We start from the raw sequence: 49,946 nt of genomic DNA, 5'->3' as shown, positions 1-49,946 counted from the left end.
GGCCGATATGCTGCGATCAGACGCCGATGCGCCCAAACCGCCCACATATCCCTTCATCAATCATCTTGTCAAAGAGCGTTCCAGACACAAAACAAGCCGCACGCTGTCACCAGCGTCGCTTCCCGCCTTGCCTCCAGAGTTTTTTCGCCACGACTTCTGCCGCAACTTCCGTCCACTTCGTTCTGCCGTTCAGCGTCGCGTCGTCTTCGGTGAGCGCTTATCTACGGACCCGGCCGGGGGACCGCAAGAGGAAAATGACAGGAAGATGACGATTTTTTCGGCAGCCCAAGAAAACTTGGGGTTCCGGGCGGCAGGGGCGCAAGATTTCGCTTGGCCCCTGCCCTGCCCGCCCCGATGATTTCGCCTTCCGCGCCGCCTGATGGCCGATTCAGGGACGAGTCACCCCGGAATCGCCCCGCCCCTCACGCGAATCCCTCTGCCGCATGGGTCACTCGGCCACCGGCGATGGTCATGGCGATCCCCATCGCCCCGATCGTCATCGGATCCGCCGCCTCGATATCGCCATCCAGCAGCACCATGTCGGCGGCCATCCCCACCCGCAGCGTGCCGGTGATGTCGTCCCAATGTCCGGCCCAGGCCCCGCCGGCCGTATAGGCATGCAGCGTCTCCATCAGGGAGAGCCGCTCATCCCCCGCGCCCTCATAGGGCACGCGCGTCACCGCCGCCTGGATCCCGCGCATCACCGAAACATCCGTCACCGGCCAGTCGCTGGCATAGGCCACGGGCGCGCCATGATCCTTCAGCGTCTTCCACAGATAGGCATCCCGCCAGCGTTCGCGGTGAAAGACGTGATCCATCGTCGACATCGGGAAATCCATCACGCCCGGCGGATGGGGGGGCTGCACGCTCGCCGTGATCCCCAAGGATCCCAGGCGCGGCACATCGGCCCGGTCGATCAGCTCGATATGCTCGATCCGGTGGCGCATGTCGCGCAGGCCATTGGCCCGCCCCGCCGCCTCATATCCGTCGATGGTCTGGCGCACCGCCGCATCGCCGATGGCATGGACCGCGATCTGCAATCCCCGCCGGTCCACCTCGGCGCAGATCGCGTTGAACCGCTCCGGCGCGAACAGCGGATCGGCCCGATGCCCGGGCACCCCGGGATAGTCGTTCAGCATATAGGCGGTGCGGCTGTCCACCACCCCGTCCATGAACATCTTCACGAAACCCGACCGCACCCAATCGCCATCGAATTCCGCCGTCATGGCGCTGGCACGGTCCAGCTCCGACAGTTCCATATGCGGCTTCATGTGGAAGGGCACGCGCACCCGCGCCGTCAGCCGCCCCTGTTCCTCCAGCGCCGCCAGCAGCGCACAGGTATAGCGGTTGCCATCCATGTTCACCATCGTGGTGATCCCCTGCGCCGCGCAATGGCGCAGCCCCGCCACGACCTTTTCAAGGTCTGCCGCGAAGGTCGCCGCATCCGGCCAGGGGTCCGGCTCTCCCCCGGTTGCGATGCCAAGCTGCAGATGCGCCTCGCCCCCCAGCGCCAGCACCGGGGCAAAGGCCTCGAACTCGCGCAATTCGCCGGTGGCGGTGCCATCCGGCCCCATCACCACCTCATGCCCATGCGGCATCTGGGCCCCCTGCAGGATGCCCGCCTTCTGCAGGGCCAGCGTATTGGCCCAGACGGTATGGTGATCCGGCGCCATCATGGCGATGGGCCGGTCGGCAATCACCCGGTCCAGGTCGGCCCGCGTCACAGGCGCGCCAAGGATCTCATAGGCCGCCCCCTGCGCCATCAGAAGCGGGCGGTCGGGGTTCTTCCCGGCATAGTCCAGAAAGGCCGCGCGCAGCGCCTCGAACCCCATCACCCCGCCGATCTGCAACTGCACCAGTTCCGCGCCACCCAGCACCAGATGCAGATGGCTCTCCACGAAACCGGGCAGCAAGGTCCGCCCGCCGGCATCCACCACCCGCGTCCGCGCCCCCGCCAGCGCCGCCACCTCCGCGCCCCCCACCGCCGCGATCCGGCCCGCCCGCACGGCCACGGCCGCAGCCCGCGGCCGCCCCGCATCCATCGTCAACACCTTCGCGTTGGTCACGATCAGATCGACTTCCATCCCTGCCCCCGTCTTTCTCATGCTGTCTTCATCTTGGCCAAAAATACCCTGGGGGGAGCGTCGCCGAAGGCGGCGCGGGGGGCAAGCCCCCCCTATCCCCGCTGCGCCACGCGCTCCGCCATCACGCAAAGCAGTTCGAACATCAGCGAGATCCCCAGCCAGGCCGTCCCGCCCGACGGATCGAAGGGCGGGCTCACCTCCACCAGGTCCGCCCCCACCACATCGACACCGCGCAACCCCCGCACCACCTCCAGCGCAGCCCATGAATTCGGCCCGCCCACCTCGGGCGTCCCCGTCCCCGGCGCGAAGGTCGGATCGACGAAATCAATGTCATAGGTCACGTAGGTGGGCCCCGCCCCCAGGATCTCGCGCGCCTCGGCCATCACATCCTCCACGCCCCGACGATGGAATTCGCCGATGGGAATGATGCGGATGCCGTTCGCGGCGGCGAAATCCCAATCCTCCCGCCCATAGGCCGTGCCGCGAATGCCGATCAGGACATAGCGTTTCGGGTCGATCAGCCCCTCCTCCACCGCGCGGCGGAAGGGCGTGCCGTGATTGTAGCGGCTGGTCCCGAAATAGATGTCGTTCAAGTCGGTATGGCTGTCGAACTGCACCATCCCCACTGGGCGGCGCTTGGCCACCGCCCGCAGGATGGGCAGGCTGCAGAGGTGATCCCCTCCCCCCGTCAGGGGCAGGATGTCCGCCGCCACCACGCGGTCATAGAAGGCCTCCATCCGCGCCAGACTGTCCATCAGATCGCCCGGATTGGGCGCCACATCCCCCAGATCCGCACAGCGCGCCAATTCGAAGGGCGCGACCCAGGTCGCCCCGTTCTGCGCCCGGATCATGGTCGACAGGTCGCGCAACTGGCGCGGCCCATGGCGCGGGCCGGGGCGGTTCGTCGTCCCCCCGTCCCAGGGCGCGCCGATCAGCCCGATATCCACCTCCGCCAGCCGCGGATCCTCCAGCCCCACATGCGGCAGGCGCATGAAGGTGGGGATCCCTGCGAATCGCGGCAGGTCGAACCCCGAGACCGGCCTGAAGAATTCCCTGTCCGCCATCGCGCCCCCCGTGCCCCGCCGATTCCTTCCGCCATCTCACCCCCCCCGCCCCGGCTTGTCAGGTCCGGAACCGACACCACATGTCCCTTCCCGGGCCGAAATCCCGCCCATCCCCCGGCTTGCCGCCCTCGGCACTTGACCGCCGCCCCCGCTTCCCCCCTTATCGGCCTGATCTCCGGAGGACCCCATGTTCAGCAAGACCGATACCCCCGCCGCGCCCGCCGCTTCCGCCGCGCCCCGCGCCCCGAACCCGACGAATGCCGGCAAATCGGTCCTCGCATCCGATCTGCGCATCACGGGCGAGATCACCTCGACCGGCGCGGTCGAGGTCTTCGGCGAGGTGGACGGCAACCTGTCCGCCCGCAGCCTGATCATCGGCGGCGAAGGCAGCGTGAAGGGCGGCATTTCCGCCGAAACGATCGAGGTGAAGGGCGCGCTCGACGGCCGCGTCAGCACCCAGTCCTTCACCCTGCGCGCCACCGCCAAGGTCGAGGCCGACGTGACCTATACATCGCTGGTGATCGAATCCGGCGCCCAGATCGAAGGCCGCTTCACCCGCCCGAAATCCTGATTACCGGCAGGCTGGCGCGCCCACGCGCGCCCCACACCCTGAACGCACGGCCCCCGACCGGGGGCCGTTTTCATTCCCGCGCCCCGCTCCCGATGCAGGCCCGCCTCACTCGGCGCCGCGCCGCCCCTCTGCCCGCACCGGCCAGACTTCCAGCAGACCGCAGAGGATCACCAGCCCCCCGCCGATTCCCTCCGCCACGGACAGGCTCTCCCCCGCCAGCAGCGCGGCACTCAGCGCCCCGAAGACCACCTCCGTCATCAGAAGGATCCCCACCCGCGCCGGGTCCAGCCGCACCGCCGCCCACATCAGGCCCGCGATGGACAGAACCCACCACAGAACGCCGGTCACCAGAACCGTCACCGCGACCCCCGGCACATCGACCGCCGCGATCACCGGCACCGGCTCCAGCAGCGGCGCGGCGAGGATCGAGGTGACCAGCGCCCCGGCCGAAAACAGAAAGGCCGCAGGCAGCGGCGCAAGATCGCTCCGCAGCCGCATCCCCGCCGTCGCAAAGGCCCATATCCCCCCGCCCACAAAGGCCATCCATTCGCCCAGATCCCGCGGGGCCGGAAAGCCGCCATCCCCGCCCAGCATGATGAACAGCCCCGCCAGCCCCACCGCGATCGCGACCAGCCGCAAGGGCGGCACCTGCAGGCGCAGCAGATATCTGGCGATCAGGACGCTCCAGACCGGGCTGAAGAACCACAGCAGCACCACAAGCGCCACCTTCCCGTAAAGGAACCCGATGGAATAAAGCGCAAAGGCCGCCCCGCCCAGCAGCACCGAAAGCATCCCGACCCGATCCCTCCCGCGCAACAGCCCCCGGTTCACGATCAGGAAGGGTAAGAGCGCGATCATGGCGGCCGCCGTGATCGCCCCCGTCCCCCAGGCCCCGTCCAGCCCCCGCTCCGCGATGCTGCGGACCGGCAGCCAGTATCCGCCCCAGATCACCCCCGTCACCAGCACGACGGCCGAGGCCAGAACCTGCGTCGTCATTCCGCCCTCCCGCTTCCGCTCCACCCGAACCCCGCCCCGCAGCCCTGCCCCAAGGCCCGCCCTTACCCGGGCGGCAGCGAATAGGTCATGCCCGCCCGCGCCACCGGCTCCGCCACACCTTCCGAATAAAGCAGCGCATCCCCCACCGCCAGCACCCGGCCCAGCTTCAGAAGCCGCGCCTCGGCCCGCACATCCCGCCCCGCGGCAGGCTTGCGCATGAAGTCGATGGAGGCATTCGTCGTCACCGCCAGCGCGACAGGCCCCAGCCGGCTCAGGATCGCCAGATAGATCGCCACATCCGCCAGCCCGAAGAGCGCAGGCCCCGATACCGTCCCCCCGGGCCGCAGATGCCGCTCCGCCACCCGCAGCCGCAGGGTCACGCCGCCCGCATCCACCCGCTCCACCGCGAAATCCGCGGCCACCTGCCCGAAATCCCGGGCAAGGAAGGCGCTCAGGGCCTCGCGGTCCATCTTCACATCCATCGGCTTCCCTCTTCCCGGCACTCCGCCTATCGTCTGGCCCAGCCAGAGGGGGGATGCAACCATGACCGAAGAGCTGATCCAGCGCGAAGATGCAGGCGGCATCGCCACGCTCACCCTCAACCGGCCCGCCGCCCTCAACGCCCTGTCCGACGCGATGATCGCGGCCCTCACCGACGCCCTCGCCCGCCTCGCCGACGACCGGTCGGTCCGCGTGGTCGTCCTGCGCGGCGCGGGCCGCGCCTTCTGCGCGGGCCATGACCTGAAGGAAATGCAGGCCGCCCGGGCGCAGCCCGACAGGGGCGCCGCCGCCTTCGCCGATCTCTTCGCGCGCTGCGCCACCATGATGCAGGCCCTGCCCGCCCTGCCCCAGCCCGTCATCGCCGAGGTTCAGGGCATCGCCACGGCGGCAGGCTGCCAGCTCGCCGCCTCCTGCGACATGGTCGTCGCGGCCGAGGATGCCCGCTTCGGCGTCAATGGCGTGAATATCGGCCTCTTCTGCTCCACCCCCATGGTGGCGCTCACCCGCAAGGTTCCCCCCGCCATAGCCTTCGAGATGCTGACCACCGGCGAATTCCTCTCCGCCGCCCGCGCCCGCGAGGTGGGCCTCGTCAACCGCATCGCGCCGCCCGGTCACCTGGCCGCAGAAACCCGCAAACTGGCCGAAACCCTGGCCGCCAAGCTTTCCGCCGCCGTCCATATCGGCAAGCGCAGCTTCTACGATCAGCAGGGCCTCCCGCTGGCCGAGGCCTATGCCCTGACGGGCGCCCGCATGACCGAGAACATGCTCTGGCGCGACACCGAGGAAGGCATCAATGCCTTCCTCGAAAAGCGCAAACCCGACTGGGCGGACTGACCACGATTTTCGACGAAAATCGTGCACCACGATCCTTCTGCGAAGGATCGTCAGAAAATTCTTCGCAGAAGAATTTTCGCCGCGGGCCGTCCCGGCCCGCGCGCCTTCGCGATCCTTCTGCGAAGGATCGCCACAAAATTCTTCTGCGAAGAATTTTGTCCCCCTCCGACGTCAGGGCCGCCGACTCACCCTCCCCCCGTGCCCGCCCCTCGCAGGGTTAACGCCGCGCAAAGCCCCCGCGCGTCTGCACAGCCGTCTGCACCGCGCGCCTGCACCGGCCGCGGCACGCCATTCCGACCCGGCCACAGAAATTAACGCTGCGATCTCAACGCCTTGCCGCCAAGGCCCCGGCCGCCGCCAGGGCAAAGAGAAACCCCGTCCCGATCATCAGCCAGACCCCGCCCACCGCCTCCAGCGCCGTGCCGATCAAGGGCGCCACCGCCATCGCCGCCAGCCCCGGAATGGCCATCATCCCCGCCACCGCGCCATAGCGCTGCTGCCCCAGCGTCTCGGCGATCAGCACCGGCCGCAGGATCGTCACCACCCCCATCGCGATGCCCTGGCAGGCGGCAAATCCCACCGCCGCCCCCGCCCAACCCAGCGCCCCCAGAAGACCCAGCGGCGCCAGCAGAAGCGCCGCCACCGTCGCCCATGAGGCCGCCGCCGTCCCCGCCCGCGCGCCCATCCCGGCCAGGATCACCCGCCCCAGAACCTGCGCCGGCCCGATCACCGAAGCCGCCAGAATCGCCGTGCCATCAGGCACTTGCAGCGCCTCCAGCATCGGGCGGATGTGATTGACCAGCATCCAGTGGTTCAGGTTGACCAGCGCAAAGAACAAGGCAAGCAGCAGGAATCCCGGCATCCGCAGCACTTCCCCCCAGCGCAGGCGCGGCACATCCCGCGCCACCGCCGCCGCCACCGTTCCGCGCACCAGAACCCGCGCCGCCCAGATCTGCAGGGGCAGCATCGCCCCCAGCACCACCGCCACCGCGCACCACAGCGCGAACCGCCAGCCCCAGCCCCCGGCAAGCCAGGCACCCGCCGGAAAGGCCAGGGTCGAGGCCAACCCCGCCACCAGCGTCACCCGCGTGATCGCCCCCCGCGCCGTCGCGCCGAAGCGCCGGATCAGCAGGCCGAAGCAGACATCGTAAAGACAGAGCGCCTGCGCCACCCCAAGCCCCGCCCAGGCAAGGAACCAGCCCGCCACCCCGCCCGACAGGGCCAGGCAGATCAGGGCCACCGCCCCGATCACCGGCCCCACCGCCATCATCGCGACAGCCCCTCCCCGGTCCACCCGCCGCCCCACGGCGGGTGCCACCACCGCGCTCACGAAGGTCGCCAGCAGCGGCCCCGCCGCCAGCACCGCATCCGATAGCCAGACCTCGCGCTGCCAATAGATCAGCAACGCCGCGAAAATGTAAAAGAAACAGGCATATCCCAGCGCCTGCGTCAGGGCGAGCGTCCAGACCGCCCGCCGCTCACCCGCCGCAAAACCCATGGGTCACAGATCGTAGATGGCTGCGAACTTCGCCTCGATATAGTCCAGAAGCGGCCCCTCCGACGGCTCGAACCCGCAGGCATGGGCGATGGTCGCGCGCGGCTCCCGCAGCCCGCCATGCCTCTGCAACCGTTCGCGCAGCCAGGCCGTCGCGGGCGCGGCATCGCCGCGTGCCAGATGGTCATCCAGATCCGGGATGTCCGCACGCAGTGCACGGTGCAGGCAGCCTGCGTAAACATTTCCCAAGCTATAGGTCGGGAAATAGCCGAACAGCCCCACCGACCAATGCACATCCTGCAACATGCCATGCGACGGACGATCGACCGTGACGCCGAAATCGGCGGCAAAGCGGTCATTCCACGCCGCTTCCAGATCGCCCACCGCCAGATCGCCCCGGATCAGCGCGCGCTCCAGATCAAAGCGCATCATGATATGCAGGTTGTAATGCACCTCATCGGCCTCGGTGCGGATGAAACCGGGCTGCACCCGGTTCACCGCCGCATGGAAGGCATCCGCATCGTTAACGCCAAATTCACCAAACCGCTCGCGCATCTGCCCGAACATCCAGCCGGTGAAGGCGCGGCTCCGGCCAAGCTGGTTTTCATAGATCCGGCTCTGGCTCTCATGCACACCCATTGATACGCCCGCACCCAAGGGCGTCAGGCGATAATCACCATCTATGCCCAGCTCATAACAGGCATGGCCAACCTCGTGGATTGTCGAATAAAAACAATTGAATGGCTCACTTTCCACCACCCGCGTGGTGATCCGCGCATCATCGCCGGACCCCGACGAAAAGGGATGCACAGCCAGATCCAGCCGCCCCCGGCTCCAGTCATAGCCAAAAGCCGACGCCAGATCGCGGGCGAACCGCATCTGCGCCTCTGCTCCGAAATGTCCTGACAATCCAACGGGTTGCCGCGCCGCGCCAAGCACCTTCTCGCGCAGCGCAACCAGCCTCGGCCGCATCCGCCCGAACATCGCGCCGATGGTTTCCGCCGTCGCCCCCGGTTCGTAATCGTCGATCAGCGCGTCATAGGGATCGCCCCCCCCCGCCAGCGCCGCGCCTTCCTCCTGCCGCAGGCGGATCACATCCGCCAGCACCGGCAGGAAGCCCGGCACATCCTCCTTCGCCCGCGCCTCGGCCCAGATGCCCTGCGCCATGGATGTCACCCGCGCAATCTCCTGCGCCAAGGACGCCGGCACCTTCACCGCGCGCTCGTAACTCCTTCGGATCAAACGCAATTGCGCGGCGGCCACATCATCCGCCGCCCGCGCCTGCCCCAGCCAGCCCGCAATGCGCGGATCGGTGCGCCGCGCATGCAGCACCCCCTCCATCGCCGCCATCTCCTCGGACCGCTGCTCCGCCGCCCCGCGCGGCATCACCGTCTCCTGATCCCAGCCCAGCCGCCCCGCCACCTGCGCCAGCGCCTCGGTCTCGCGCTGGAAGGCCATCAGATCATCATAGGCACTCATGCCGTCCCCTCCCGGATCGACCCCGCAAGGGGATATTGCGCCAGATGCCGCGCCCGCAGGATCAGCACCCATAGGATCACCGCGCCGATCTGGTGTGTGATCGCCACATGCACATGCGCCGCCGTCAGCACCGCCGCAATGCCCAGCGCCATCTGCGCCAGCAGCATCGCCATGACGCCATGATAGGCCCCCCGCGTCACCGCATGGGCCGACTTGCGCCCGCGCAACCAGACCACCACGCCAAAGGCAAACAGCAGATAGCCGGACATGCGATGCATGAACTGCACCAGACCGGGGTTCTCAAAGAAGGCGTGCCAGATGGGCAGGCTGCCCCCGTTGCCATCCGGCACATAGAAGGCATCTGCGGGGAAGAACTGCCCGTTCATCAGGGGCCAGGTCGGAAAGCCCCGCCCCGCATCAATCCCCGCCACCAAAGCCCCCAGCAGAATCTGGAGGAAGGTGAAATGCATCAGCCCGGTGGTCATCGAGAACAGCTTCGCCTCCCACCCCCGCCGCGCCTGCATCAACTCGGCCTCGCTCCGCCCCAGCAGGAAGACATACCAGGCGATCAGCCCCAGGATGACGAAGGCCAACCCCAGATGCGTGGCCAGCCGATAGGAGGCCACATCCAGCATCGTCCCCGTCAGCCCCGAAGACACCATCCACCAGCCGATCGCCCCCTGCGCGCCGCCCAGCACGCCCAGCCCGAACAGCCGCCCGGTCCACCCCGCCGGGATCTGCCGCGCCACAAGGAAACCCACAAAACCCACGAACCAGACCAGCCCGATCAGACGGCCAAGCTGCCGATGGCCCCATTCCCACCAATAGATGACCTTGAACTCCTCAAGGCTCATCCCCTTGTTCTGCAACTGATATTCGGGAATGGCGCGATACTTTTCGAACTCGGCGGTCCATGTCGCCTCGTCCATCGGCGGGATCGCCCCCGTCACGGGCCGCCATTCGGTGATCGACAGCCCGCTATCCGTCAGCCGCGTCATCCCCCCCACGGCGATCATCGCCGCCACCATCAGGAACAGCGCCACCAGCCACAGCCGGATCCCCCGCCGCGCCCCCTGCGCGCGGGCGGCGATCATGCCCCCCTGCGGCGGCGGGGCGGATTTCACCCCCTGCCCCACCTCTTCAAAGATGCTGCGCTTGCCTGCCATGTCGCGGTCTCCCTCATCCGGCGCGGAGGGTATGCCGCCCCCCCGCCCCCTTCAAGAGGCTGCGGCGAAGAGTGCCGCCCCCATCCCGCCCCCGATGCCGCCTTCCCTGGCAAGCCGGCTTCATCTTGGCCCAAATACCCTGGGGGTCCGGGGGAAACCCCCGGTCCGACGCTGGCCCGAAGAGACTCACTCCCCCATCTGGCGCAGCTTGAAGGCGATCTGCCGCAGCATGCCGTGGAAGGTCTGCACCTCGGCCCGCGTCAGGCCAAGCCGCGCGAACATGTTGCGCAGGTTCAACTTCATATGCGGTGCCTTCTCGGGCGGGTAGAAGAATCCCGCCGCCTCCAGCCGCTCCTCGAAATGGTCCGACAGCCGCTCCACCTCCAGCCGGGTCGCGAAATCGGTCCGCGCCAGGCCCATCACCTCCGGCGCGACCGTCTCGGTCTGCCGCCGCCACTCATATCCCAGAAGCAGCGCGCATTGCGCCAGGTTCAGGCTGGGGAATTCCGGGTTCACCGGCACCGTCACGATGGCATTGGCCGGGGCCACATCCTCATTCTCCAGCCCGGCCCGCTCCGGCCCGAACAGGAACCCCACCCGGCGCCCCTCGGCCACCATGGCGCGCGTCATCTCCATCGCGCGTTCGGGCGTGACGACCGGCTTCACCAGTTCCCGGCTGCGCGCCGTGGTGGCAAAGACGAAATCGCAATCCGCAATCGCCGCCGGGATATCCTGAAACAACCCCGCCCGGTCCAGCACCCGCCCCGCGCCCGAGGCCATGGCCACCGCCTTCGGATTGGGCCAGCCGTCGCGCGGATCCACGATCCGCATCCGCTCCAGCCCGAAGTTCAGCATGGCCCGCGCCGCAGCCCCGATATTCTCGCCCATCTGCGGGCGGACAAGGATGAAACAGGGCGGGATGATCTCGGTCACGGGCTTTCTCCGGGGTCGCACCCGCGCCAGATACGCGCCCCTCCCCCGCCGGACAAGGCCAAGCTGCCCTCGCCTTCGCCGGAAATCTGCGCTAATCACCCCCAAACCCATGCCGGAGCGCCCCATGGCCAACCAAGACCGCCCGCAGATCTACCTGATCACCCCGCCGGAACTGGACCTCGACACCTATCCCGATCAGCTTGCCGCAGTGCTCGATTCCACCGATATCGCCTGCCTCCGCATCGCGCTCGCCACAAGCGACGAAGACCGCATCCTGCGCGCCGCCGACGCAATCCGCCACACCGCCCATGCCCGCGACGTGGCCGTGGTGATCGAACGCCATGTCCTTCTGGTGGAACGGCTGGGCCTTGACGGTGTCCACCTGACCGATGGCGCGCGCTCCATCCGCAAGGTCCGCAAGGACCTGCCCGACGCCATCATCGGCGCCCATTGCGGCACCACCCGGCATGAAGGCATGTCGGCAGGCGAAAACGGGGCGGATTACGTCTGCTTCGGCCCCATCGGCGATACACCCCTGGGCGACGGCTCGCGCGCCGAATTCGACCTTTTCGAATGGTGGTCCGAGGTGATCGAGGTGCCCGTCGTCGCCGAAGGCGCCCTGACTGCCGAACTGGTGGCGAAATTCGGCCCCGTCACCGATTTCTTCGCCATCGGCGAAGAGATCTGGTCGAAAGACGATCCCGCCGCCGCCCTGAAAACCCTGCTCGCGCCCCTGGGGTGATGGTGGTGACCTAGGGGGGGGGAAGGCGGGGTGAACCCCGCCCTACGACCACCGGCAATGGCGGGGAGACCCCCGCCCTACAGCCGCCCGGCCAGACCGGCCCGCACTTCTGTTTCACAATGCAGCGCCAACGCCTTGCGATCGGCAAAGGCATCCACCGGCACCGGCTCGTGAAAGATCACCTCCAGCCGCCCCTGCCGCGCCTGCGCCAGCACCATCAGGAAATGCGGCGCGAAGTCCATCTCGCCCCACCAGCCGTAAAAGCGCCGGTCCTCGCCCCGTGGCGCGTGATAGGCCAGCGTCACCGGCTGGATCCACATCACCTCTTCCAGCCCATGCGACCAGAAGGCCGCGAAAAGCGTGGATTTGAACGGCAGGACACGGATCGAATCCGTGCTTGTGCCCTCGGGAAAGAACATCAGGTGATGGCCCATCCGCAGCCTGTCCTCGAACAGGCGCTGCTGGCGCTTGGCCTCGCGCCCCTGCCGGGCGATGAAGACCGTCCCGGTCGCCCGCGCCAGCCAGCCGATCGCGGCCCAATGCTCCACCTCGGATTTTGCCACGAAATACCCCCGCTGCGCGGCGTTCAGGGCGAAGATGTCCAGCCATGAGGCATGATTGGCCACCAGCGCCCCGCGCTGCCGCATCGGCCGCCCGGTCACCCGCAGGGGCAGGCGCAGGATCACGAAGGCACTCTTGCAGACGAATTGCGTGATGAAGGGCGTCCAGGGCCGGCGCAGGCCGAACAGGGGCCGCTCGATCAGGCGCAGCGCCAGAAGCAGGATCAGGCAGCCATAGGTGACAGCCCCCATCAGCGCCCCCCGCCACAGCACACGCCCCCAACCCGCCACCGTCACCGGCGGGCTGGCCATGCGGGCATCGCGCCAATCTTCCCCGTCGCTCACCCCTGCCGTCCCCGCGTGTAATAGCCGCGATGCCGCTCTGACATCCGGCCCGTATCCATCACCAGGCAGACATCCGTCGTGTTGAAATCCCGGTCGATCCAGGCCCCCTCGCCCACAAAGCCGCCCAGCCGCAGATAGGCCTTGATCAGCGCAGGCGTCGCCGCCATCGCGGCCTTGCGGTCAAGCTGATCGGGTGGCAGCAGGTCCATCCGCTGAAATCCCGGCTCCCGCGCCCGCACCCGCAGTGCGGGCGGTGCCAGATGGTGATGATGCAGATAGGCCAGCGACGGCGTCAGCCGCGCGATATCGGTGCCGTGAAAGCTTGCCACGCCGAACAGGATCTCGATCCCGCGCTCCAGCACGTAATCGGCCAGCCCGTTCCACAGATGGAACATCGCCGTTCCGCCACGATGATCGGGATGCACGCAGGACCGCCCCAGTTCCAGAAGCTTCCGCCCCGTCGCCCGCAGCGGCGCAAGGTCGTATTCCGCTTCCGAATAGAACCGCCCCCCCGGCCCCAGCCGATCCGAAGGCAGCAGCCGATACACCCCCACCACATCCTCAAGCAGCCCGGGATCCCGCCGGTTGTCGATCAAGAGCAGGTGGTCGAAGATATCGTCGAACCTGTCCCGCTCCAGCCGCGCCTGGTGGTCCACCAGCGGCCCGTCCGCACCCAGTTCCTCGACAAAGACGCCATAGCGCAACCGCTGCGCCGCGCGCAGATCGCGCGCATCGCGCGCAAGGCGAAGGGAAAAGACCGACTCCTCTGCAATCATCTGGCCGTTGCGCCCCGTTCCCTTCCGCGCCGTGCTGCGCCCCATCTATGGGCCTGCCCCCGCCAACGCAAGGGCGCCGGTCCCCCGCAGGCCCTGCCGCCTTCCCCGCCTCTCGAACGGGCTGTCAACCCGGGGTTGCAATTCCCGCGCAGCGCCCCATCATTCCGAGTCACCGAAGACCAGTCTCAACTCGATATGTCGCCCATCTATGACAACCTTGCCCCGATGTTCGAAATTCACCGTGATCCGGCCCCCGATATTGGATTGCACCTGACCAAGGCCCCAGTCGGGCTCTGCCGGGTGGCGCACCAGCATCCCCGGCTCCAGCAATGAATTCATCCCGTGCCCCTTTCCAAGTGAGAGCGTATCATGTCCACCACCCCGCCCGATCTGAATGCCCTGCTCGGCTCCCGCATCTGCCATGATCTTATCGGCCCGATCGGGGCCATCGGCAACGGGGTGGAACTGCTTCTGCTTGCCGGCTCCGGCCGCAGCGACGAAGTCGCGATGATCTCCGAAAGCGTCCGCACCCTGACCGCCCGATTGCGCTTCTTCCGGCTGGCCTTCGGCCTGTCGCGCCCGGGCCAGGCGCTTTCGCGGGCCGAGGTTCTGGCCATCCTCGCCGATCTCTTTCCCTCTGGCCGCATCTCGGTGGATTGGGTCAGCCCCCCCGATCTCGACCGGGGTGAGGCCAAGGCCGTCTGCCTCCTCCTGCTCTGCGCCGAACGCGCCCTGCGCGCGGGGGGCCAGATCGCGGTGCGGGGCGATGAGGACGGCTGGTCGCTCGTCCTCACCTCGCCCCGCCTGCGCGAAGATACGGCCCTGTGGTCGCTGATCGCTCCAGCCCCCGCCCGCGCCACACCCGCCCCCGGGCTCGAACCGGCCGAGGTGCAGTTCCCACTCGCCGCCCGCGCCCTCGCCGATCTGGGCCGCCCTGCCACGATCGCGATGGAACCCGAACGGATCCGGATCAGCTTCTGATCGTCCCGTCGCCTGTCACCAGGTATTTGAAGCTGGTCAACTGCTCTGCCCCCACAGGCCCGCGCGCATGCAGCTTGCCCGTGGCAATCCCGATCTCGGCCCCCATCCCGAACTCGCCCCCATCCGCGAACTGGGTGCTGGCATTGCGCATCAGGATCGCCGAATCCAGCCGCTGGAAGAACCGCGCGGCGGTGGCGTCATTCTCGGTCAGGATGCTTTCGGTATGCTGGCTGCCATAGCGGCGGATATGCGCAATCGCCCCGTCCACCCCATCCACGATCTTCGCCGCGATGATCATGTCCAGGAATTCGCAGCCGAAATCCCCCTCCTCGGCCGCAACCGTCCCCGGCACGGTCAGCAGATCACCCTCCGCCCGCACCTCCACGCCCCGCTCCAGCAGGTCCGTCACCAGCACGCCGCCATGCGTCTCCCAGAACCGCCGGTCGATCAGCAGGCACTCCGCCGCCCCGCAAATCCCCGTGCGCCGGGTCTTGGCGTTGATCACCACCCGCCGCGCCTTTTCAAGATCCGCGTCGCCATCGGCATAGATGTGGCAGATCCCCTCCAGATGGGCAAAGACCGGCACCCGCGCCTCGCGCTGCACCAGACCCACCAGCCCCTTGCCCCCGCGCGGCACGATCACGTCGATCCATTCCACCGCCCGCAGCATGGCCTCCACCATCCCGCGGTCCCGCGTCGGCACCAGTTGCACCGCCGCCTCCGGCAACCCCGCCGCGCGCAACCCCTGCACCATGCAGGCATGGATGACGGTCGAGGAATGGAAGCTCTCCGATCCCCCCCGCAGGATCACCGCATTCCCCGCCTTCAGGCACAGCGCGCCCGCATCCGCCGTCACATTCGGGCGGCTCTCATAGATCACACCCACCACGCCAAGGGGCGTCCGCACCCGCTGGATATGCAGCCCCGTCGGCCGGTCCCATTCGGCGATCACCTCGCCCACCGGATCCTTCTGCTCCGCCACCGCGCGCAAGCCATCGACGATGCCCCGGATGCGCCCCTCGTCCAGCTTCAACCGATCCAGCATGGCCGGCGACAACCCCTTTGCCACCCCGAACGCCATGTCCTTCGCATTGGCCGCGATGATCTCGTCCCGCCGCTCCCAGACATACTGCGCCGCCCCGATCAGCGCCGCATGCTTGCGCTCGGCACTCGCATAGGCCAGTTCCGCCGCCGCCGCCCGCGCCGCAGCCCCGATCCCGGCCATCATGTCCGCGAAATTGCCATCCATGCCCAAAGCCCCTTCATCTTGGCCCAAATACCCCGGGGGTCCGGGGGCTGGCCCCCGGTCCGCCGCCAGCCATCAGACCACCATGTCATCCCTGTGGATCAACGCCGCCCGCCCGGCATAACCGAGTATCCCCTCGATCTCGCCCGACTTGTGACCCGCAATCGCCTTGGCCTCCGCCGCCGTATAGCGGATCAGCCCCTTGCCCAGCACCGAGCCATCGGGCCCAAGGATCGCCACCGGCTCCCCCCGGCCAAAAGACCCCTTCACCGCCCGCACCCCCGCCGGCAGCAACGACTTGCCCGCCCCCAGCGCGGCCACGGCCCCCGCATCCACCACGACCTCACCCTTCGGCTTCATCGCATTGATCCAGCGCTTGCGCGCCAGCTGCGGGTCCGCCCCCGGCACGAACCAGGTCCGATGCGCGCCCTCGGCCAGCGCTTTCAGCGGCCGCAGCACCGACCCTTCCATGATCGCCATGGCACAGCCCCCAGCCACGGCGGTCTTGGCCGCCATCAGCTTGGTCTTCATGCCACCTTTCGACAGGCCCGAAATCGGATCGCCCGCCATCGCCTCGATCTCCGGCGTGATATGTTCCACCACGTCAAAGCGGACAGCAGAGGCATCCTCCTTCGGATTGGCCGAATAGAACCCGTCCACATCCGAAAGCAGGATCAACTGATCCGCCCCCACCGTCACCGCGATCTGCGCCGCCAGTCGGTCGTTGTCCCCGAACCGGATCTCGTCCGTCGCCACCGTGTCATTCTCGTTCACGATGGGCACGACACCCAGCCCCAGCAACGTCTCCATCGTCGCGCGGGAATTCAGGTACCGCCGTCGATCCTCGGTATCCTCCAGCGTCACCAGAACCTGCGCCGTGGTGATCCCATGCGGCGCCAGCACCTCCTCATAGGCCCGCGCCAGCCGGATCTGCCCCACGGCAGCGGCGGCCTGGCTCTGCTCCAGCGTCAACTCCCCCGCAGGCAGGCCCAGCACCTTGCGCCCCAGCGCGATGGACCCGGACGACACCAGCACCACATCCGCGCCGCGCACCTTCGCCTCGGCCACATCCATCGCCAGCGCCGACAGCCAGCCCTGCCGCAGCCCCGTCGCCCGGTCCACCAGCAAAGCCGACCCGATCTTGATCACCAACCGCCGCGCCGCGCGCACATCCGGCACGGCGACCCGCGCCTCGCTCACGGCTGCCACGGCCCCGTCTCCTTCTCCGGCTCCGCCCCCTGGATCTCGGCGTAAAGGGCGCGCAGCACGTCCTGCAACCCCATCCCCGCCGCGCCCGAAATCACATGGACCTTCCCGCCCGACGCCTTCTCCAGCGCCTTCCTGCGCGTGGTGATGGTCTTCTGATCCAGCGCATCGCACTTGTTCAACGCAAGGATGCGGGGCTTGTCCCCCAGCACCTCGGAATAGGCCTCAAGCTCGGTCACGATGGTCCGGTAATCCTTGGTGATGGTGGAGGACGTCCCATCCACCAGATGCAGCAGCACCTTGCACCGCTCCACATGCGCCAGGAACTGCATCCCCAGCCCCCGCCCCTCGGACGCGCCCTCGATCAGCCCCGGAATATCCGCCATCACGAATTCCCGACCGTCGACCCCCACCACCCCGAGGTTGGGGATCAGCGTGGTAAAGGGATAATCCGCGATCTTCGGCCGCGCATTCGACACGGCGGCAAGGAAAGTCGACTTCCCCGCATTGGGCAGCCCCACCAGCCCCGCATCCGCGATCAGCTTCAGCCGCAGCCAGATGGTGCGCTCCACCCCCTCCTGCCCCGGATTGGCGCGTCCCGGTGCGCGGTTGGTCGAGGATTTGAAATACAGGTTCCCGAAGCCGCCATTCCCGCCCTTGGCCAACAGAACCCGCTGCCCCACGGTGACCAGATCGGCGATCACCGTCTCCTCATCCTCGTCGATGATCTCGGTCCCCACGGGAACCTTCAGGATGATGTCCTCCCCCGATTTCCCGGTCCGCTGGCTGCCCATCCCTGGCTGGCCGTTCCTGGCAAAGAAATGCTGCTGATAGCGGAAGTCGATCAGCGTGTTCAGCCCATCCACAGCCTCCGCCCAGACCGACCCGCCATTCCCGCCATCCCCGCCATCGGGACCGCCGAATTCGATGAACTTCTCGCGCCGGAAGGACACGCAGCCCGCCCCGCCCCCGCCCGAGCGGATATAGACTTTGGCAAGATCGAGGAATTTCATGTCATCAGGCTTTCATCAGGATCGAAACAGGCGGATATGCTCACAGGCGATAGTGGACAAAGGCCCAAGGCTCAAGCCTTCCTGCCCAACGCCACTTCATCTTGGCCCAAATACCCGAAAAGAACGCCTGCCATCCGCGCCAGGTCACTTGGGGGAAGGACAGGGGGGGTCCGGGGGGGCCGCATGCCCCCCCGGCCTGCCCTCAATCCAGCTTGCGGATATAGGTCCAGGTCGGCACCCGCGCATTGCGCGCGACCGAGAATGTCTCGGCGTCGCCCAGATACTGGAAGCCCGCATTGGTCAGCACCCGCGCCGATCCCGGATTGTCCTGGAACACCTCGGCAAAGATCGTGCGGTTCTTCTGCGGATTGGCCTCGACCAGCGCCCTGACCGCCTCCGAGGCGAAGCCTGCGTTCCAGAAGGCCGGGGCCACCCAATAGCCCACCTCCGACTGGCCACGGTCAAAGCGCGTCTCGTCCATCCGCTTCAGGCTGATCACACCCAGCACCTCGGCCAGGCCAGTGGCCGATCCGTCCATGACCCAGACATCCTCATCCCCGCCCTGCAGGCTGGCGCGGGCGACAAAGGCCTCCGCCGCGCCGGGCGGCAGCGGATGCGGGATCGACCGCGTCGCCTCGGCCACCCGGCGGTCGCCGGCATAAAGGGCAAACAGCCCCGCATCCGACGGCCGCGCCGGGCGCAGGATGAAGCGTCCGGCGGCAATGGCCCCCTCGGGCATCGCGGCGATCTTGTCCAGCATCATGGCTCCCCTCCTGACGAAGCGCATGTCGGGGCCGAAGAAACCCCGTTCAAGTCGTTACGGCACGAAATGCGGAAAATTGCGCCCGCAGCCCGGCTTTTTCGCGACAGGCCCGGAACGGGCCCGCCACGCATCCCCCCCACCATCCCGGACAGCGGCCCGGAAATGACTTGGGGGACCGGCCTTTCAGCCGATCCCCCGTTTACAAGCCAATTGTAAAGGTTCGGCTTACTCGGCTGCCTCCGCGACCGGGAGGACCGAAATGAAGGTGCGGCCCTTGAGGCCCTTCTTGAAGGTCACCTTGCCTTCGGTCACGGCAAAGATCGTGTGATCCGTGCCCATGCCGACGCCTTGGCCGGGGAAATAGGTCGTGCCGCGCTGGCGCACGATGATGTTGCCCGGGATGGCGGCCTGGCCGCCATAGAGCTTCACGCCAAGACGACGACCGGCGCTGTCGCGACCGTTGCGGGAAGAACCGCCTGCCTTTTTATGTGCCATGGGGTGTTACTCCTTATTCCGCAGCGGCTTCAGCGGCCTTCTTGGCGCGCTTCGGTTTCGCGGCTTCCGCAGCCGGGGCGGCGGCAGCAGCGTTATGGGCGGCGCGGCGCGCATCGGCGGTGCCGGTGGCGGCAGCCACACCCGACTTCTCGGCGCCCGAGGCCAGAACCTCGGTCACGCGGACCAGCGTCAGCTGCTGACGGTGGCCCTTGGTGCGCTGCGAGCTGTGCTTGCGGCGGCGCTTGACGTAGTGGATCGTCTTCTCGCCCTTGATCTGATCGATCACTTCCGCGACCACGCCTGCACCCTTCACGGTGGGCACGCCGACGGTCACGGTGTCACCCCCGACCATCAGGATCTCGTTGAACTGGATCTTGTCACCAGCATTGGCGGCCAGCTTTTCCACGCGCAGGACGTCACCCGCCTGCACCTTGTACTGCTTGCCACCGGTCTTCAGGACCGCGAACATGGGTCTTCCTCTTCTTGCTCCGCGCCCTGTGGCCCCCATTGCTGGGCGTTGTCGGGGTTTCCCCGCCTCGGACTGCGCGCCCTCGCGGGCGTCATTGAAATATGGTCCGGGCCAGACTCGCGTCTCGCCAGGATGCGCGCTTATCGGGGCAAGCCCGGGCGAAGTCAAGCCCGATCCCTGCCCCTTCGCGCCTCAGATGTCCTGGCCCTGCATCTGCTGCGCCACGGCCAGGCCCAGCGCCCGCGACACCGGGGAAAAGACCTCGTCAAAAGCCGCAAAGAGCGCGGCATTCAGCACCTGCCCGGCCGGCGAGGACGAAAAGGCGGTATAGTCCTGCAACTCGCCCTCCGAAAGCGGCCCATAGGCCAGCGTCAGATAGGGGTAAAGCCAGTCGGTCGTCTGGCCGCGCACATCCGCCTCCTGCGCCCAGACATCGGCCAGCATCTGCTCTTCGGTCATCTCGCCGCCAAAGGCCCCGCCATCGGCCATGCCGCGATAGAAGGCAAGATTGGCATTCAATGCCCCCATGACATTGGATTCCACCAGGTCATTGGCCTGCACGAACCGCTCCAGCAGGTCGACCCGGGCCGGATCATCGGCCTCCAGATCCTCCCAGGCCAGCCGTGCCGCCTCTTCCGCCGCCTCATCCAGCAGCGTGCGCCGCGCCTCGATCTCCAGCTTCAGCACCTTCTGCCCCAGATCCGAGGCAAAGAAGGCCTGCATCGCGGCAATCTCCTCCGGCGCGCGGGCCAGTTCCCTCTGCAAGGCCTCACCCAATACCTGCTGCATGCGCGGGGCATCATAGATCAGCGCGACCGTCGCCTCCCAACCCGCCCCGCCCGCGCCGGGGAACATGTCCGCCTCCAGCGTGCGGCCGTATTTCTGGCCCTCTTCGCGCAGGATCTCCACGGTGTCGGCCAGGCGCATCGTCCCGATCAGGGTCTCTACTGATGCAGCCACCTCCGCCGGGGCGGCTCCGCTCTCCTGCGCCTGCGCGGCAGCAAACGGCAGCAGGGCCCCAAGCCCCAGGCCACCAGCCGCCGTCAGCCCGACCAGACAGGCAACCGATGCCGCCCGCGCCGCCAACAGCACCGCCCCGGGCCGCCCGCCCGCGGTCCGGGCCATCTCATCCGTCTTTCCCGCCTGCCGCATCCGCTTTCCTTTCCCGCCGCCCTGCGCGAAAGCCGCGCCCGGCGCATGTCTGCCCCAAAAGCTAGAGACTGTCTTCCGCCATGCCAAGCCCGCCACGGGGCACATCTGCGCGATCATCCGCCCACCCTCCCCACCGCCCCGCGCCTCCCCGGCCCCGCCGCCCGGCTTCGCCCCCGGCGCGCGCGCCCCGCGCCGATTTTCTGCCCGACAGCCACGAAATCCACCTTGCAACCCCCCGCCGCTCCCGCTAGACACCCCGGCACGACGACTGCCCAAAAGCGCGGAGAGGTGCCGGAGTGGTCGATCGGGGCGGTCTCGAAAACCGTTGTAGGTGCAAGCCTACCGTGGGTTCGAATCCCACCCTCTCCGCCACATTCACAAAGTCCCGTTGTTTCTCAATGCCCTGCCGGGTCTTCCGTCAAACCTCAGCGGGGTGTTTGACAGGCCTATGCTCTGTTTTCGCCCCTAGGTTTCAATGATCGCCTGCCGGACGGCCCCCTTGGGGCCGGATCCGACCTCGATCAGTTTCGGCACCATCGGGCGCAGCCAACGACAGGGCTGCCCCGCCACGGGATGGACGGGGGCCGCACCGCTTGCTCGCCCGCGCCAGACAACGCGATCGCCCAGCCATTCCCTCTGGCCGGTTTTGTTGCGGAAAGTTCACCCAGCCGGACTGTGACTTGATCAAGGGCAGGTCCGAAAGCGCCCCCTGCCCGGATTGGAAACCGGAAACCTCAAGCCAACCGACATCTTTCAGCGCAAGCCGGATGAACTGACGGATGTCCCGATCGCCTTCCATGAAAGCACGCGGCGCCGCTCAGTCACGGCCCGCCTGCCGTTCATCCGACATCATCTCCAGCGGCCTTTGCATCCCTGCCCTGACAGGGCTTGACACAGGCTGTGACGGCAAATCGATGCACGGAAACTCGGCCCAGAATTCCGAACCTTCGCCCTCGTCGGACTGCAGTCCCACCCTGCCCCCCATGCGAAGCGCCAGTTCGCGGCTGATGGCAAGCCCAAGACCCGCACCGCGATGAAGGCGCGCGTCGCTCGTATCAAGCTGCGCGAACTTCTGAAACAGCAGGGACTGCTTGTCGCGCGGGATCCCGGGGCCGTGGTCGATCACGCTGATACGCACGAGACCGTTGCGAAGAACCATCCGCACATCAATCGTGTCGCCCTGATGCGAGAACTTGATCGCGTTCGACAGGAAGTTCGTCAGGATCTGGATCACCCGCGGCCCATCGACCGAGACGATGGCCTCGGGCAATGGCTCGGGTCCGATGGCGATCCGGATCTTCCGGTCACCGGCAAGGACGCGGTTCATCTCGACTGCCTGAACAACCAGATGATCGGCGCGCTCGGCCGTGCAGAGGATCTCCAGCTTGCCTTGCTGCATGCGTTCAAGATCCAGCATTTCTTCAACCATCCGGCCGAGTTGCTCGGCGTTCCTCAGGGCGGCGGCGACGATACGCTCGCCGCTCTCGTTCAGCTGACCTGCAACACCGCTCCTCAGCAGGGAAAGCGTGCCCTTGATGGATGTCAGCGGCGTGCGAAGCTCATGGTTCACCGTTGCCAGGAACTCGCTCTGCATCTTCTCGATCTTCTTCCGCTCCGTGATATCCCGCAGGATACCCATGAAAAAGCGCCCGTCACCGGCATCAATCTCGGTGACGGCAAGCTCCACGGGGAAGATCTCACCGTTGGCCCGAACCGCCTCGAACTGGCCCACCTGTCCGACTACCCGCGACGTGCCGCCCCTTTGGTACAGGCCGATATAGCGGTCATGCTGGGCCGCGTGATGACTTGGCATGACCATCGAGATGCTCTTCCCAAGCATCTCTTCCGTCTTGTAGCCAAAGATCAGTTCGGTCGCCCGGTTGCACGAGGCGATCAGCCCCCTGGTGTCGATCGTGATGATGGCATCATCGACATTGTTCAGGATCGCTTCGTTATGCTGAAGCGACCGCTTCAGAAGGTCGGCCGCCAGCCGCTCGTCCGTCACATCCCATGTCACCCCGGTGATCCGAACCAGGCGTCCATTCTCCTGGATGGCCCGCGCGATGGAGGAAAGGGTGCGCTCCCCCTTCTCGGGATGGTTCAGCCGGAACTCGAAACTCGCATCTCCGGATTGCCGGACGATCAGTTCCCTGATCTTCGCGTCGATGAAGGCTGCATCCTCGGGATGGGTCCGGGCGATCCATTCCTGTCGAATGTCCTGTCCGGGCGAAATGCCGGCCAGTCGGTGGTTCTGCTCGTTCCAGTCGATCCGCGATGTCTCCGGGTCCAGCGACCACACACCCAGTTCTGCCACCTCGGTGGAAAGCTGAAGCCGCTCCAGCGATTGCTGAAGCGAGCGTTGCATGGCCATGCGTTCGGTCACGTCGTTCTGGATCGCGATAAAGCCGATATGCCTGCCTTCGGCATCCTCCATGGGATTGCACTGCAAGTCGATCCAGTAGGGCTTTCCCCCCTTGGTATGGTTCAGGATCTCGACGTGAAAGCTTTTCCGATTTGCAAGACCATCCTGCATGACCTGCATGATCTCGTCGGGCGGCGCCATGCGCTGCAACAGATGCCCCGGAACCTGTCCGATCATCTCGCTTGCGGCGAAACCCGTCATCCGCTCGAAGGCTTCGTTCACCCAGGTGGCACGTCCCTCGGGATCCGTGACGACCACGCCATTGGTTGTCTGGCGCGCGACTTGCGACATCAGGTCAAGTTGCCGCGTGCGCTCCAGGACGCGGGCCTCCAGCGTCCGGTTCAGTTCGTCGCGTTCGATGAACATCTGACGAAGCTCACCGGTCATGTCCCGAAACGAGGCGGAAACCTGGTCGATCTCCAGCACGGCACTTTCGGGAAGATCAATCCCATGGCTGCCCGACCTGATGAGACTGGGCAGATTGCCCGTTGCCTCGGACAGTCGCCGCAGGGGCGTGCTCAGTTGCAGCGACAGCAGCCGCGACGCGATGAACACGAAGACCATCGCCCCGGTCAGCATCAGCAGGTTCCACCGGCCAGAGGCCTCCAGCGCGTCCACGACCGGGGCCGCGCGCAACTCCACCCGCAGGGCCGCCATATCCGAAACGGCGCCCACCGGCAGGCTCACGAAGTAGACGCTTTCCCGCGTCCGAAGGATCTCGTGCCTGTCCCGGGCCGGCGACCATATGGCAAGCCCGTCGGGCCGGACGATGACACTGCCTGTCTTCCCGAAGCTTCTGGCTTCACCCGACAGGGGCACGATGGATCCGTCCGTGGCGACCTTGGCAATCGTCAGGCTGCCTGCGATCCCTGATCTGTCGCCCGCAGCGCCAAGCATCGACGCAAGGCGACCACTGTATCTCTCGGCGGTGGGATGTGCCTCCGGATCCTTCGAAAGGCTTTGCAGCACGTCGTTTCCGACGAACCAGAGAAAGGTCGAAACATCCTGCAACCGGCTTCTCTGGTCATCCCGGCTGTCTGCAATGGTCAGCGCCAATGTGGCGATCAGGGCCACGAAGGCCAGCGTATGGAAGAGAAGCGCGTCATAGGACATCTTCGGCAGGCGACGGATGGTCGATGGCAGAAGCCCGGGCAGCACCCCAAGGACAAGGCCCGCAAAGACGGCGTTGAAGACACCATTGACCGAAAGCTTCAGCGCAACAAAGGCAGACGAGGCCCAGGAAAGCTCCAGCGCCGTGACATAGGTCACAAAGGCAAGCGGCGCGCCGAGGACTACCCAGAAGGCCACGTCGATCAGGGCAAGATTGTCCGAACGCCTTGCAAAGTATCCCACGACAAGCACTTCGAGAACCGAGATCAGCATGGCATAGGGATGGCCCCAGGCGACCCAGGTATAGCTGGCGCCAACGAGGGCCACGATCAGCGCCCCGCCAAGACCGACCAGACGCACCGCAACCAGGGCGACCACCGTGCCGAAGACAAAGGCGATCGTCCCGAACATGGTGATCTTGAAATAGGTTCCCGCCAATGCAAGCATCGACAGGATCAGGATCGCGCCCAACTTTGCGTGCATCTGCCGCTCTTCAATTCACCTCAGGTTGTTAATCCCTGCGCCCGGAAACGGGCCAAATTGTGAAGATCATGTGCAAGGCAGGCGATCCGGCTTGCCTGTGGCGATCTTGCCTCCCTCAGGCGGCGGGGCCGAATTTTGGGGCCAGGAGCAGCAGTTCAGCCGGATCGGCCTTCTGCCCCGGCACCCGGCCGCGCCTGCCGGAGAAGATCGCACAGGTCTTCAAAGACGATGGGCTTGGGCAGATGCACGTCAAATCCCGCCTCCAGATAGCTCTGGATATCGTCGGCCATGACATTTGCGGTGACGGCCACCGCAAGGGGCGGCCTTCCGGGCCGGGCCCCGTCGATCCGGCGCAGGGCGGCCAGGGTCTCGACCCCGCCCATCTCCGGCATGTTGATGTCGATCAGGTAAAGGTCGAACCGTCCCTCCCGCCCCAGCGTGATCGCCTCGGCGCCGCTCGCGGCCATCACCGGCGAAACCCCGAGTTCGACAAGGAAGGCTTGCAGCACCAGCCGGTTTATCTCGTCGTCATCGGCGCAAAGGACGCGCAGATCCCCGGGCAGGGCATGATCGGCAGCCGGGGCGGGAAGCGCCGCCTCCGGCGGCTCTGGCGCTTCGGCCCCGGCCAGGGGAAGCACGATCTCCACCGTCGTGCCCGCCCCCGGCGCGCTCTGCACCCCGATCTGTCCGCCCAGCGCCTCGACCAGCATCTTGACGATGCTCATCCCCAGCCCGGTTCCGCCGAACTGCCGGGCCGTGCTGGCCGTGGCCTGGCGGAACGGCTCGAAAAGCAGGCCAAGCTGCTCTTCGGTCATTCCGATGCCCGTATCCGAAACGCGCAGCCGGATCAGATCGCCGCCCGGGACCTCCATCGCGATGGCGATCTCGCCCGCCGCGGTGAACTTCACGGAATTGGCAAGGATATTGTGCAGGATCTGCCGCAACCGCATGGGATCCCCCCTGCGCCAGGCCATCAGATCCGCGACGGCCTCAACCCGAACGGCCACCGCCTTTTCCGCCGCCAGCGCGCGATATTGCGAGGCGATCCCCTCCACCAGATCGGGCAGGTTGAAATCGACCGTCTCCAGAACCAGCGCCCCACTGTCGAGCTTCGCAAAATCAAGCACATCGTCCACCACCGTCTTCAGCAGCGCCGCGGATGCCTGAAGGTCCCGCACGGTCCTTGCGCCCTTCTCATCCACCACCTGGCCGGACAGGACACGGGTAAGCCCGACGATCCCGTTCAGGGGCGTGCGCAATTCGTGGTTCATCTGCGAAAAAAGACGGGTGCGTTGCTGCAGGATCTGCTCGCTCTCGGCCCGCGCGCGCCGCAGCGCATCGCTCAGCGCGCTTTCGCGCAGGATGATCAGGGCAAAGCCCAGGTAAAGCGAGGCCGAGGCCAGCACGAAGGCGATGATCGACGAGGCCAGCACGAACCATTGCTCCGGTTCGGCCGCCAGCAGCATCAACAGCCGCGCCCCATAGGCACAGGCGATCAGGAAGTAGGGCGCCGATGCCAGCAGCCGGTTCCGGCGCGATGTCCCCGGCGGCAACGACCAGAAGCTGCCCGCCGCGGCAAGGCTGAGGATGGCATTCACCACCGATGTGGTCAGGATAAGAAGATGGGCGCTGTGAAAGATCGCGGCCAGCAGCGCCTGGCCCATGCATACAGCCCCGGCAAGGCCGATCACCGCCCCGATGCGCGGGCGCGACCCAAGCGCCTCGTGCAGGGAAAGGCAGCCGAAGACGATGCCGAAATGCGCCCCCGAAATGATCAGCACGGCACTGAGGACGAATGGCGCATCCTGCGACAGGAAGACGCCCAGCGCGGAAACCAGAAGTGCTGCAAGGCTGCCCGCAAAGAAATTGGCCGCCATGCGGAACCGGTCTGTCCAGGCCCCCCGCAGAAAGGCGACAAGGCCCAGCGCGAAGATCAGCAGGATGCAGGCAACGGCCACGAGGATCCGGATATCCACGGAAGTCGCCATCGTCACCCTTTTCCCCTTGCGCCCCGCGCCGACAGTCTCGAACCGACAGATCCGACATGTCCAGCCGCAAAAGTCTCTCACATCGAACAGGGCAAGTCCCGTGCCATCTCGGCCGGAACCGCCGCGTCCCGCTCTTGTGCTGATGCGGATACCGGCAAGGCTCCCCCGTCCGAGACCCGGGCGGCCCTCACGCTGATGCCCGCCGATGCCCCGCGCCAGGGTCTCGGGCGGGCAGGTCCAATGGAAAGGCCCCGGCGACATGCCGTCGCCGGGGCCGATTTGCGCCAAAGGCACGCGCCACAGGGCGCGTGCCCTGCCCCTTCACTGCACGATCAGGAAGTAATCCGGATTGGACCGCAGATCCACCAGCGTCACACCGTCGATCCGCAGGACATCCGTCGCGGTCAGCCGCAATTCGACATAGCCGTCAAACTGATAGCCACGGTTCTCCAGCAGGTCTGCCACATTGCCGACGCCCGAGGATCCCCATTGTTCTTTCTGCAACAGGATGCCGTCACCCTCTGACAGATCCGTGATCTGGTCCGCGCCGAAGCCGGTCTGGAAGACAAAGACGTCATCCCCGGCACCGCCGGTCAGCACGTCATTCCCCGCGCCGCCGTTCAGCCGGTCATGCCCGTCCCCGCCGGTCACAAGGTCATCCCCTGCCCCGCCGAACAGGCTGTCCGCCCCGCCCCCGCCGTTCAGCGTGTCGTTGCCAGCCGCGCCGTTCAGCAGATCGCGCCGTGCAGTCCCGGTCAGATGATCGTCATGCGCCGACCCGTTCACCCCGCGGATGTTCAGCAGGACGTCGCCTTCTGCCTCGCCACCCTGGCCCACACCTTTGAACAGATCCACGGTCACCCCGGCAACCGACCTGGCATAAGAGGCCCAGTTGAACCCGGTCCCGCCATCCAGCATATCCGCGCCCGCGCCGCCCATCAGCCGGTCGTCGCCGTCACCGCCGAACAGCTGGTCCGCACCTTCGTCGCCGTGCAGGGCGTCATTGCCCTCGCCCGCCCTCAGAAGATCGTCCCCGGCACCGCCGAACATCTTGTCATCGCCGTTGAAGCCGCCCAGCGTGTCATTGCCGGACTCGCCGTAAAGGCTGTCCACGCCGTCGCCGCCATAAAGCCCGTCCCCGCCAAAGCCGCCGCGCATCAGATCGTTGCCGGCGCCGCCTTCCAGAAGGTCACCGCCATCGCCGCCGGAAAGCACATCATCGCCCGCCCGGCCCATCAGCGTGTCATGGCCGGCAAGGCCCCGCAGCGTGTCATTCCCGGCCGAACCGATCAGACGGTCGGCATGGCCCGATCCGGTCACCACCTCGATGTTGCGCAGCACATCGCCCTCGGCATCGCCGCCCAGACCGATGCCCCTGGTCAGATCGACTACCACGCCGACACCGGATCGCTGATAGGAAACGGCATCGACACCCGCCCCGCCGTCCATCGTATCGGCCCCCGGGCTGCCCATGAGCACATCATCGCCCGCCCCGCCTTCCAGCAGGTCATTCCCCACCGTCCCGACCAGCGTATCCGCCCCGGTGCCGCCCGCGGTTTCGGTGACCGTGGTATAGGTCTGCGTGAAAGTCACGCCGGGCGGCGGGTTGATCATCTGTTTCAGCTCGATAAGCAGCGCCGAAATGTCATCCAGCGAGGTGACATAGAAGACATGCGTCTGCTCGCTTGTGCCGAGGTCGTTTGTAATGGACGATGTCACCGTCACCTTGTGCAGGCTGTCCGGCATCGTCCGGACGCTGTCGAACAGCGGCGTCGGGTTGATCTCCTCGACAGGAGCGCTTCCCAGCCCCGTCCCGAAGGTCAGCGTCGGCGGCTTGGTGACAATCGTCCCATTGTTCGTCTCATAGGGCAGCATCAGCGTGATCTTGTGCAGACCGGGCGGAAGGTCCAGCTCGATCCGCCCCTGCGGCCCCTCCGCCGTGTAATAGACCCCGTTCACATAGAAGACGGTGTCGGGGCTCGCACCCTCATAATAGATGTAGGAACGTTCGCCAAAGCCCACCGTCCCCACGCTCAGCAGGCCGGAATATTCAACGACGAACATATTCGGCGGGGGCAAGGGGCCGAACAGATCGGCGGGGTTCAGGTCGCCGGTCGTGCCGCTGAGCCCTTGGATGGGCAACAGCGTTCCGTTGTCGACGGTGAAGATCTGATAGGCCAGTTCCTTCGCGCCCGCCGGCAGCAGGTTCACCGTGATGACCTGCTTGTCGAAATCGCCGTTCCGGTCGGTAATCTGGATGGTGAAGTCCCGCGTCGCACCCGTCCCGGTCGTGCGGAACACGAGGTTTTCAAGGATCGCCTCGATATCCGCGGCGGTCGCGCCGTCATTCGTGGCGATCTGAAGCCCGGCTTCGTCGCCGTACAAGACCCCGACCGTCCGGTTCCCGATCAGGATACTCGTTCCTTCTTCCGTGGCCTCAAGGCTGATGGGCGACCCATCGCCCGTGCGCAATGTGATGCTGTCCCCATCCACCGCACCGCTGATGCTGATGCCGCCACCGTCAAAGCTCTCACTGCCCTTGAAGGTCACATCGGCATCCAGCAGCGTCCCCGCCGCCGCCTCTTCCGCCGTCAGGTCCAGCGTATCGACCATGTCGGTCAGCGTCGGGATATAACCCACATTCAGGGCGATCGACCCGGTGGTCTTCGCCCCGCTCTGGTCCGACACGGTGATCTGAATGTTCCGCGTGCCCGAGGTTTCCGTGTAGAAGAACAGGTTCTCGATCAGCGTCTCGATATCCGCCCGCGTTGTGTTGCCGTTGAATGTAAAGGTCAGTCCCGTATCGGTGCGGGCGGTGACATTGGCGACTTCGATCAGGCTCTGGTTTCGCACCACGACGACCGCCCCGGTCTCATGATTGAAACCGAAGCTGACCACGCCCTCGCGCGGAATGACTTCGAGATTGTCACCCGCAAAAAGCCCCGTCACCTGAAGCTGGCCGTTGCTCCACGGGCCGTCGCCGGAAAGGGTCACGTCGGTGTCGAAATAGACGCCCCTGCCCGAGGCATCAAGATAGCTGACATCCAGCGTCTGGCGCAGATCGTTCAGCAGCACCGTCGCCCCGGTGACGGTCACCGTCCCGTGCTGCGGCAGGGTCGGGGTAACGACCGCCACGGTGAAGGTGCGGCTGGGCGCCTCGGAGGTAAGCTGCGGATTGATCGAAATCGCTTCGATCAGTGTTTCGACGGTTGCGGCGGTTGCGTTTTCAGTAAGGCCGATCGTCCCGCCGAAGGGGTTGTAAGACCCCATCCAGACCCCGTCGACAAAGATCTTATGAAACGTCTCGAACACGACTTCGACCGAAACGCCCGTGTCGCTCGCAAACCGGATCGGTGCGGTCATACCGGTCCATCCGGTGACGGAAATCGTGCTGTTGTTCAGCGAACCGGCGCTGGAATAGGCCTCGATGAACGCGTCCGACAGCGTGATCGCGCTGTCGAGGCGGACGGCGTTGTCCGTGAATGACACAGTCTGGTTGTCCAGATCCTGGATCTGGTTATCGGCCAGCGGTGCCTCCAGTGTAAGGGCCACGGACCCCGTCAGCGGCGTTGGCGAGTTCAGGGAATAGCTCAGCGTGCGGCTGGTCTGGGCCGGGTTGGCGGGGCCAGCCTGGAAGGTCAGCGCCTCAAGAAATTGTTCCAGTTGCGCTGCCGTGACGTTCGTCGTGAAGGTGAAGGTGGCGCTGCTGGTGTTGCCGGATGCCGTGGCAAAAGCCTGTCCGTCCAGTTTCACACCCGAAGGCCCGTAGGCGAAGGTGAACCCCGACCCTGCGGCCAAACGGATGGCGTCGCCGAACTGCAGGCCGGTGATCGACAGCACCAGGCCATTCAGCGACCACATCCCTTCGTCAAGGTCTTTGACCATATTCGCGGGCAGGGTGATGTCGCCGTCGATCAGGTTGCGGACAAACCGCGTCTCGAAGGGGATGGTCAGGTCGTCCAGTCCTTCGATCTGTACCGGCACCGGCGCGGCAGCAAGGGTGACGCCGACCGTCCCCGACATATCGAACCCGTCGGTATCAACAAAGATATTGAGCGTCCGGGACCCTGAGACGTTTGCATCCTGGGTGCTGAACCGCAGCGATTCGAGCAGCGTTTCAATCGCCGATACAATGGAACCATGGGATAGGATGGTGAAAGTGATTCCTCCAGGGACGTAAACGAATGATGCAGAGGTGCTTCCCAATGACGCCGGAGCCAGCAGCCCGTTGCCTGTTCCGGGGCGCCAGCCAGTGGGGACTCCGCTGTCAACCGTCACTTTATCCAATAGGTCTAGACCGGAAATCCTGATCGTCGCGGACGAAAGCATCGGCGCCACGATGGAGAAGGCACTCGGCAATGTGATGTCGCCATCGAGAAGCGTGGGCGTTCCGCGATTTGACGCCTCGATGGTCACGCTGCTGTTCAGGTTCTCGATCGGGGTGCCAGTGCTGTTCGTGGTCGGCATCGTGGGGAAAGTCGGGGTAAACGGGGTCATGGGTCACTCGTGCAGGGTTTAACTGGTTTCATGGTCCGGCCCGGCCTTCTTGGCCGGTGCCGGGATCGGAAAAGTGGCGGTCAGACGGGCGTGTTCTGGTCTGCTCTTTCTCAGGTCACATATCTTTCTGGCCCTGCATCGCACGACGCAGGGCGGGGGTTTGTCCTTCGGCTTTCGGGGATTTGTTTTCGTCTGGGCAGCCCCTGCCTTCTGGCAGGACCGCCCGCGCACAGACCGCCGGCTTTCTTTTCCAATTGGTCGGAAATTACAGGGCCGCCCTCAAATCTGTCAACGAAACGAAGGCTTTGGCAGGCCGATCCAGCGCATCGCAAGCATTTGAAATAATTTGGTAATTGTGAGCGTCATCATTTTTGGTGCGAATGTCATTGCGCGCCTCGCACCGCTCTGGCACCTTCCCGCTGGCGGCTTGCCTGCCCGCGGATGTGCGCCGGGGCATCGCTTATCCCGCTGGTTGAGTCTGTGTCTGTGTAAAGGGTGCCTCATGTTCAAACGGCTGGTCGACTGGCTTTGGGGCGCGCCCGAAACCCGCCGCATGGTGCAGGCAAATTTCCGGCCGCGCGCGGATTTCATCGCCGCCGGGCGTGCCTATATGGTCAACCCGGTCACGCTCTATGGCTATGCCCTGCCGCTGACCATGCTGCTGACGGGATCCATCAAGCCCGAATATACCGCGCTCGGTGTCCCGGAATTCGCAAGCCACCTTCTGACCATGGCCAAGGTGCTGGCCTTCTGGGGCTTCATGTGGCTCATGCTCGGCCGCGCGCTCTGGCTGTTCCTGCGGCTGGGCAGTGCCGTCGTGATCGTGATCGCCGGGCTGTGGGTCGTGGCGGTCCTGCTGTCGCAGGTCCTGACCGTTCTCTTCGTCGCGGGCGCGGATTGGAACTGGACGCGCATCCTGCGGCAGGCCGCCTTCACCCTGCCCTCGACACTGGTCGCCGTCTATGCCTCGGGTCCGGCCCTGCGCGAAAGGCTGGGCTATATCCCCGAACTCGTCCCGCTCTGGTGGTCGAATGTCAGCGTGCAGGTGCCGCTCCTGCTGAAACTCCCGCCCGAAAAGCGCGGCCGCATCCGCCGCATCCATGCCGCCAACCAGTATATCGAGGTGGTCACCGATGCAGGCTCTGCCCTGCTGCGCCTGTCGCTGCGCGATGCGGCATCGCTGATCCCCGCCGAAACCGGCTGGCTCTGCCATCGCTCGCTCTGGATCCGCAAGGATGAGGTGGTCGCCCTCACCTTCCATCGCGGCCAACCCCAGATCACCGATCGCGACGGCACCACCCACGCCATCAGCCGCGCCTCCGTGCCGATGATCCGCGACTGGCTGGAAGAAACCCGCCCCGAACAGCTCACCGCCCCCGACACTGCGGCCGCCTGACCGCGGCACGGCCCCCCTGCCCGCCACGCGCGCGCCCCGCCATCCGGGAATCCGGATGCACGACAGCCCTCACGGGCCTGAAACCTTTACAAAATTCGGCACCGGCCCGATAAGTTGCAACGACCTCTTCAGGAAACTCGCGATGCAACCCTTCCATGCAACGATTCCGCGTCTCGTCACGGAAAACCTCCTGCTGCGCGAATATCGTCAGGAGGATTTCCCCGCCTTCGCCGCCTTCTATTCTACGGAACGGTCCCGCTTCATCGGCGGCCCCCTGACGGGCGAACTGGCCTGGCGCGCCATGGCAACGCATCTGGGCCATTGGGCGCTGCGCGGCTACGGGTTCTGGGCGGTCGAAACCCGGGCGACCGGGCAATTCTGCGGCCATGTTGGCCTGTGGTATCCCGAAGGCTGGATGGAGCCCGAGGTGGGATGGGTCCTGATGGGCCATGCCGAAGGCCGCGGCATCGCGCAAGAAGCCGCCATCGCGGCCCGTAGGCATGCCTATGAGATCCTCGGCTGGACCACTGCAGTCAGCCTGATCGACCCGGCAAATGACCGCTCCATCCGCCTGGCCCAAAGGCTCGGCTGCCGTCTTGAGGGCCTCTTCCAGCACGAACGCCTCGGCCCGATGGAAATCTGGCGCCATCCTGCGCCCGCCGACCTTCCGCAGGTCAACACACCCTGAAAGGAAACCGCCGATGACCAGACCAACCGCTGAACCCGTCGTCCATATCGACGATGACCGCTTCAAGGTCACGGAATGGCGCTTCCCGCCGGGGGCCGAAACCGGCTGGCATGTCCACGCCCATGACTACGTCATCGTGCCTCTGACAGATGGCACGCTCGGGCTCGAGGAACCGGGCGGGACAACCCGGCAGGCGCAGTTGACCCAGGGGATCCCCTATTCCCGCCGCGAAGGCGTGCATCACAACGTCACCAATGCAGGTCCCGCACCGCTCGCCTTCCTCGAGGTGGAGGCCGTCACCGATGCCCTGGCCCATCGCCGCCGTGATACACTGATCCGCTTCATGGCCGCATGGAACGCGCGCGATGTCGAAGCGCTGATGTCCTGCATGGCCGCCGAATGCGCCTTCCACGCTTCGGCCGGACCGGATTCCGAAGGCCGTCGCTTCATCGGTGCGGCGGCCGTGCGCGCCTCCTATGCTGCGATGTTCGACATGTTCCCGCGGGCCGCATGGACAGCCGACGGTCACCACGTCATGGGCGATACCGGCCTGTCCGAATGGCGTTTCATCGGCACGGATCGCAACGGCACCACGGTCGATGTCCAGGGCTGCGACATCTTCCGCTTCGACGGCGACCTGATCGCGCTCAAGGACAGCTACCGCAAGAACCGCAACGCCTAGAGCTTGCGGTTGTAGCGGATGAAGGGCGTCACCTGCGCGATCCGGTCATAGAGCTTGCGCGCCGTCTCGTTGAAGTCCTGCGTCAGCCAGTAGACGGCGGGCGTCCCGTTGGCATCGGCAGCGGCATAGACCGCCTCGATCAGCGCCCGCCCCACACCCTGCCCGCGCACCGAAGGATCAGCGTAGAGATCCTGCAGATAGCAGACATTCTCGATCTTCCAGCAATGGCGGTGGAACAGGTAGTGCACCAGCCCCACGGCTCGACCGTCCACCTCGGCAATCAACCCGTTGAAGTCCTGCGGGTCATCCCCCAAAAGCCGTGCAAAGGTGGTGTCGTAGACGGCTTCCGGCACGCTGGTCTTGTAATAGTCCAGATAACCGGTCCAGAGACGGGACCAGTCGGCGCGATCCTCGGGGCGCACAGGGCGGATGGTACAGGCGGTCATCAGGGGCTTCCTTCCAGGGCCATGGCTGAAGGGGCCGCCGCAGGCAGCCCCAGGAAACGGCGCAGTGACCGGCCCAGATCCTCGGGCCGATAGCCGCGCCCGATGAAGACGATGACGTCATCACGGCGCATGTCCCCTTGCTCTGGCAGGATCTCTGGCGACTGAACCACCTTGCGCACGGTCTGCAACAACAGCCTCCCGGCAGGTGTCCGCACAACGCCCTTGACCCGCACCAGATCATTCCCCCGCGCATGCAGCAGGGCCGACAACCACAGCGTGAAGGCCGACCAGTCCATTCCCTCGGGGATGGCAACCTGGGTGGGCGTGATGGGGCCGCGCCCGTCCTCCTCCGCCAGGGCGATCAGTGCCGCAGGCCGCGCATCCTCTGGAAGCGGCGGCAACGCCACGTCTTCACCCAGCACTGCGGCCGATACCGTGGCATGGCCGTTCAAGACAGCCAGCGTCGCCCGAAGACAGGCCAGCGCGGCAGGATCGCAGGCATCGGTCTTGGTCAGGACCAGACGATCCGCAGCCTCCACCTGTCGGCGCCCCAGCGGCTCTGTCGCAAGCTGCGCCAGCGCATGCAGCGCATCGACCGCCACGATCGTCTCGTCCACCACGATATGGTTCACCAGCACCGGGTCTGCCTGGATCGCGGCCACGATCGCGCCCGGATCAGCCAGGCCACTCGTTTCCAGAACGATGCGCTCTAGCCGCACCTCCACGGCGGACTTGCGACTGCGCAGGTCGCACAAGCGCCGCAGCGCGTCGATCATCTCGTCGCGTCCCGCACAGCAGCAGCACCCCCCCGACAAGAGCGTCATTCCATCCGCCCCGGCGAGCAGGGCATCATCCACCGGCACTTCCGCGGCTTCGTTCACAACGACATGCACGCGCAGCCCGAAGGCCCCGACATGCAACTGATGGCGCAGCCATGTCGTCTTTCCCGATCCCAGATACCCGCCCAGGATCACCAGGCGCAGACGCGTGTCAGTCATCACCCAGATACCGCGGATCCAGCGGATCAACCGCCTGACCAGCCAGCCGTTCCACCTCGGCCCAGACTTCTTCCAGATTGTGAACGATGGCCTGCGCGCCCGTCAGCGTGCCGATCTGGATACCCGGGACGACACCACCATCATGGGCCGTCAGCCCATAGGGGCGCAAGACAGACTGCAGCAGCGCCGCCCTGTGAAACCGCGCACGCAGCCTGTCTCCCGCAGAGGCTGCCCCCGCCTCGGTCCAGTGGCCGGGTGCCGCCGGATTGCCGCAGGCATTGCACATCGCTGTCCCTCCCCTCGGGAAACGGGGGACCGAAGCCCCCCGCCGCCCTGCTTCAGATCACTTCGGGCCGCTTGCCGGAGGCAAAAGGATAGCGCTTGCGGAAGTCGTTGGCGATATCCTCGAAGGTCGCCCATTCCACGCCCGAATGCTTGCTGATGTATTCGATCAGCCGCTCCAGCATCAGCAAAACCTGCGGACGTCCCGCCACATCCGGGTGGATGGTGAATGCGAACACGGCATAGTCCATCTCCCGATAGACCCAGTCGAATTGATCGCGCCAAAGCTCCTCGATGTCGCGCGGGTTCACGAAGCCGTGGCTGTTGGGCGACTTCTTCATGAACATCATCGGCGGCAGGTCATCCACATACCAGTTGGCCGCGATATCGACGAGGTCGATCTCCGTTCCATGCTTCAGCGGATGCATCCAGTCCTTGGCCGACTTGGAATAGTCGATGGTGTTCCAGCTGTCGCCCACGCGCGCATAGAAGGGCTGGAAGTCGCGATAGCCCTGGCTGTGATCATAGGTGAAGCCATGCTTGAGCAGCAGCGCCGCCGTCGAATTCGACATCTCCCACCAGGGTGCCACATAGCCGCGCGGCGCCGCTCCGGTCAGGTTCTTGATCAGCTCGATCGACTTGACCAGCACATCCTCTTCCTGCGTTGGCGTCATCGCGATGGGGTTCTCGTGGAGGTAGCCATGCGCCCCCACCTCGTGACCATCCTTGACGATCATCTCCATTTCCTTGGTGAAGGTCTCAAGCGAATGGCCCGGAATGAAGAACGATGTCTTCAGGTCATACTTCTTGAACAACCGCAGCAGACGCGGCACGCCCACCTCGGTCGCAAAGATGCCGCGCTGGATGTCCGAGGGGCTGTCGCCCCCGCCATAGGACCCGATCCAGCCCGCTACCGAGTCGATGTCGGTGCCGAAGGCACACATGATCTTCTTCGCCATCCGTCTTTCCTCCTGTCGCCAGTGTTGCGGGGCGGTCCATTCCGCCCCTTCGTTCCGTCGCGCGGCCTCAGCCGCGTATCACCCGTTCCAACGCCAATCCCGCCGCCAGCAGGGCCGCGTCGCGCCCATGCCGCCCGCAGACCATCAGGCTGGTCGGCATCCCGTCGCCATCCGCGCCATTCGGAATCGCCAACCCGCACCAATCCAGGAAATTCCCCAGCGCCGTATGGCGAAGCGTGCGGAAATTGTGGTGGAAGAAGACCTCCACATCCGCCTCCAGCGGCGCGACGGGCATTGCCACGCTGGGCGTCGTCGGACAGATCAACAAGGCATCGCCCAGCACCGCATCCACCTCGGCGATCAGCCGCCGGCGATGGTCATGCAGCCGGATCAGATCGACCGCCGTCATCCGGTCGGCCATGCGGATGCGTCGCACCACGCGCGGGTCCATCCGTGCCTCGTCCGGGCCATTCAGCCGGTCCCAATGGACATCCAGCGCCTCGGCACTGGCAAGGGGACCAAGCCGCGCGATCACTTCGACCGTCTCGCGCAGCTGGGGCAGCGCGATCCGCCGCACCCGCGCGCCGGTCGCCGCGATCCGTGCCAGCGTCGCCTCGAAGGCCGTCGCAACCGGGGCGTCGAGATCATCGAACATCACCGCATCCGGGATCACGAAATCAAGGCGCGCCGGACCGACGGCCGCCACCTCGGGCTGGGCCAAACCGCGCAGGGCCGCATCGACCAGCACGCAATCCTCGACGGTATGCGCCAGCGGCCCCAGCGTATCCAGCGTCCGCGACAGGGGAAACACCCCCCCCATCGGGTGATGGCCGGTCGAAGTCTTGTATCCCACCACCCCGTTGAACGCCGCCGGTATCCGGATCGACCCGCCGGTATCCGTGCCGATGGACAAAGGCACGATCCCTGCCGCCACCACCGCCCCGCTGCCTGACGAAGATCCGCCCGGCGAGCGATGCACCGCCTTGTCGCGCGGATTGCGCGGCGTGCCGTGATGCGGGTTCAGGCCGATGCCGGAATAGGCGAATTCCGTCATGTTCACGGTCCCCACCGTGACCAGCCCTGCACGCATCCCTGCCCGAACCAAGTCCGCGTCCTGCCCCGCAGTTGCCGCCCCGCGCAGCACCTCCGATCCGGCCGTCGTCACCGTGCCCTTCAGATCGAACAGGTCCTTCCAGGCCAGTGGAACGCCGTCCAGAAGGCTCGCCGGATTACCTGCCCGAAGCCGCTCCCGCGCGGCCCGCGCCTCGGCCTCGGCCCGTTCCCGGGTCTGGCGGATGAACAGCGCCCCATCGTCATGGGCTGCGATCCGGTCGAACACTTCGACCACCAGATCAAGCGGATCGCGCCGCCCCGCCCGCATGTCCTCTGCGAGTGTCTTTGCCGTCTGCCCGATCATGGTCTGCCTACTGGACGATCAGGGTTGCATCGGACGGGTTCCATGCCACGACGGCCTCGCTCCCCGCCGACAGCGTGTCGCGATACTTGTCCGCATGTCCTTCCAGGGTCACTGCCTCGCCGTTGGGCAGTACCATCCCGATTTGCAGGATATGGCCTACCAACTGCAGACGCGTGATCCGGCATGGCACGAGATTGGCACCATGGCTTGCCCTGATCTCGGCCTCGGGCATCGTGGCGGGCAGGACATGCATCGCCTCCGCCGGCAGCACGATCGACGCCGCGGCCCCAGCCGCCGGCATCCCGGCGGAAGGCTCCGCCAACAGCGTGCCAAAGGCCGTCTCCACTGCCAGATGCCCCCCCTGCGTGCCACGCACGCTGCCCGAAATCAGTGTGTTTGCCCCGATGAACCGCGCCACAAAGATGCTTTGCGGCCGGGTATACAGCTCGCGCGGGGGGCTGATCTGCTCCACCCGCCCCGCATTCATCACCACGATCCGGTCCGACAGCGCCAGCGCCTCGGATTGCGCATGGGTCACGAAGACGAAGGTGATTCCCAGATCGCGCTGCAACAGCTTCAATTCGTTCTGGATCGACTTGCGCAGGTTCGCATCCAGCGCACCCAGCGGCTCGTCCAGCAGCAGGATATCGGGCTCTACCACCAGCGACCGCGCTAGCGCGATCCGCTGCCGCTGCCCCCCCGAAAGCCGCGTGGGGCGGATGTCGGCCACGTCGGACAGGCCAAGCTTGTCCAGGATGCGGTCCACCTTGCGGTTCGCCTCGGCGGCGGGCAGGCCCTTCACCTCCAGCCCGAACATCACGTTCTGCCGCACCGTCAGATGTGGAAACAGCGCGTAGTTCTGAAAGATCATCGAAGTCGGTCGCTTCTCCGGCTGCAGGTCGTTCACCCGCCGGCCCCGGATCAGCAGATCACCCGAAGTGATCGATTCAAACCCCGCGATCATCCGCAGGGTCGTCGTCTTGCCACAGCCCGACGGGCCGAGAAAGGCGATGAACTCTCCCTTGTCCACATCAAGGTTGAAATCGATCACGGCAGGCGTGCCGTTGTCGTAAACCTTGCCGATATGCGAAAGCTGCAGGTCGTAGGCCACTGGAAAGTCCCCGGATGTCTGGTCTTGGGTGCGGCCGGGGCAGATCGCCCCGACCGCAGGTTTCGCGTCGGATCAGGCCGACAGGAACTCGTCCCACTTCTGGATGAGCAGGTCATATTCATCCGGCCACTGGTGCCAGTAGGCGACATTCGCCGCACGCGTCGCCAGCGAACCGCCATCGCGCAGGTCGCCTTCCTTGATCCCGCGCTCTTCCGCACCGACCCACGGCGCGCCTTCGTACCAGAAGGCGTACTTCTCGGGCGCCATGACGGCCTTCACCCTGTCGTTGGGCGAATAGTAGCCCTGTTCCGACACAGCGACCGCCGGGCCACCCGACAGCCAGTAGTCGGCATAGGCGACGACCGCATCGAAGTTGGGCGAGGATTTCAGCGCCGACACCCCGATTGCCCAACCGCGATAGCCGGTCTTCATCGTTGCATAGGAACACTGAACGCCCTGCGCCTTCACCGCCATGACGGCCGGCTGCCAGGCATCGGCCAGGATCATCTCGCCCGAGGCCAGCAGGTTCACCAATTCGCCGAAGTCACCCCACAGGGCGCGGAACTGGCCTTCCTTCTTCTTGGAGATCAGGAACTTCGCCGCTTCCTCGATCGCCGCCGCATCCGGGTTGCCCGGGTTCGGCACTTCCGAAAGGCCCAGTTCGTTCATCGCCATGACGGCCTGTCCGAAGGCAATAAGCGGGTCCACGTTCAGGCCCGTCTTGCCCTTGAACTTGGGGTCGAACAGAGCCGACCAGTTCGAGGCTTCTTCCGCATCGACGAGGTCGGGCCGGAACCCGATCGAGTCGAAGTTGTAGACGGTCGGCACCATGTTCAGCGCGGTCTGGCTCTCGTCGGTCCAGATCTGGCCCACGATCTGCGCACGGGGTTCCCACTTGTCCGACGGCTTGAGGAAGGACTCGCCGACGCCCGTCCAGTTGGTCAGCGAAGCGGTCGGGATCGGCGCGACCAGATCGGTCTGCACGATGGCCGGAAGACGCTCGCCGATGGTTTCCCAGCAGTCATAGGCGGTCGAACCCGACAGCAGTTCGGTCTGGGTGTTCGGGAAGATGTCGGCCTTGCCCGACACGGCCTTCACGCCCGAGGCCGCCTGGAATTCGGTCAGGATGCGTTCCTGTACCGTGACCGACAGGCCGACCGTGCGCAGTTCCTGCGACGCCAGATCGGCGGCAAAGGCCTGCTGCGCGCCGAGGAAGGGCATCCCCCCTGCGGCCAGCGCCACGCTGCCTGCAGTCCCCTGCAGGAAACGGCGCCGCGAAAGCGACTGAGTATTCATGTAGTTACCTCCTGTTTTTCCGTCTGTTGGTATTGACGTCTTCTTCTTGCCCCGCCGCACGCTAGTAGCGCCCGACGAGCAATCCTCCGTCCACGACCACGACCTGTCCGGTCATGTATCGGGCGCCGTTGGATGCCAGGAACAGGATCACGTCGGCGATCTCCTCAGGCTCGCCGATGCGCCCCATGGGGATGAATTCACCGGCCTTCTCGGCGCCCTCGGGGCCCAGCGAATTCTCCTTCGAAAGCAGTTGTGCAGTGCGGATGTATCCAGGCGCCACGCCGTTCACGCGGATGCCGTCGCGCGCCAGTTCCACCGCCAGGCCGCGCACCAAACCCACAACCCCCGCCTTCGCGGCCGAGTAATGCACATGTTCGTCCCAGCCGTAGGCCACGCCCATGATCGAAGACAGCGCAATGACGGATCCCTTCCTGCGCGCCTTCATCCCCGCTAATGCCGGACGCACGACCCGGAAGATCCCCTTCAAATCAATGTCGAAAGTGAAATCCCACTTCTCGTCGCTCAGCACGGGCAACGGCACCTTGTGCGCGATGCCTGCATTGGCGACGATGACGTCGATCCCGCCCCGCTCCGCCTCGATCTTAGCGACCAGCGCATCGGCAGCCTCGGTCGACCGCACGTCCAGCGCGTGAAACTCGGCACTGCCGCCCGCCGCCACGATCTCGTCGACGCAGGACTGCCCCTCGGCGGCCAGGATGTCGGTCACCACCACATGATATCCGGCCGCGCCAAAGGCCCTGGCGCTGGCCCTTCCGATGCCGATACCGGCCCCGGTGATCAGAACGGTCTCGGTCATAGCATCACGTCTCCCGAATTTGGCCCCAGCGTCTGGCCCACGAACAAGGACGCCGCAGGCGAACACAGGAAGGACACCGTCGCTGCCACTTCCTCCGGCTCTCCGAACCGGCCCAGCGGCAATTCTGCGGCCTTCGCGCGCTGCCAGTCTTCCGACAGGCTGCGCACCAGCGGCGTGTTGATGGGGCCCGGCGCCACGGCATTCACCCGCACCCCCTGCGCCGAAACCTCGCGCGCCAGCGCTTTGGTCAGACCTATGATCCCGGCCTTGGCAGCGCTGTAGTGGACCAGCTCTACCCCACCGATCTGGCCCAGCTGCGAGGCAACGTTGACCACCGCCCCAGACTTGCGCGCCAGCATCCCCTCGATCACCGCCTTCGTACACAGGAAGGTGCCGCGCAGATGTACCGCAAGCATCCGGTCGAAATCCGCCGTGGTCAGGTCGGTGAACCGCCCCTGATGCACATGGCCTGCGTTGTTCACCAGATGCGTGACCGGCCCGAAGGCTGCCTCCGTCTCGGTCACCATGGACGCAACATCCGCCTCGTCCGACACATCCCCCCCGCAGCTGCGCGCCCTTGCACCGATCTCCGCCGCAACCGCCGCCGCTGCGGCAGCCCGGAAGTCGTTCACCATCACGTTGAACCCATCCGCAGCCAACTGCAGCGCGATCGCCCGCCCGATGCCCGATCCCGCTCCGGTAACGATGACTGTCCCAGCGACGGTCATGCGATATCCTCCTGCATGGCCATCTTCCTCGCGCGCCGCACGGACATCGCCATCAGCAGCCCGTAGACCGACAAAAGCGCAAAGGAGAACAGCGTCGTCAGCACCCCGAAGGCAAAGATGTTGGGATGGATCTCGACCGAGAAAGTCCCGTAGATCGCCAGCGGCAGGGTCTGATCCCGCCCAGAAGCGAACAGCGTCCGGGGGAATTCGTCCAGCGACAGCGTGAAGGCAAACAGCATCGCCGACAGCACGCCCGGGAAGATCAGCGGGAAGGTCACCTTGCGGAAGGTGGTCCAGGGATCCACCCCCAGCGACCAGGACGCTTCTTCGACAGAGGCGTCAAAGCGGTTCAGGATCGCCAGCATCACAAGGAAGGCAAAGGGAAAGGTATAGGCCACATGGGTGGCAAAGGCGGTCGTGTACCAGTGCCGCTCGATCCCGATCACGTTGTTGGCCAAGAGCGACGTTCCCAGCCCGGTCAGCACGCCCGGCACCATCATGCCCAGCACGATCAGGTAGAAGACGACGCCCGATCCCTTGAACTTGCGCCGGAAGGCCTGTGCCGACATCACGCCCAGCACGGTGGACACCACCATCGTCATGAAGGCCAGCACCAGCGACCGCAGCAAGGCCTCGCCGAAAGGCAGCGGCGCGATGCGTGACGGCGGGGTCAGCCCAAAGATGTGGCGATACCAGTAGGTGGACCATTCGATGATCGGGAACTGCGGCCCGCCCTCAGGCCCCTGCTGGAACGAGATGATCGTCAGCACCACGAACGGCCCGTAAAGGAACAGCACGAACAGCGCGACGTAAAGGCCAAGCGCGGGTTTCAGGATGCGCGATTCCATGACTTACAGCTCCCGCTTCAGATCGACGATGCGCAGGAAGCCCGCGATCACGATGCCCATGACCACCGTCAGGATCACCCCCACGACCGACGCCATCGCCCATTTCAGCGAACCAACCTGCGTCACGATGATGTTGCCCAGCAGGTTCACCTTCCGGCCCGACAGTGCGCCCGAAGTCGCGAATTCACCCAGCACCATGACCGACACGAAGATCGCGCCCACCACGACACCCGGCAGCGACAGCGGGAAGATGATCTTCCAGAAGATCCGCCCGAACCCCGCACCCAGATCGCGTGCCGCCTCGATGATGTTGCGGTCGATCCGGCTCAGCATGAAGGCAATGGGGCCGACCATGAACACGCAATAGATCTGCGTCATCCCGATGATCACCGACAGTTCGGTGAACAACAGCACCTCGATTGGCTGCTGGATGATCCCCAGTTTCAGCAGCACGATATTGATCGCGCCCTCCTTGCCAAGCATCGGCCGCCAGGCCAGCACGCGGATCAGGAACGATGTCCAGAAAGGAATCACGCAGATCACCAGCAGAACCGTCGACAGCGTCTTCGACTTGACGAAGAGCCCCACGAAAAGCGCGGTCGGATAGCCGACGACAAAGGTGCAGGCCAGAACGATCAGCCAGATCCGCACCGTGGTCCACAGCGAGCCGGTATAGGTGTCGGACGAGAAGAACTGCTTCCAGCTCGCCAGCGTCGGATCGGGTGAGATGTTGAAGGTCGTCTGCGTCCAGAAGGACACGTAGACGATCATCAGGATCGGCACGACCAGGAACAGCGACATCCAGATGATGCCCGGCGCCAGCAACCAGCGGGTGGTCTTGGACTGACGTTTCTGAATGGAGATCTGGCTGCTCATCGGGATGCCTCGCGACCAAAGACGATGGCCTGTTCCGGGTTCCAGGTCAGCAGATAGTCCTGCCGCGCCTCGAAGGTTTGGGGGGTGCCAAGGCTCAGGTGATGCTCCATCTCGATCACATGGCCATCCTCGGCCTCGAAGAAGTTCATCATCGACGATCCGAGGTATTCCGAAGCCACGAAGCGCGCCTTGATGGCCGGGCCCGCCGCATCGGCGGAAACCGGCAGTGCCCGCATCCGGTCATAGCGCACGGCATAGACATCCCGGTCGGACCGCACGCTGCGCGGCACCGGCACGGAACCGAACACGCCGTTGAACCGGCCTCCCGAAAGATTGCCGTCGAACAGGTTGAACCGGTTCAGAAAATGCGCCACGTCAGGCGAAGCGGGGCTGTCATACACCTCGCCCGGCGTCCCGGTCTGGATGATGCGCCCCCGGTCCAGCACGACGACGCGATCGCCCATCGCCAACGCCTCATTCTCGCTGCCCGTCACATGGACGAAGGTCACGCCCAGCCTTTCGCGGATTGCCCGCAACTCCGTCCGCATCCGCGACCGGAGATTGGCGTCCAGCGCGCCTAGGGGTTCATCCAGAAGCACCAGCTTCGGATGCATGGTCAGCGTCCGCGCCAGCGCCACCCGCTGCCGTTGGCCGCCCGAGATCTGATCGACCCCTCGCCCTTCCATCCCCGACAGGCCGACCAGTTCGATCATCTCGAGGCTGCGCCGCTCGATCTCGGCCGCGCTCAGCCCGGATTTCCCATGTGTCAGACCGAAGCCGACATTCTGGATCACAGTCAGATGCGGGAACAGCGCGAAATTCTGGAAGACGAAGCCGATACCGCGCTCATGCGCAGGCAGATTGGTAATGTCGCGCCCGTTGAAGAAGACTCGCCCCGCTTCGGGCGCCTCAAAACCGGCGATCACCCTCAGCAAGGTTGTCTTGCCCGACCCGGACGGGCCGAGGAACGAGATATACTCGTTCGCACCCGCCTCCAGCGATGCATTGTCAAGCGCAACCAAGTCGCCATAGCGCTTGGTGACGCCGTCCAGTCTGAAGACCGACGTGTCCAAATCCACCTCACCTGTGTGCTGGGGTCGCTTCGCGGCCACCCCTTTTTGATTGCTGTCCGAAACCAGCCGGACGACCGAGTCACACGACCCGCATAAACTGTACTTCGTATAACATAGGTAGTTTTGCCATCTGTCAACGGCATATCAAATTGCACGCCATGGCATATTTTGAGCAAGAAAAGGAAAACAAACGGCCGAAAAACAGGCCGCGAGCGAACAGCGCTCACGATAATTGCGAACAATGGTACGCAATATTCGTTTTACTGCGGACTCAGATACGGCGCAAAGGCTCCCGCCTCAGGGATGACAGCGACGATCTTCATCCGCGCCAGATAGCGCCGCGCGGTGATGGACAGGTGATCCCGCAAATATTCACAAGCGGAATCAATGGGATGCCTGGAAATGAGGTCCAGCAGCGTCTGATATTGCTCAATCGTGTCCTCGTCCGGGGGCAGCCCCAGGCGGATCAGCGCCCGATCCACTGCCGAAAGAAGGAGGCGGTTGCTGCGGATCATCTCAACAAGGGCGGTGTTTGGTGCCTGCGCTATGCAGTGTTCCATAAGCGCATCCGCCATCTCCTGTGGCGTGATCGCCGGGTCGGTTTCGATTCGCTCCAGCAGGTCCTCCACCTCGGCATAACGGATATGCGGCGCGGCAAGCCGCAGCGCGGCAGGCTCGACGATGCCGCGCAGCTCGAACTTGTCGCTGACGGTCCGCGCGGTCAGCGGCCCCGCGATCCAGTGCGAGGCGGCACTCTTCCGAATCAGCCCCCTCTCCTGCAACCGCGCCAGCACGTCGCGGACGACGGTGCGGCTGACGCCCAGATGCTCGGCAAGCTCCGTCTCGACGATGCGGAACTCGCCGAAGATCTGGCAGGACGCCACCTCTTCCTCGACCTCGTCATAGACATGGCGCCATGTCCCGCGCGTCTGCAGGGCATCATCCACCATCGGTGGGATCAATAGGTCCAGCTCCCGGATGTCGCGCCGGATCGGCACTGTCCCGGCCGTCACCCGCCCCACCAGATAACCCCTTCCGTCAAAGCGGCTGATCAGTCTCTCTTCCAGCAACTGCCGCAACGCCGCCTGCACCGGCACGCGGCTTGTCTGCATCACCGTGGCGATCGGCCCCTCCAGCAGCACGAACCCTTCCGGAAGGATGCCGGCCGCGATGTTCTCGCGCAGAACCCGGGCGATCAGCTCATAGCGCGGCTCCTGCGCCAGGGGATTGGCCGAACGGATCATGCCTCGCCCCCATCCTGAACACGGCGGACAAATCGGTCCCATGCGCGTGCAGCGTAGTTGTACTCGTCCATGACCGTGTTCCAGATCACGATCTTGCGCGCCCGGTCCGTATAGGCGCCTCCCGCCCGGCGCTCCCCCGCCTTCACGGTCGTCTCCCCCGTCGGCCCGGCCAGATCGCGCGCGGCTGCGGCCCCTTCGTACCAATAGGCCCATTCCTCGGGGCACAGGTGATCGCGGGCGCGGGCCGGGTTGGAGATGTAATAGCCCTGCCGCGCCATCACTGCCCCGGCGAAACCCGAAAGCCACCAGTTGAGATATTCATAGGCCATGTCCAGCACCGCCCCGCGCAGATGGCGCGACAGGCTCGCCCCGCCATGCCAGGCCCGATAGCCCTCGGTCGGCGCCGCCTCGATGAAATGCGGACGCGCCGCGCGAAGCTTGCCGTATACGGGCGACCACATGCTCTGCACCGCCACGCTGCCGGCTTCCGCCAGCGAAGCCGCTTCCTCCCCGCCGCGCCAGGTGCCGCAGAAGTATCCCTCCACCCGCTTGCGCTCCAGAAGCTTCATCAGCGCGTTGATCTCGTCGATGGTCATGTTGCCGATATCGGCAAACTCAAGCTCCCCCGATGCCTCGGCCGCCAGGGCCGCATCGAAAAACCCGATCGCAGGCTCATCGACCAGCGCTATCCGCCCCTTCGCCCGGCGATCCAGCAGCCAGGCCCAGCTTGGCCGCGGATCCGTCCCCGTCCCGAATACCCGCGCATCGAAGCCGAAGCTGTCCATGTTGTGCACGGTGGGCAACATGCTGATATGGCGCGATGGCTTTGATCCCAGAAATCCGCCCGGCTGGATATAAAGCTTCTTCACGGGCGCATCGCCAAGGCCGCGCCCGGCATATTTCGATACACCGCCCAGTTTCACCAGATCCGAGATATTGTCCCATTCCGCGATGCGCGCGATGTCGATGGGCTGCAACGCCCCCCAGAACCACACGATGTCCAGGTTGTGAAAGCATTGCTCATAGACGTCATAGCCATCCGGCCGCATCGCTGCCTGCCTCTGGCAATCCAGGAAATCCATCTCCTCGAAAACGATGTCGAAGCCCAGATCCGCCCGCGCCTGATCGCGCACCGGCGGCAGCAGAGTGATCGATGTGCCCAGAACACGCAGCACCCGCCGCTGAACATGCGGCGGCGCAGCAAGCTGGGTCTGATCTTCGGCTTCGTACATCTGTCCTCGCACAAGGTCGGGCGCGGGCGGACGGACGCCCGCGCCTGTTTTCCCTGCGCCGTCAGGCCAGCGCCGCGGCGATGCCCTCCAGCACCGCCTTGCGATCGCGCCGGGCCGCCAGCGCCTCTTCCATCGTCACCTTCACGAACCGGGTCGGCGTATGCGGCTGCAACTGCCCGATCAGATCCATGTCGGCCGAGATGACCGTCCCGACCATGAAATAGCCGCCTCCGGACACCGCGTCACGATGCAGAACGATGGGCTCCGTGCCGCCCGGCACCTGGACCGATCCATAGGGATAGCAGGCATCCACGATGTTCGACGGATCTGATCCTGCCCCGAAGGGTTGTTCGCGGTCCACGAATTCAAGCGGCTGCCCGGCCTTGAAGCGGTATCCGATCCGGTCCGCCTCGGGGGCGACCTTCCAGGTGTCCTCGAAGAACCGCTCCCCGGCAGCCTCGGTGATGCGATGCCAGTAAAGCCCGGGCAGCATCCGCAATTCCGCCGGCGCCCCCGGCCTGCGCCGTAACTCCTCGGGCACAGACCGACCGGCACTGACACTGGAACGGGCACCCGACCCTGCCGCCATCGGCAGCACGTCGCCCGCCTGCAGTTTGCGTCCCTCGAACCCGCCAAGCGCCCCCAGCGTATAGGTCGACCGCGATCCCAGCACGACCGGCACGTCGATCCCGCCCGACACAGCGATATAGGCCCTCGCCCCCGCCTTCAGGAAGCCGAAGCTCAGCACCTGCCCCTTCTTCACCGGAAAGGCCGTCCAGCCCGCCTGTTCCTGCCCGTCCACCTTCGGCGGCATGTCGGCCCCGGTCACCGCCACCATCGCATCGGCGGTGAATTCCAGTTCCGGCCCCATGAACACCGCCTCCAGCGCCGCGGCCCCCGCCGGGTTGCCAACCAGCAGGTTCGCCGCAGCCAGCGACAGCATGTCCATCGCGCCAGAGGTGGGAATGCCGATGTGGTAATATCCGGGCCGCCCCAGATCCTGCACCGTGGTGGAAAGCCCCGGCTTGATGACATTAATGGCCATTGAGCGCCTCCATGATCCGGGTGTTGGTCCCGTCGATGTCCTTCTGGAACTCTGCCAGCGAAAAGGTCACCGGCGCGATGCGCGGCATCCAGCGGCCCGCATCCACCTCGGCGACGGTATGGTCGTATTCCTCGCGCCCGATGGGCTTCCACTTCACGATGTCGCCGGGTTTGAACAGGCACATGAAATCGCGCAGGTAGGGAACCGTCTGGTTCGGGTCGTAGATCGGCATCGGCGTGATGCCGAACATCTGATAACCGCCCGCCCCCCGCACCGAATAGATGCAGCCGAAACAGCCGCCATGCCCCACGGTCAGACGCGGCGTATCCGTCCGCGGGCGCAGGTACTTGGGCGACTGTATCTGCCGCGCGCGGTCCACCATCTGATAAAGGAACGGCAGGCCGGCCACGAACCCCACCATCGACACGAACCAGGGCGCACCGGAATGGGCCTTCACGAACCCGTCCACACCATCCAGATTGTTGATCCGCGCCGTGTATTCCACATCGGTCGAGGTCGGGTCCTGATGCCGCTCGCGAAACCGCATCAGCGTCTCATGGGTCCAGGGGTCGTTGTAATAGACCGGCACCTCGATGATCCGCGTCTCCAGCACCGAAGGTGCCGCCTGCGCCGCCGCCTCCAGCGCCTTCAGCTCCGACAACATCGCCTCGGGAGCGATGACATCCGGATCAAAGCGCACCTGAAACGACGCATTCGCCGGGCAAATTTCCGTCACGCCCCTGATCTTCGCTTCCCTGAGCGCGGTCGTGATCGACATGCCCTTGAAAAAGGCTTCAAGCGACATCTCCTCGTCGCACTCCACGAAGATGTGCTCATCGCCGCCGAAGGAGTATCTGGTATTCATTCCGTGGTCTCCTCAGTGCCAAGCCGGTGTGCATTTCGCTCCAGCCAGGGTTCCAGCCAGCGCGTGTGAAAAGCCGCCGCCGCAACCTCGGGGTCGCGCGCGAGCAGCTCGTGCAGGGGTTTCGTCGTAGGCAGCCCCTCGACTGACAATTCGTCCAAGGCCCGCGCCATGCGCGCGATCGCGGCGCTGCGGTCCTCGTCCCAGACGATCAGCTTTCCCAGAAGCGAGTCGTAGAAGGGCGGCACGGTATAGCCCTGATACAGCATCGTATCGAACCGCACCCCCGCCCCCCCAGGCACCGACAGCGCGGCCACTGTTCCCGGCCCCGGTTGAAAGTTGCGCGCCGGGTCCTCGGCATTGATCCGCACTTCAATGGCATGCCCGCGCAGGACGATCTCGTCCTGCCGCATTCGCAGGGGTTCTCCCCCCGCCACCCGGATCATCTCGCGCACCAGATCCAACCCAGTGACCATCTCGGTCACCGGATGCTCAACCTGGATCCGCGTGTTCATCTCGATAAAAAAGAACTGCCCGCTCTGGTCGTCATACAGATATTCCAGCGTCCCCGCCCC

Annotated in this window: 46 protein-coding genes and 1 tRNA gene (1 of these 47 cut by a window edge); 9 read left to right on the top strand and 38 right to left on the bottom strand. The window is 65.6% G+C overall.

What is annotated here, in order from left to right:
• On the top strand, positions 1 to 358 hold a 358-nt coding region (locus G5V65_RS22095; protein WP_206526766.1), incomplete at its 5' end, for a hypothetical protein.
• Between the two features lie 64 nt (positions 359 to 422).
• Here the strand turns inward: G5V65_RS22095 and G5V65_RS11120 are convergent.
• Both G5V65_RS11120 and G5V65_RS11115 read right to left on the bottom strand, forming a co-directional pair.
• Positions 423 to 2,105 (bottom strand): amidohydrolase, encoded by a 1,683-nt coding sequence (locus G5V65_RS11120; protein ID WP_241250529.1) that lies wholly within the window; start codon positions 2,103 to 2,105, stop codon positions 423 to 425.
• Positions 2,106 to 2,176: 71 nt separating this feature from the next.
• Positions 2,177 to 3,148, bottom strand: coding sequence for an agmatinase (locus tag G5V65_RS11115; protein ID WP_165049979.1), 972 nt, complete (start codon positions 3,146 to 3,148; stop codon positions 2,177 to 2,179).
• A gap of 187 nt (positions 3,149 to 3,335) precedes the next feature.
• On the opposite strand from G5V65_RS11115, the gene G5V65_RS11110 reads away from it, so the two are divergent.
• Positions 3,336 to 3,719 (top strand): bactofilin family protein, encoded by a 384-nt coding sequence (locus G5V65_RS11110; protein WP_165049977.1) that lies wholly within the window; start codon positions 3,336 to 3,338, stop codon positions 3,717 to 3,719.
• Between the two features lie 105 nt (positions 3,720 to 3,824).
• Here G5V65_RS11110 and G5V65_RS11105 read toward each other — a convergent pair whose 3' ends face one another.
• Positions 3,825 to 4,715: a DMT family transporter gene (locus G5V65_RS11105; protein WP_165049975.1), complete on the bottom strand. Its 891-nt coding sequence runs from the start codon at positions 4,713 to 4,715 to the stop codon at positions 3,825 to 3,827.
• Positions 4,716 to 4,777: 62 nt separating this feature from the next.
• Entirely contained in the window at positions 4,778 to 5,197 is a 420-nt protein-coding gene (locus G5V65_RS11100) for a PaaI family thioesterase (protein WP_165049973.1), read from the bottom strand.
• Between the two features lie 61 nt (positions 5,198 to 5,258).
• Between G5V65_RS11100 and G5V65_RS11095 the strand changes: the two genes are divergently transcribed.
• Positions 5,259 to 6,050, top strand: a complete 792-nt coding sequence (locus tag G5V65_RS11095) for an enoyl-CoA hydratase (RefSeq protein ID WP_165049971.1) — start codon at positions 5,259 to 5,261, stop codon at positions 6,048 to 6,050.
• A gap of 325 nt (positions 6,051 to 6,375) precedes the next feature.
• Here the strand turns inward: G5V65_RS11095 and G5V65_RS11090 are convergent, their stop codons facing one another.
• From G5V65_RS11090 to G5V65_RS11075, 4 genes are all read right to left on the bottom strand, one after another.
• Positions 6,376 to 7,548 carry an MFS transporter gene (locus G5V65_RS11090; RefSeq protein ID WP_165049969.1) on the bottom strand — a complete coding sequence of 391 codons (1,173 nt, stop codon included), beginning with the start codon at positions 7,546 to 7,548 and terminating at the stop codon, positions 6,376 to 6,378.
• A gap of 3 nt (positions 7,549 to 7,551) precedes the next feature.
• Positions 7,552 to 9,024: a carboxypeptidase M32 gene (locus tag G5V65_RS11085; protein ID WP_165049966.1), complete on the bottom strand. Its 1,473-nt coding sequence runs from the start codon at positions 9,022 to 9,024 to the stop codon at positions 7,552 to 7,554.
• Positions 9,021 to 10,190: a heme A synthase gene (ctaA, locus tag G5V65_RS11080; protein WP_165049964.1), complete on the bottom strand. Its 1,170-nt coding sequence runs from the start codon at positions 10,188 to 10,190 to the stop codon at positions 9,021 to 9,023. Before ctaA ends, G5V65_RS11085 begins: the two co-directional genes overlap by 4 nt.
• Positions 10,191 to 10,376: 186 nt before the next feature.
• A complete protein-coding gene (locus tag G5V65_RS11075) occupies positions 10,377 to 11,123 on the bottom strand; it encodes an RNA methyltransferase (protein ID WP_394352237.1) in 747 nt (248 codons plus the stop codon).
• Positions 11,124 to 11,247: 124 nt separating this feature from the next.
• Here G5V65_RS11075 and G5V65_RS11070 point away from each other — a divergent pair, with 124 nt between their 5' ends.
• Positions 11,248 to 11,865 carry a thiamine phosphate synthase gene (locus G5V65_RS11070; protein ID WP_165049960.1) on the top strand — a complete coding sequence of 206 codons (618 nt, stop codon included), beginning with the start codon at positions 11,248 to 11,250 and terminating at the stop codon, positions 11,863 to 11,865.
• A gap of 77 nt (positions 11,866 to 11,942) precedes the next feature.
• On the opposite strand, the gene G5V65_RS11065 is transcribed toward G5V65_RS11070, so the two are convergent.
• The 3 genes from G5V65_RS11065 to G5V65_RS11055 form a co-directional block, all read right to left on the bottom strand.
• On the bottom strand, positions 11,943 to 12,737 hold the full coding sequence (locus G5V65_RS11065) for a lysophospholipid acyltransferase family protein (RefSeq protein ID WP_165050004.1): 795 nt from the start codon (positions 12,735 to 12,737) through the stop codon (positions 11,943 to 11,945).
• Between the two features lie 29 nt (positions 12,738 to 12,766).
• On the bottom strand, positions 12,767 to 13,546 hold the full coding sequence (locus G5V65_RS11060) for a GNAT family N-acetyltransferase (protein ID WP_165050003.1): 780 nt from the start codon (positions 13,544 to 13,546) through the stop codon (positions 12,767 to 12,769).
• A 159-nt stretch (positions 13,547 to 13,705) separates the two neighbouring features.
• Complete coding sequence (locus tag G5V65_RS11055; RefSeq protein WP_165049958.1) at positions 13,706 to 13,885, bottom strand: DUF3553 domain-containing protein; 180 nt, start codon at positions 13,883 to 13,885, stop codon at positions 13,706 to 13,708.
• Between the two features lie 30 nt (positions 13,886 to 13,915).
• Between G5V65_RS11055 and G5V65_RS11050 the strand changes: the two genes are divergently transcribed.
• The gene (locus G5V65_RS11050; RefSeq protein ID WP_165049956.1) at positions 13,916 to 14,527 is read left to right on the top strand and encodes a histidine phosphotransferase family protein; all 612 of its coding nucleotides are present in this window, start codon (positions 13,916 to 13,918) and stop codon (positions 14,525 to 14,527) included.
• Here G5V65_RS11050 and G5V65_RS11045 read toward each other — a convergent pair.
• The 7 genes from G5V65_RS11045 to G5V65_RS11015 all read right to left on the bottom strand — a co-directional run bounded on the left by G5V65_RS11045 (position 14,517) and on the right by G5V65_RS11015 (position 20,871).
• On the bottom strand, positions 14,517 to 15,776 hold the full coding sequence (locus G5V65_RS11045; protein WP_165049954.1) for a glutamate-5-semialdehyde dehydrogenase: 1,260 nt from the start codon (positions 15,774 to 15,776) through the stop codon (positions 14,517 to 14,519). The genes G5V65_RS11050 and G5V65_RS11045 overlap by 11 nt on opposite strands.
• Positions 15,777 to 15,848: 72 nt before the next feature.
• Entirely contained in the window at positions 15,849 to 16,952 is a 1,104-nt protein-coding gene (proB, locus tag G5V65_RS11040) for a glutamate 5-kinase (protein ID WP_165050001.1), read from the bottom strand.
• Positions 16,953 to 16,969: 17 nt separating this feature from the next.
• A complete protein-coding gene (obgE, locus tag G5V65_RS11035; protein WP_165049952.1) occupies positions 16,970 to 17,992 on the bottom strand; it encodes a GTPase ObgE in 1,023 nt (340 codons plus the stop codon).
• Between the two features lie 202 nt (positions 17,993 to 18,194).
• Positions 18,195 to 18,755 (bottom strand): GNAT family N-acetyltransferase, encoded by a 561-nt coding sequence (locus tag G5V65_RS11030; RefSeq protein WP_165049950.1) that lies wholly within the window; start codon positions 18,753 to 18,755, stop codon positions 18,195 to 18,197.
• 225 nt (positions 18,756 to 18,980) lie between these two features.
• Positions 18,981 to 19,250 carry a 50S ribosomal protein L27 gene (rpmA, locus tag G5V65_RS11025; RefSeq protein ID WP_165049948.1) on the bottom strand — a complete coding sequence of 90 codons (270 nt, stop codon included), beginning with the start codon at positions 19,248 to 19,250 and terminating at the stop codon, positions 18,981 to 18,983.
• Between the two features lie 13 nt (positions 19,251 to 19,263).
• Positions 19,264 to 19,719 (bottom strand): 50S ribosomal protein L21, encoded by a 456-nt coding sequence (rplU, locus tag G5V65_RS11020; protein ID WP_023667175.1) that lies wholly within the window; start codon positions 19,717 to 19,719, stop codon positions 19,264 to 19,266.
• A gap of 192 nt (positions 19,720 to 19,911) precedes the next feature.
• Positions 19,912 to 20,871, bottom strand: coding sequence for a DUF2059 domain-containing protein (locus G5V65_RS11015; RefSeq protein ID WP_165049946.1), 960 nt, complete (start codon positions 20,869 to 20,871; stop codon positions 19,912 to 19,914).
• A 282-nt stretch (positions 20,872 to 21,153) separates the two neighbouring features.
• Here G5V65_RS11015 and G5V65_RS11010 point away from each other — a divergent pair.
• Positions 21,154 to 21,243: transfer RNA gene (locus G5V65_RS11010), tRNA-Ser, on the top strand.
• A 445-nt stretch (positions 21,244 to 21,688) separates the two neighbouring features.
• On the opposite strand, the gene G5V65_RS11005 is transcribed toward G5V65_RS11010, so the two are convergent.
• The 3 genes from G5V65_RS11005 to G5V65_RS10995 all read right to left on the bottom strand — a co-directional run bounded on the left by G5V65_RS11005 (position 21,689) and on the right by G5V65_RS10995 (position 30,897).
• Positions 21,689 to 24,886, bottom strand: coding sequence for a PAS domain S-box protein (locus tag G5V65_RS11005; protein ID WP_165049943.1), 3,198 nt, complete (start codon positions 24,884 to 24,886; stop codon positions 21,689 to 21,691).
• 155 nt (positions 24,887 to 25,041) lie between these two features.
• Complete coding sequence (locus G5V65_RS11000) at positions 25,042 to 26,874, bottom strand: ATP-binding response regulator (RefSeq protein WP_241250534.1); 1,833 nt, start codon at positions 26,872 to 26,874, stop codon at positions 25,042 to 25,044.
• 321 nt (positions 26,875 to 27,195) lie between these two features.
• The gene (locus tag G5V65_RS10995) at positions 27,196 to 30,897 is read right to left on the bottom strand and encodes a calcium-binding protein (RefSeq protein ID WP_165049939.1); all 3,702 of its coding nucleotides are present in this window, start codon (positions 30,895 to 30,897) and stop codon (positions 27,196 to 27,198) included.
• Positions 30,898 to 31,873: 976 nt separating this feature from the next.
• Here G5V65_RS10995 and G5V65_RS10990 point away from each other — a divergent pair.
• The 3 genes from G5V65_RS10990 to G5V65_RS22665 all read left to right on the top strand — a co-directional run bounded on the left by G5V65_RS10990 (position 31,874) and on the right by G5V65_RS22665 (position 34,137).
• The gene (locus G5V65_RS10990) at positions 31,874 to 32,767 is read left to right on the top strand and encodes a LytTR family DNA-binding domain-containing protein (RefSeq protein ID WP_165049937.1); all 894 of its coding nucleotides are present in this window, start codon (positions 31,874 to 31,876) and stop codon (positions 32,765 to 32,767) included.
• Positions 32,768 to 32,909: 142 nt separating this feature from the next.
• Positions 32,910 to 33,455, top strand: a complete 546-nt coding sequence (locus G5V65_RS10985) for a GNAT family N-acetyltransferase (RefSeq protein ID WP_165049935.1) — start codon at positions 32,910 to 32,912, stop codon at positions 33,453 to 33,455.
• A gap of 13 nt (positions 33,456 to 33,468) precedes the next feature.
• The gene (locus tag G5V65_RS22665; RefSeq protein ID WP_165049932.1) at positions 33,469 to 34,137 is read left to right on the top strand and encodes a nuclear transport factor 2 family protein; all 669 of its coding nucleotides are present in this window, start codon (positions 33,469 to 33,471) and stop codon (positions 34,135 to 34,137) included.
• Here G5V65_RS22665 and G5V65_RS10975 read toward each other — a convergent pair.
• The 17 genes from G5V65_RS10975 to G5V65_RS10895 all read right to left on the bottom strand — a co-directional run.
• Positions 34,134 to 34,583, bottom strand: a complete 450-nt coding sequence (locus G5V65_RS10975; protein WP_206526765.1) for a GNAT family N-acetyltransferase — start codon at positions 34,581 to 34,583, stop codon at positions 34,134 to 34,136. The genes G5V65_RS22665 and G5V65_RS10975 overlap by 4 nt on opposite strands.
• The gene (locus G5V65_RS10970; protein ID WP_165049930.1) at positions 34,583 to 35,581 is read right to left on the bottom strand and encodes a CobW family GTP-binding protein; all 999 of its coding nucleotides are present in this window, start codon (positions 35,579 to 35,581) and stop codon (positions 34,583 to 34,585) included. Before G5V65_RS10970 ends, G5V65_RS10975 begins: the two co-directional genes overlap by 1 nt.
• Positions 35,574 to 35,867 carry a hypothetical protein gene (locus G5V65_RS10965; RefSeq protein WP_165049929.1) on the bottom strand — a complete coding sequence of 98 codons (294 nt, stop codon included), beginning with the start codon at positions 35,865 to 35,867 and terminating at the stop codon, positions 35,574 to 35,576. The genes G5V65_RS10970 and G5V65_RS10965 overlap by 8 nt, the downstream gene beginning before the upstream one ends.
• A gap of 52 nt (positions 35,868 to 35,919) precedes the next feature.
• A complete protein-coding gene (locus G5V65_RS10960) occupies positions 35,920 to 36,822 on the bottom strand; it encodes a polysaccharide deacetylase family protein (protein WP_165049927.1) in 903 nt (300 codons plus the stop codon).
• Between the two features lie 67 nt (positions 36,823 to 36,889).
• Complete coding sequence (locus G5V65_RS10955) at positions 36,890 to 38,239, bottom strand: amidase (RefSeq protein WP_165049925.1); 1,350 nt, start codon at positions 38,237 to 38,239, stop codon at positions 36,890 to 36,892.
• A 7-nt stretch (positions 38,240 to 38,246) separates the two neighbouring features.
• Positions 38,247 to 39,350 (bottom strand): ATP-binding cassette domain-containing protein, encoded by a 1,104-nt coding sequence (locus G5V65_RS10950; RefSeq protein ID WP_165049923.1) that lies wholly within the window; start codon positions 39,348 to 39,350, stop codon positions 38,247 to 38,249.
• Positions 39,351 to 39,422: 72 nt separating this feature from the next.
• Positions 39,423 to 40,646, bottom strand: a complete 1,224-nt coding sequence (locus tag G5V65_RS10945; RefSeq protein ID WP_165049921.1) for an ABC transporter substrate-binding protein — start codon at positions 40,644 to 40,646, stop codon at positions 39,423 to 39,425.
• 61 nt (positions 40,647 to 40,707) lie between these two features.
• Positions 40,708 to 41,463, bottom strand: coding sequence for an SDR family NAD(P)-dependent oxidoreductase (locus G5V65_RS10940; RefSeq protein WP_165049919.1), 756 nt, complete (start codon positions 41,461 to 41,463; stop codon positions 40,708 to 40,710).
• On the bottom strand, positions 41,460 to 42,191 hold the full coding sequence (locus G5V65_RS10935; RefSeq protein WP_165049917.1) for an SDR family NAD(P)-dependent oxidoreductase: 732 nt from the start codon (positions 42,189 to 42,191) through the stop codon (positions 41,460 to 41,462). The genes G5V65_RS10940 and G5V65_RS10935 overlap by 4 nt, the downstream gene beginning before the upstream one ends.
• Positions 42,188 to 43,039 carry an ABC transporter permease gene (locus G5V65_RS10930; protein ID WP_165049915.1) on the bottom strand — a complete coding sequence of 284 codons (852 nt, stop codon included), beginning with the start codon at positions 43,037 to 43,039 and terminating at the stop codon, positions 42,188 to 42,190. Before G5V65_RS10930 ends, G5V65_RS10935 begins: the two co-directional genes overlap by 4 nt.
• Before the next feature lie 3 nt (positions 43,040 to 43,042).
• Entirely contained in the window at positions 43,043 to 43,915 is an 873-nt protein-coding gene (locus G5V65_RS10925; protein WP_165049913.1) for an ABC transporter permease, read from the bottom strand.
• Entirely contained in the window at positions 43,912 to 44,994 is a 1,083-nt protein-coding gene (locus G5V65_RS10920) for an ATP-binding cassette domain-containing protein (RefSeq protein WP_206526764.1), read from the bottom strand. The genes G5V65_RS10925 and G5V65_RS10920 overlap by 4 nt, the downstream gene beginning before the upstream one ends.
• A 254-nt stretch (positions 44,995 to 45,248) precedes the next feature.
• On the bottom strand, positions 45,249 to 46,232 hold the full coding sequence (locus tag G5V65_RS10915) for a GntR family transcriptional regulator (protein WP_165049911.1): 984 nt from the start codon (positions 46,230 to 46,232) through the stop codon (positions 45,249 to 45,251).
• Positions 46,229 to 47,464, bottom strand: coding sequence for an ABC transporter substrate-binding protein (locus tag G5V65_RS10910; RefSeq protein ID WP_165049909.1), 1,236 nt, complete (start codon positions 47,462 to 47,464; stop codon positions 46,229 to 46,231). Before G5V65_RS10910 ends, G5V65_RS10915 begins: the two co-directional genes overlap by 4 nt.
• Before the next feature lie 61 nt (positions 47,465 to 47,525).
• Positions 47,526 to 48,509, bottom strand: a complete 984-nt coding sequence (locus G5V65_RS10905) for a 5-oxoprolinase subunit C family protein (protein WP_165049907.1) — start codon at positions 48,507 to 48,509, stop codon at positions 47,526 to 47,528.
• Entirely contained in the window at positions 48,499 to 49,374 is an 876-nt protein-coding gene (locus G5V65_RS10900) for a 5-oxoprolinase subunit B family protein (RefSeq protein ID WP_165049904.1), read from the bottom strand. Before G5V65_RS10900 ends, G5V65_RS10905 begins: the two co-directional genes overlap by 11 nt.
• On the bottom strand, positions 49,371 to 49,946 hold the 3' end of the coding sequence (locus G5V65_RS10895) for an acetyl-CoA carboxylase biotin carboxylase subunit (protein WP_165049902.1). 807 nt of this gene lie beyond the right edge of the window; only the last 576 of its 1,383 coding nucleotides appear in the window; its start codon lies beyond the right edge, outside the window — the gene reads right to left on this strand; it ends in the stop codon at positions 49,371 to 49,373. Before G5V65_RS10895 ends, G5V65_RS10900 begins: the two co-directional genes overlap by 4 nt.

The organism is Paragemmobacter kunshanensis, from assembly GCF_011059185.1.
Taxonomy (GTDB): domain Bacteria; phylum Pseudomonadota; class Alphaproteobacteria; order Rhodobacterales; family Rhodobacteraceae; genus Paragemmobacter; species Paragemmobacter kunshanensis.
The sequence above is the reverse complement of the archived record's forward strand: the minus strand, read 5'-3'. Positions and strand labels throughout refer to the sequence as shown.

Coding starts and splice junctions, on each gene's coding strand:
- ctaA (WP_165049964.1), bottom strand. CDS start 10,190: ATGGCAGGCAAGCGCAGCATCTTTGAAGAGGTGGGGCAGGGGGTGAAA.
- G5V65_RS11120 (WP_241250529.1), bottom strand. CDS start 2,105: ATGAGAAAGACGGGGGCAGGGATGGAAGTCGATCTGATCGTGACCAAC.
- G5V65_RS10990 (WP_165049937.1), top strand. CDS start 31,874: ATGTTCAAACGGCTGGTCGACTGGCTTTGGGGCGCGCCCGAAACCCGC.
- G5V65_RS11090 (WP_165049969.1), bottom strand. CDS start 7,548: ATGGGTTTTGCGGCGGGTGAGCGGCGGGCGGTCTGGACGCTCGCCCTG.
- G5V65_RS11110 (WP_165049977.1), top strand. CDS start 3,336: ATGTTCAGCAAGACCGATACCCCCGCCGCGCCCGCCGCTTCCGCCGCG.
- G5V65_RS22665 (WP_165049932.1), top strand. CDS start 33,469: ATGACCAGACCAACCGCTGAACCCGTCGTCCATATCGACGATGACCGC.
- G5V65_RS10900 (WP_165049904.1), bottom strand. CDS start 49,374: ATGAATACCAGATACTCCTTCGGCGGCGATGAGCACATCTTCGTGGAG.
- G5V65_RS11045 (WP_165049954.1), bottom strand. CDS start 15,776: ATGGATGGCAATTTCGCGGACATGATGGCCGGGATCGGGGCTGCGGCG.
- G5V65_RS10915 (WP_165049911.1), bottom strand. CDS start 46,232: ATGATCCGTTCGGCCAATCCCCTGGCGCAGGAGCCGCGCTATGAGCTG.
- G5V65_RS11060 (WP_165050003.1), bottom strand. CDS start 13,546: ATGATTGCAGAGGAGTCGGTCTTTTCCCTTCGCCTTGCGCGCGATGCG.
- G5V65_RS10985 (WP_165049935.1), top strand. CDS start 32,910: ATGCAACCCTTCCATGCAACGATTCCGCGTCTCGTCACGGAAAACCTC.
- G5V65_RS11005 (WP_165049943.1), bottom strand. CDS start 24,886: ATGCACGCAAAGTTGGGCGCGATCCTGATCCTGTCGATGCTTGCATTG.
- G5V65_RS11030 (WP_165049950.1), bottom strand. CDS start 18,755: ATGATGCTGGACAAGATCGCCGCGATGCCCGAGGGGGCCATTGCCGCC.
- rplU (WP_023667175.1), bottom strand. CDS start 19,719: ATGTTCGCGGTCCTGAAGACCGGTGGCAAGCAGTACAAGGTGCAGGCG.
- rpmA (WP_165049948.1), bottom strand. CDS start 19,250: ATGGCACATAAAAAGGCAGGCGGTTCTTCCCGCAACGGTCGCGACAGC.
- G5V65_RS10910 (WP_165049909.1), bottom strand. CDS start 47,464: ATGTACGAAGCCGAAGATCAGACCCAGCTTGCTGCGCCGCCGCATGTT.
- G5V65_RS10965 (WP_165049929.1), bottom strand. CDS start 35,867: ATGTGCAATGCCTGCGGCAATCCGGCGGCACCCGGCCACTGGACCGAG.
- G5V65_RS10905 (WP_165049907.1), bottom strand. CDS start 48,509: ATGGCCATTAATGTCATCAAGCCGGGGCTTTCCACCACGGTGCAGGAT.
- G5V65_RS10995 (WP_165049939.1), bottom strand. CDS start 30,897: ATGTCGGGGACGGTCGGCGTCACCCTTGCTGCCGCGCCGGTGCCGGTA.
- G5V65_RS10945 (WP_165049921.1), bottom strand. CDS start 40,646: ATGAATACTCAGTCGCTTTCGCGGCGCCGTTTCCTGCAGGGGACTGCA.
- G5V65_RS10955 (WP_165049925.1), bottom strand. CDS start 38,239: ATGATCGGGCAGACGGCAAAGACACTCGCAGAGGACATGCGGGCGGGG.
- G5V65_RS11070 (WP_165049960.1), top strand. CDS start 11,248: ATGGCCAACCAAGACCGCCCGCAGATCTACCTGATCACCCCGCCGGAA.
- G5V65_RS10925 (WP_165049913.1), bottom strand. CDS start 43,915: ATGAGCAGCCAGATCTCCATTCAGAAACGTCAGTCCAAGACCACCCGC.
- G5V65_RS10975 (WP_206526765.1), bottom strand. CDS start 34,583: ATGACCGCCTGTACCATCCGCCCTGTGCGCCCCGAGGATCGCGCCGAC.
- G5V65_RS11050 (WP_165049956.1), top strand. CDS start 13,916: ATGTCCACCACCCCGCCCGATCTGAATGCCCTGCTCGGCTCCCGCATC.
- G5V65_RS11015 (WP_165049946.1), bottom strand. CDS start 20,871: ATGCGGCAGGCGGGAAAGACGGATGAGATGGCCCGGACCGCGGGCGGG.
- G5V65_RS11000 (WP_241250534.1), bottom strand. CDS start 26,874: ATGGCGACTTCCGTGGATATCCGGATCCTCGTGGCCGTTGCCTGCATC.
- G5V65_RS11105 (WP_165049975.1), bottom strand. CDS start 4,715: ATGACGACGCAGGTTCTGGCCTCGGCCGTCGTGCTGGTGACGGGGGTG.
- G5V65_RS11055 (WP_165049958.1), bottom strand. CDS start 13,885: ATGAATTCATTGCTGGAGCCGGGGATGCTGGTGCGCCACCCGGCAGAG.
- G5V65_RS10940 (WP_165049919.1), bottom strand. CDS start 41,463: ATGACCGAGACCGTTCTGATCACCGGGGCCGGTATCGGCATCGGAAGG.
- G5V65_RS11095 (WP_165049971.1), top strand. CDS start 5,259: ATGACCGAAGAGCTGATCCAGCGCGAAGATGCAGGCGGCATCGCCACG.
- obgE (WP_165049952.1), bottom strand. CDS start 17,992: ATGAAATTCCTCGATCTTGCCAAAGTCTATATCCGCTCGGGCGGGGGC.
- G5V65_RS10935 (WP_165049917.1), bottom strand. CDS start 42,191: ATGACCGTCGCTGGGACAGTCATCGTTACCGGAGCGGGATCGGGCATC.
- G5V65_RS10960 (WP_165049927.1), bottom strand. CDS start 36,822: ATGGCGAAGAAGATCATGTGTGCCTTCGGCACCGACATCGACTCGGTA.
- G5V65_RS11100 (WP_165049973.1), bottom strand. CDS start 5,197: ATGGATGTGAAGATGGACCGCGAGGCCCTGAGCGCCTTCCTTGCCCGG.
- G5V65_RS11085 (WP_165049966.1), bottom strand. CDS start 9,024: ATGAGTGCCTATGATGATCTGATGGCCTTCCAGCGCGAGACCGAGGCG.
- G5V65_RS11115 (WP_165049979.1), bottom strand. CDS start 3,148: ATGGCGGACAGGGAATTCTTCAGGCCGGTCTCGGGGTTCGACCTGCCG.
- G5V65_RS10930 (WP_165049915.1), bottom strand. CDS start 43,039: ATGGAATCGCGCATCCTGAAACCCGCGCTTGGCCTTTACGTCGCGCTG.
- G5V65_RS10970 (WP_165049930.1), bottom strand. CDS start 35,581: ATGACTGACACGCGTCTGCGCCTGGTGATCCTGGGCGGGTATCTGGGA.
- G5V65_RS11065 (WP_165050004.1), bottom strand. CDS start 12,737: ATGGCCAGCCCGCCGGTGACGGTGGCGGGTTGGGGGCGTGTGCTGTGG.